The organism is Siminovitchia thermophila (assembly GCF_016909185.1).
Classification (GTDB): Bacteria; Bacillota; Bacilli; order Bacillales; family Bacillaceae_C; genus Siminovitchia; species Siminovitchia thermophila.
This window is the reverse complement of record NZ_JAFBFH010000018.1, coordinates 1-57,671: the sequence shown is the minus strand read 5'-3', so window position 1 is coordinate 57,671 and position 57,671 is coordinate 1. Positions and strand designations below refer to the sequence as shown.

The window sequence follows — 57,671 nt, the reverse complement described above, 5'->3', positions numbered from 1 at the left end:
TTTCCATTTCCCTAAAGCCTCCAAAAGAACATCATTTTCCTTTGCCTGTCTCACTCCAAACCGGAGCCAGCGGCCGTCAAGACCAGGATAATTCATCGTGTGTCTCGGCACAATTCCTTTTGCAAGTAAAAAGGTCAAAAGCGGGAGTTGGTCAGCAAGCAACGGGTCTTTCAACAAATAAAAATTCACTTGGCTGGCGGACAAGATGTAACCCATTGACCGCAAAGCTTCATGAATACGAAGCCGTTCCTTTGCGACCCACCGGCGCGTTTTCCGAGCATATCCTTCTTCTTGCAAGCAACACTCACCGGCCAATAATGCGAGCGAATTGACCGCCCAATATGGCTGAAAACTCCTTAGTCTTGCCACTACTTCTGGGGAAGCCAGCAAAAACCCAAGTCTTAGACCCGCGATAGCATACATTTTTGTTAACGAACGGACAACAATGAGTCGGGAATATTCCTTTACACAAAATGCGAGCGTACGCCTTTCCTCAAGAAAATCTTCAAATGCTTCATCCACAATGAAAAAGCAGTCATGCTCTTGACAAGCCGCCAATATTTCCAACAAAACAGATTGTGGATAAGCCGTCCCCGTCGGATTATTCGGATGACATAAAAACAACGCATCGGCCTCTTTGATTTGTTCCAGTAAAAGATCAGTATCTTGCGTCCAGCCACTTTCTTCACTCAGTTGAAAAAAAGAAACGATGCAGCCATTCGCCCGGCATATTTTTTCATATTCCGTAAACGTTGGCTGAACGATGATAATCTTTTGTTTCGCCAACAGTTGCCCCAATAATGTGAAAAGCTCCGCTCCGCCGTTCCCCAAAAGAACCGCGTCATTCGACAGCCGCTCCTTTGCGGCAATCAATTCAACAAGCCTTTCACCTTTCGGATCAGGATAATCGACGATATGATCCAGCCAGCTCCCCCAATGTTCCTTTATGGCAGGGGGTGGTCCAAATGGATTGAGATTCACACTAAAATCAAGCACATGCCCGGGTTTTAATACATCCAGTGATTCGTATAGATACTTTGGATTAGATCCATGTAAAGGCCAGTTCACATGCGACTCCCCCTATCATCATCAGCAGCAGGAACACCAGGGAAGTCCTTTTCATGATCGTAACCGTCTGCATAATATGGTCGATGTTCAAGTTTTCCAGACCCTCCCCCATTTCCATCCGGTATGATTTTTTTCCCTGATACACATTCACTCCGCCCAAGCGAATACCGAGCAGAGCAGCGACAGTCGCTTCTCCCCAGCCACTGTTTGGACTCGGGTGTTTTTTGGCATCCCGGAGTAATACGGACCATGCGTGGCGATACGTTGTTTTTACCGGCTTCATGACACACATCATCATGATAGCCGTAAGCCTCGCCGGAATCCAATTGAACAGATCGTCCAATTTGGCGGAAGCCCAACCATATTCCCGATAACGCTCGTTTTGATAGCCGACCATGGAATCACATGTATTGACCGCCCGATAAACGAGGGCAAGCGGCGCTCCCCCGATAAGCCCCCAAAAAAGCGGCGCCGTAATTCCATCACTCGTATTTTCAGCAACCGTCTCGACCGTCCCCCTGACGATTTCTGCCTCCGGAAGCCCCAGTGTATCGCGGCCTACAATATAAGACAGTTTTTTCCTGGCTTCCGGGAGGTCTCCGTCCCGTAAAGGCTCGTATACTTCACGAGCGGCTTCACCCAAGCTTTTTTGAGCAATCGTTGTTGATATGATGACTGCTTCAACGAGGATTCCCGCAACAGGATGGATGTGATAACAAAGCGAGACAAGAAAAAATCCCGTAATATAGACCATGCCGATAACAGCCAAGACCATGGCTGTTCCTTTTAACTTCCGATGCGATCCCCGATTCCAGCGGCGGTCTAAGAAAGAAATCATTTTCCCTATCCATTTAACAGGATGAGGCCAATCGGGCGGGTCCCCAATGGCCAAATCAAGCAAAAACGCGAAGGCAAGGGCTGTTACATGGGCGTTCAACGAAGGCCGTTCCTTTGTAAATGATTATGCAACGCTTCTTTTGTACATAGAAAGACACCTTTGCCGACCAGCCGGCCAAGTAGCGTGATCGAACCGCCAAAAGGAAGAAACGGCCCTTCCTGCGTTGCCGCAATTAATATACTATCTGTCGATGTTCCAGTCGCAAGGGTGCCTGTCGAAGAATCGACGACTTGACATTCATGCAGCGCTTTTACCTTTGCTTCGGTTGCCGTCATAATGCTTTGTATAAAAGCTTCCTCCGTTAACTTACCGTTTACGAATACCCATGTGTTAATGGTTCCGGGGGACACGAGAACCCGGTGTCTTTCACCCAATGATGCATCGACGGCATTCCCGGCACCCGCGGTCACGACAACAAGCACAGACAAACCAGCTTCTTCAAACACCTGGTGGGAAACATCGTGCAGATTCACCGCCGTCATCATCCCGACTGTTTCATTCGGGTCATATCCATGATCTTTTAAATAAAGGATCATCTCTTCCTTAAAGTTGTCGCATTGATAGTTTTTGTCCACATGCCGGTTGACAAAAGAGCGGTGCCAGCCCACGCCTGATCCGGTAACACCCGATGACATCGTCCGCAGCGGGACCGGTGATTCAAATGTAATGGTCTCATTCGATACTTTCAGCATGCTTTCTTTCAGCAATAATGGATTCTGCCCACTTGGCCATTGATGCGGAACGAGCATCATTTGTGGTTTCGGCACTTTTGGGTGCGGATATTTTTCAATGTCCGCTTTATAAATACACTGAATTCTTTCTTCTTTTAACACCTCAGCAGGCGCATCGCATATTTGCTTTTTTCCTTCATGCAAAAGCAGCAAGCGGTCACAGTACAGACCAGCCAAGTTCAAATCGTGAAACACGGAAACGACTGTGAGATTCTCTTCTTTTGTCCACTTTTTCAATAGATCGAGCAGTTCTTTTTGGTAGGCCAAATCCAAGTGATTCGTCGGCTCATCTAAAAGAAGAATTTTCGGCTTTTGTGCCAACGCCTGTGCCAAAAAGACGCGCTGTCTTTCCCCGCCCGAGAGCTCTTCCAACGGACTTTCGGCATATTGGAGAATGCCTGTCTGCTCCATCACTTCGTGAATGATCTTTTCATCTGCCTCATCAAAAGAATGAAACAAGCTTTTTTGATGGGCATACCTCCCTAAAGAAACGGTTTCTTTCACTGTGTAATTAAAAGCCAAAGATGACATTTGCGGGAGGACAGCCGTTAACCGGGCAAATTCTTTCGAGGAAAAAGATGAGATGGGACGGCCGGCCAGCCTCATTTCACCCGACTGAAGCGGCATCGTGTTGCTCATCATCTTTAAAAGCGTTGTTTTTCCGCTCCCGTTTGGACCGATGATGCCGAAAAACTCCCCTTTTTGTACTTGAAAAGATATATCTTGAACGACAGGCTTACGCCAATAGCCACCCGAAGCTTGAATAACTTCAATCATGGGAATCTCTTCTTTCATGCTTAATATGGTAATGAATCGTGCCTCGTAAGGATGTTTCCTTCTAAAAAATGGCGTTCGGCGAGAATCCCCGCCCTATCCGCCAATTATTGAAATGCATCGGGATACACTGCTTTTGCCAGTTCTTCAACCCCTTCCGCCAGACGGGGACCGGGACGATTGATGAGATCGGAGTGCACATCAAAAACCTGTTTTTCCTTAATGGCCGTAATATCAGTCCAGCCTTCACGCTTTAACACTTGTTCCACCGGATTATCCACATAGTTGCTATATGTAGTAATGATGACATCCGGATTCATCTTGATAACAGCTTCATCATTTACCTTCTGCCAGCCGTCAATTTCTTTAGAGGCGTTTTCTGCATGAATAATCGTGAGGAGTGTATCCATAAACGTATTGTTACCTGCTGTATAGATTTCCGGTTCGGGAGATATTTCCATAAAAACCTTTTTCTTGTCTTCTTCTTTTATCCCCTTAACCTTAGCTTCAACATCGGCGATTTTTTTCCGCATATCCTCTATGACCTTTTCCGCTTCATCCACTGTATTTGTCGCTTTTCCGATTAACTCAATCGACTTATACACATCATCCAAACTTTCCGAGCTGTTGACAACAAGCACCGGAATGTCTGCCGCTTTTAATTGCTCTACAGCTTTTTGATCATTGGAAGGGTCAACCAGCACAAGCTGGGGGTCCAAGGAGAGGATTTTTTCTATGTTCAACTCAAGGCCGCCGATTTTTTCCTTCTGGGCCGCTTCTTCTGGATAATTGTCATGGTCGGATACGCCGACAATTTTATCACCCAATCCAAGGGCAAACGCAATTTCAGTGTTGCTTGGGAGGGCGGATACAATTCTTTCGGGTTCCTTTTCAATCGTTATCTCTTCCCCGTTACCGTCCGTTAATGTGACTGGAAAAGCCGCCTGTTCCGATTGTTTCGTTTGTTGTTCGGATGGTTGATCTGTTTTTCCACTTTTTTCAGCAGCCTGATTACAACCGGTCAACAGGCTGAACAGCATGAAAATGGATAGTAATAAAATGTGGAATTTTTTCAATGTTTCTCCCCCTGTAAATTGATTTTTTTCTCAATAAAAAAACATCTCTTCGCAAGAGATGTGTGCAGTTTGGAACAGCCATCCAATATTAGATGGCGATTCCACCAGTACACCTCCCTATCCTCGTAGGTTCATGGCGTGAAGAATCAGGCAGGTCTCCTGGCTTATGGTCATCGTGATCGCTGTTCCTTCCCATGCAATGAAACACAGTGGATACTCAGCTCACTCCCATTCACAGTGGCGGGACCGCGTTGGATTTTCACCAACTTCCCTATTAAGTCTTTTCATAAGACACCCCATTCTTTCCATATGAAATTGTCAACTTGACTTTAGTATACATGATCGTCTCTTATTGTACAGTTGGATTTTTCAATGAAAGATGGCTCAAATCCCCTTCCGAGAGAATTTCAATTTGGCTGCCGGCTCTTTTTAAAGCCGTTACACTCGTTCCTTCGATATAAGGAGTTTTCCAAAGCTGGTCCATGTCAAGCTGGCGGAAAATAAGCTGCACCATTTTCACGACAACACCATGGGTAATGATACAAACATGGCCAGATTCATAGGTGGATAGCAATTCCTTGACTAACGCCTCGACTCTATCTTTTACTTCGTAAAAGTTTTCCCCAGACGTATGAACATATTTACTTGGCTGATGCCAGTAATGATGATATTGCTCAGGGTAAAGCTCCTTAATTTCTTCCATTGTCTTTCCTTCCAGATCTCCAAGATCCATCTCTATCAGTCGCCCATCAACGGTATAAGAAGAAAAGCTTTCTCCATGAATCAACTCCAGCGTCCTCACGGCACGCTTGCTCGGACTCGTGTAAACCGCTTGCCAATCTATCTCTTTGAACTTTTCTCCAAGCAGTCGCGCATCTTCCACTCCTTTTTCAGTTAAACCGGAATCCCTCCGGCCTTGAACTTTTCCCGCAACATTCCATTCTGTCTGCGCATGTCTTATAAAATATAAATACAGCATAAGTACCCTCTTTCTATACGGTGATTCGTTTTCATTTTTCGTATCATACTGAAATGTAATGATAGTTATAGCGCCTTAACAAACAACACTCTATCTTGTTCAATACCATCATAATCGCTATGTATATCAATGCCATCCACCTGTTTATCTCCTTTTTCAATGACAAAACCCATTTTCGTATGGTAAGCGATAGAGCTTTGATTCACTGGAGATGTGACACAGCGAACTGTTTTAACCCCTTTTTTCTTTACATGCTCAAAGAAGGTTTGATAGAGTTTGCACCCGATACCGTGTTGGCGGTAATGTGGATGTATGCCAACAAAATGGATATAGGCCTCTTTCTTGCGGGATTGCGATAAAAATCCAATCAGAAACCCGATTATTTCCCCCTTTTCTTCAATGATATAACTAGTGTCTTGAAAATGATCAAAGAATAGTTTGGGCAGCATATCCGTCATCGTACGACCATTCCACCACTCATTTAACACTGAAATAATGATCTTATAATCTGAAGATTTCACGTTTCTTATATTCATTATCCAGCTCCTCTTTTTCAGGTATAAAAACAGCCCTATCCAAAGGGACAAAGCTTCACAACTTTTTGAAACAGACAATTTTATTGTAAATGACTCCTAAATACCCATCATACTTTTAAAGCGGCATTTCGAGTAGTCTCTTTTTAAGAATAGCCCACTCCTTGCAAAAAGAAAATATCCAGTAGCAAAAAAAGAAGCCGGCCCTACCTATGAATCACGACCCGCGTCCCAATCGGAATTCGGCGGGCAAGATCCAGCACATCACGATTATGCATTCTAATACAGCCATGTGAAACGTTTTTGCCAATGGAAGAAGGGTTATTTGTTCCATGAATTCCATAGTGGGGCTTTGATAACCCGATCCACATAACACCAAACGGGCCTCCGGGATTCCGCTGTTTGTTGATGACCGCAAAGTTTCCGTATGGTGTTGGCGTTAACATTTTTCCGACAGCAATCGGGTACGTCTTTATCAACTTGTTTCCGTCAAAAAGCTTGAGCTGGTGTTTCGTCGTTGAAACATCAATCCATTTCGCCACGATAAAACCCTCCAACATCTTTTTGGAATATCGTATGTAGAACATCAATAAAAAGCCCCTTCACGAGAGCTTTCTTTCTCTCAATCCCCCACCGCAGCTCTACCAGGACGCGGATGGATTTCCGGAAAATAGGCGAGCGGTTCGTCTTCGATATCGCCGTTCCCGAGTTAGCGGGATCAGCTCCCGCGCCGCCAGCTTTGCCGATCATCATTTGTCTGGCAAGCGGCCCGGGCCCGGTTCATCTAAAGGAAACACCCTTTGACTTACGCGCTAACGGCCGACGGAGGACTTAGCCACAGCTTGATTATTGAACAGAATAACCTCTGATACGCCTTTTAACATGTTCCGGCCAAAATGACCGATAAAGCACTTGCCAACCCCACCATGGATCTAAGTAGATCCTTAAGCAGGCATATTTTCGGAAGTGGAATCGTAAATCGCTTTTTAGAAAAAAACTCCCCTTAAGGAAAACAGATTTTTATTTTTTAATCTGTCTACCTTTAGGGGAGCATATCAGGAAGTTCTGCGTGGGTTTTTAGTAGAGAACGATTAATAATATAATACATTCACCTTATTGCATTTGCTGCATGTTTCATAATATGCATCGCCAATAAAATGGTGGTCGCAGGCTTGTTGAATTTCATTTATCCGTACTTGCAATACCTCTATTTTCCTTTCCAACTGCTTCATTTCCTCTATTATCTTTTGTACATTCATACGGAAAACCTCCAGAGAAAATTATTGGTATATACTGCTTCCGGCTCTTTGAAATTCAGCCGCTTTTTCCTGCATTCCTTTTTCAAACGCTTCCTGCGTGTTTAAGTTGTTTTTTTCCGCATATTTACGAATGTCATGAGAAATTCTCATACTGCAAAATTTGGGTCCGCACATGGAGCAGAAATGCGCTGTTTTGGCCGCATCAGCCGGAAGTGTTTCGTCATGATATTCCATTGCCCTTTCCGGATCCAATGATAAATTGAATTGGTCTTCCCAGCGAAATTCGAATCGGGCTTTGGAAAGTGCGTCATCTCTCAACTGCGCACCCGGATGGCCTTTCGCCAAATCTGCCGCATGTGCGGCGATTTTATAAGTGATGACCCCTTCCCGAACATCATCTTTATTCGGAAGTCCCAAATGTTCTTTTGGTGTGACATAGCAAAGCATGGAGGTGCCATACCAGCCAATCATTGCAGCGCCAATAGCAGAGGTAATGTGATCATACCCAGGAGCAATATCGGTTGTCAGTGGTCCCAGCGTGTAAAAGGGAGCTTCTTGGCAGGCTTCCATTTGCCTGTCCATATTTTCCTTAATAAGATGCATCGGCACATGCCCCGGCCCTTCCACCATCACTTGGACATCATGCTTCCAGGCGATTTTCGTCAGTTCACCAAGCGTCTCCAACTCCGCAAACTGCGCTTGATCATTTGCATCCGCAATCGACCCCGGACGCAAGCCATCCCCTAACGAAAAGGCGATATCATAAGTCTTCATGATGTCACATATTTCTTCAAAATGAGTATAAAGAAAATTTTCTTTATGGTGATACAGACACCATTGAGCCATAATAGACCCGCCCCGGGAGACGATTCCTGTAACACGATTGGCTGTCAAAGGAACATATCGCAACAGAACGCCGGCATGAATGGTAAAATAATCGACCCCCTGCTCCGCCTGCTCCAGCAAAGTATCGCGATATACTTCCCATGTAAGATCCTCCGCAACTCCATTTACCTTTTCCAACGCCTGGTAAATGGGAACCGTCCCAATCGGAACCGGAGAGTTTCTAATAATCCATTCACGGGTTGTATGGATATTTTTCCCTGTTGATAGATCCATGATTGTATCAGCGCCCCAACGTGTTGCCCAAGTCATCTTCTCGACTTCTTCCTCGATGGAGGACGTTACCGCGGAATTCCCAATATTCGCATTGATTTTGACATGAAAATTTCTCCCAATAATCATAGGCTCAGCCTCTGGGTGATTAATGTTTGCAGGAATGATCGCTCTGCCGCTTGCCACTTCATCCCGGACAAATTCTGGTTTCATATTCTCACGAATTGCAATAAATTCCATTTCAGGTGTAACAATCCCTTTTTTGGCGTAATGGAGTTGGGTAACGTTTGTGCCTTTTTTGGCGCGGAGTGGTTTACGCTTTAACCCGGGAAAAATATGACGATCGGCACGCGGATCATGATTGGATTTAAAGCCATTGTCTTCCGGTTTCATTTCCCGGCCTTCATATTCTTCTACATCTCCACGTTCTTGAATCCACTTGCTTCTAAGCGGAGGCAATCCTTTGGCAATGTCTACGGTAACATCAGGATCCGTATATGGACCGCTTGTATCATATACTCGAACGGGAGAATTCGCTTCCACTTTGACCTCCGTCTTCGTCTCACTCAACATAATTTCCCGCATGGGAACCCTGATATCGGGCCTTGACCCCTCTACATACACTTTTTTGCTTCCAGGAAATTGAAACATGACTGCACCATTTTTTTCATTTGTGAATGACATGGACATAAAAAAATCTCTCCTCTACAAAATAATTGAAAGGACGAGATCTGAATACACAGCTTAGCGGCAGATACATCAAAAAGCCGGGTCCACAAAAAAAGACTGGACCCGGCTTGAATATACTGTATCCCAAAACTACCGACTAACTTCCCTACGCTGGCATTAACCAGATCAGGTCCAAAGGGTTAAGAAACTTCATCGTGTTTCTCCTCTCAGCCCAACTCATTGGGCACCCCCAGTTATTGCTATTAGGTTTACTTAATATTATACAAATTTAGAATAAAAAAACAAGAGCTATGACAAAAATGAACCTTTTGTCAGGATGAGCACTATCTCCCTTCAGGTTGATATGTAAAATAGAGATCCCAATAAGATTTTCCACTCAATAAAAGCCTTCAAGGAAAAAATGCTGGAGTTCGGATGATAGTTAGGAACAAGAAGTTTGTGGGGCATAAAGAAAAGCCGTTCTCGATTGCCTAAAACTGCCTGTCTAAAAAACAAGCACTTATCCGACATCTTCTATTATCCTATTGATTTTCGCCAAAAGCTCCATTATCATTAACCTAACAATTGTTAGGTGGTGTAGAATTTTTTGACAAAAGACAAGATTTTGCAAGCTGCCATTCGAGAATATTCCAAATTCAATTACCACGGTGCCACGATGCGGAATATTGCCAAAGAAGTCGGCATAAAACCAGCATCGATTTATTTTTTTTACAAAAATAAAGAAACGCTGTTTTTGGCGGCTTTTCAAAAGCTATTAAAAGATCATTTCATAGAAATGCGGTCAATTCTTCAAAAAGTGCATGATCGGCCGATTTTTGACATTTTTGAAGCGCTTATCAAAGGTGCGGTCGCCTATCACCAAGAAAATAACGAGGAAACGAATGCCTACATTTCTCTTGTCACCGCACCGCCCCCGGAAATCCATGAGTATCTTCAGGAGCATATTCAACAGTTTGACGACTGGTTGATTAACTCTTTATTGACACTGATTAAACGGGACATCCCGTCTATAACTGAATATCAGGCAACAAGGCTCATCAAACAATTTGTCGTAATCATGGATGGGGTTTTTTGGGAAATAAATCTGTACGATCCAAAACAACTGCAGCATCAAATAGAAGAAGCCCTTTACATCATGAGAGTTTTGCTGGGAGGATATGAAAAATGAAAAATGATTACGCCAGAGAAGCCGTTCCGATGAGCGAGAGGAAAGCGTGGTTCTCCATCAGCCTCGTTTGGGTCGCGGTCGGCATCGACTTATCTGCGATGCTGTTCGGGGCGGAGCTCGGAAAAGGCATGGCCTTTCAAGACGCTTTGTGGGCCGTCTTGATCGGTTCTGCCATTTTAGGCATCTTAGCCGCTTTTTGCGCCTACGTCGGAGCGGTAACCGGATTATCCACATCAATGATTTCCAGATTTACATTCGGCATTTCGGGAGCAAAGCTTGTGTCCTTATTTATGGCGATTTCCTTACTGGGCTGGTTCGGTGTCCAAGCCGGATTCTTTGCTGAAAATGCGTATGCCGCCATTGAAGGTGCGCTCGGATTAAAAGCTCCTGTCCCGTTGTTGGCCGCAATCGGCGGAATATTAATGATGACAACCGCTGTAATCGGCTATAAAGCGATTGAAAAATTAAGCTCTTGGTCCGTTCCACTGCTGCTCATCCTCGTCTTGGCGGCAGTGGGGCTGGCCATCCGGCAATTTGGCGCGAGCGAACTGAACGCCCCTGTAGAAAACACATTTACGTTCGGGATGGCGATTTCGCTCGTCATCAGTATTTTTGTTGTCGGTGCAACGATTTCACCGGACATTTCAAGATGGGCTCGAACGAAAAAAGATGCCGTCCTGGCATCCTTTTTCGGATTTTTCTTCGGAAACAGTTTTATGATTATTATCGCAATGATTTTGTCTCGCATTATGGATGAAAGCAGCTTAACAACGATAATGATTACAGTCGGCCTTGGTATTCCGGGCATTTTAGTGCTGATTCTTGCCCAATGGACAACGAATACGAGCAACGCCTATTCATCTGGATTGAGCCTTTCGGTTATTTTTACCAAAACGAGCAAAGTGACACTCACCCTGATCGCCGGAATTGTCGGCACACTACTTGCCGTCCTTGGTATTTATGATCACTTTATCGACTTTTTAACGATTATGACGATGTTTATCACCCCCATCGGCGGTGTTTATACAGCATCTTATTATATCGGGGGCATGCGGTTGTTCCGGGAAGAAAACGATAAACGCTTTAAGCTGTTGCCGCTTTTGGCCTGGGCGCTCGGAACTTTGATCAGCTGGCTGACAATGGAAGGCCCGATTGGATTGGCGCTGTTTACTTTAACAACCATTCCTTCTTTGGACAGCTTTTTGACCGCATTTATCTTCCAGTTGATTTTCATTCTGATTTTTTATAAAAAGGAGCGTTTTTAAATGAAATGGTTAACGGAAGAAGATATTGAATGTATTGCCGTCGGCGCAACCGTGCTCGGAACAGGCGGCGGCGGGGACCCCTATATCGGAAAAATGATGGCTTTATCCGCCATACAACAATACGGTCCCGTTGAAGTGATCACTGTTGATGAACTGAAGGATGATCAATGGATACTGCCGGCTTCCGGAATGGGCTCGCCAAGCGTTCTTGTCGAAAAAATTCCTTCCTTCGAGCAACTGGCCGCTCCATTAAAAGCTTTTGAAAAAGCAAGCGGCAAAAAGACCGACGTCGTCATGCCGATTGAAATAGGCGGCGTCAATTCCCTCATCCCTGTGGCGGTGGCCGCCATGAACAATATTCCCATCCTGGATGGAGATGCGATGGGCCGCGCTTTTCCCGAAGCGCAAATGGTGACATTCCATTTAGACGGTCTCAAACCTGAACTCGTCACATTGGGGGATGAACAAGGAAACGTTGTGACGATCGAACCGGCCGACGGCTATTGGAGTGAAAAAATCTCCCGTAACGTCACCATCTCCATGGGCGGCTCTTCGATTGTCTGCGACTATGGAATAACCGGAAAACAAGCGAAAGAAAGCGTCATTCCGGGAACTTTAACGCTTGCCAAAAATGTAGGTGGCCTTTTACGGGGAAAAAGAGAGTCGGCTGAGCATCCCATCTCACAAATCACCCGGCTTTTGAATGGCCACATTCTGTTTAAAGGAAAAGCCGCCCTCATTAAAAGAAAGATTGAAGGCGGATTTACAAGAGGCGAAGCCCATTTTGAAGGGCTCGACAACTTTCAAGACAAGTCCGCGACCTTATTTTTCCAAAACGAGCATCTGCTGGCAGAGATGAACGGCAAGCCGGTTGCCATGACGCCGGACTTGATCGCCGTCCTTGATGAAGAAACCGGAATGCCTATCACGACAGAGGGGCTCAAATACGGCGCGCGCGTTGTCATCACCGCCTTCCCCGCGCATGAAAAGTGGCGGACTGACATGGGAATTGAAACGGCTGGACCAAGATATTTCAAATATCCATATGACTATATTCCGCTCGAAACATTAGTAAAGGAGCGATTGGACAAATGATCAGATTGGGAATTGATGTCGGAGGAACGAACACGGACGGCGTCCTGTTGGATAATGACAATCAAGTGCTTGGAAGCACAAAATCCCCTACAACAAAAGATGTATTTACGGGAATCCAAAAAACGATCAAAAAGCTGTTGGCAGAAACGAACGTGAATGTAAAAAAAATACAAATCGCCACGCTTGGAACGACCCATTGCACAAACGCGATTGTGGAACGAAAATCACTGAACAAAGTCGGCATTGTCCGTCTTTGTTTGCCAAGCGGGACAACCGTCCCGCCCCTGTTGGATTGGCCCCAAGATTTAGTGGAAAAAGTACAGGCGGAAACCGTCTTGATCCATGGCGGATATGAATATAACGGCTCCCCTATCTCAAACCTGGATGAGGAAGAACTAAAAGTCGCCGCGGACCGCTTCCGGGGCAAAGTCGACTCGATCGCGATTTCCGGCGTCTTCTCTCCTGTCTTAAGTGATCAAGAAAAAGAGGCCGCGGCATTTTTTGAAAAAGAACTGCCCGGAATCCCCATTTCGTTATCAAGCGAAATTGGCTCGATCGGATTAATTGAACGCGAAAATGCGACCGTTTTAAACGCCGCTTTGATGACCGTCATCAGCCGCGTGTCCACTGATTTCGAACGTGCTTTAAAAGACGAAGGAATTGATGCCCATATTTATCTGGGACAAAATGATGGCACATTGATGACAAACAGCTACGCGCAAAAATATCCAATCTACACGATCGCTTGCGGCCCGACCAACTCCATCCGCGGAGCGGCCCATTTATCAAAAGAGGATGATGCAATCGTAGTAGATATCGGCGGTACGACGACAGATATCGGAGTGCTCGCAAACAGCTTTCCCCGCCAAACTTCACTAGCGGTAGAAGTGGGCGGAGTCCGGACTAATTATCGCATGCCAGACATATACTCTATCGGCTTTGGCGGCGGTACACGGGTGTATTTGAAGGAAGGCTCGTGGAAAATCGGACCGGAAAGCGTTGGATATCAATTGCCAGAAAAAGCAATCGTCTTCGGCGGTGATGAACTAACAGCAACAGATGTGGCGATTGGCACCGGCCAAATGGAAATCGAAGGAACAAACCCATCAAAAGTTGATGATGTTCCCTGCGAATTGATTTATAAAGACTTCGTTCGCATGGTCGAAGATGCCATCGACCGGATGAAAACGAGCGCAGAAGACCTCCCGGTCGTTTTGGTAGGCGGCGGAGCAGCACTTATGCCTAAAACACTCAAAGGAGCAAGCCGTGTCATCCGCCCGGCCCACGCCAGTGTCGCTAACGCCATCGGCGCTGCCCTCGGCGATATTAGCGGAACCGTAGAAAGAATATACTCCCTCGAAAATCAAGACTATAAAACGGTCATTGAAGAAGCAAGGAAGGAAGCCATCCAGGAAGCCATTCAAGCCGGGGCTGATCCCGCCAAGGTGGACATCATCCAACTCGAAGATTTCCCGCTCGCCTACCTCCCAGGCAACGCCATTATGGTCAGAGTGAAAGCCGCGGGTCCCTTAAAGATTACATTGTGAATATGAACAACGCCGGTCCGTGAGTGGGCCGGCGTTTTTTGGTTGGAATTAGGGTGTGCTTAACGAAAGTGATGGAGATGCACAATATTTGTTCCCCATACTTTAGTATGATCGTGTTCACCGTCTAGTGTTCAGTCTGGATTCACTGAAGACAAGCTTTCCCCTACTCCATAGCTTGTAATATAATGTTTCTTCATATTTCTATAGCAGCCGCTTCTACTGCATGATCACTCCATTTACAATGAAACAATGATAGAAATAACGAGCACCCCCTTGACATAACAGGTATTAATACCATATTATAAGTTGTAATATATAGATGATGAACAATCTAGATAAAAAAGTAGTGTAGTTGATATAAACGGAGTCAATAGCTAATGACGCAGAAAGCTTGTGCCATGCAAAAAGTAGTATAAGCGGTCAGAAGAAGGCTCCTTCCATATACTTTTTAAAATAACAAATGAACTGTCTGAATAGTTCGCGAAAGGAACGAACTATATTGAAGATTACATCCATTCACCTCTACGCCATTCATTTACCGCTTGATCAACCATTTACTGTCAGTTACAATACTTATCATGAAATGCCTTCCATCATCATTAAGATTGAAACCGACCAAGGAATTTCGGGTTTTGGTGAAGCGGTTCCAGATGAATTCGTAACAGGTGAAACGTTTGAAAGTACATACCAACTGTTAAAGCAGACCCTTGCCCCGATCGTAATGGGACAAAATCCCGCGGCATTTGAAAAAATACACGACATTATGAATCACTCTGTCTATGGAATGCCCGCGGCAAAAGCAGCCATAGATATTGCTTGTTTTGATGCTACAGGTAAGAAACTGGGACAACCTGTCTATCAGCTCATCGGAGGCCGCTTTCATGATCAGTTCCCGATTACCCATGTACTCAGTATCGCCGAATCGGAACAAATGGCTGAAGAAGCCTTATCCATGATAAAGGAAGGGTACAACTCCTTTAAAATGAAAGTGGGTACGGAAGTAGATAAAGATGTTGAACGAATCAAAGCGGTCCGGAACAGGGTCGGCCCAAAAGTTGCCATCCGCGTTGATGTGAATCAAGGTTGGAAAAACAGTGCAACAGCATTGACCGCTATACGCCATTTAAAAGATTTGAATATCGACTGGATCGAACAACCTGTCATTGCAGATGATATTGACAGTATGGTGGAAATCAAAGCCAAAACGGATATTCCTCTGATGATTGACGAAGGGCTAAAAGGTTCCAAGGAAATGCGTGAAATTATACAAAAGCGCGCAGCAGACAAAGTGAATATTAAATTAATGAAATGCGGGGGTATCCTTCCGGCTATTAAACTAGCCCACCAAGCAGAAATGGCTGGCATCGAATGCCAGGTAGGCTCGATGGTCGAATCTTCCGTTGGATCAGCCGCGGGGTTCCATGTAGCCTTTTCACAAAAAATCATTACGAGTGTGGAACTGACCGGCCCGCTAAAATTTTCCCAAGATGTCGGAAACCTCAAATATGATGTTCCGTTTATCCGCTTACCAGAACAGCCCGGCTTAGGTGTTGATATAGACGAACAAACACTGCAAAGAGTAACAAAGTTTCAAGATGTGATTACATAATAAAAGGAGCGAGTACATGGTGGCTTATTTTTATAAAGGGGTAATGGCTACAAATAATAAGCAATATAAAGTCCGTCACCTGACTATGGACGATATAGAGCATATATTGCAACTTCAAGAATTGGTTGTGCAAACACTTGACAACCAGGATATATTGCAGCCGCTTTCTTATGATGAATATCAGTACATTATGGATGGCAAGGGGATGATCATTGGTGCTTTCGCCGACGACAGGCTGATTGCTTTCCGCGCCCTTTTGATTCCTCCAAGCGATGACTCAGAACATTTGGGGCTTGATGTCGGATTGAAAGAAGAAGAATTGCCAACTGTTATTTATCAAGAAATATCCAACGTTCACCCTGACTATCGCGGCAACCGCTTGCAGCAAAAACTGGCCCAGCTGATCATGAATGAACTGTCGGCTCTTGATCACTCATTTAAATACGTCTGCTGTACGGTCATGCCCTCAAACATTCCCAGCTTGAAAGACAAACTAGCCCAGGGCATGGTGATTGCTGCCTTAAAAGAAAAATATCAAGGACGGCTACGCTATGTACTTGTAAAAAAATTACATGAAAACGCCTGCGAAAATTGGACTGACACTAAGGCTCTTTCAATAAATAAGATCAAAGAACAACAAACATTACTGAAGGAGGGCTGGCTCGGATTTACATTACAAAAGGACGAGGATCATTATAAAGTTGTGTACGGCAAAATATAAAGTAAATTAGTTATGGGATATTACCTTTAATATGGGTTCCATGCACTTCCACAAATTGAATCAAGAAAATCTTTCGATGACCTTTTAATTGAAGAGAATCTGAAAAAGACATCGATCACCTAAAGTACAAACAAACCTTTCGCTCGTTCCTAAAAGCTGTAAAACGAGGCCGTCCAAAAAGTAACATCGCAGCTTGAAAACTAAAAAAACAAAACCCAAGTTTCCGTAAAATCAACATTCTTGGGTTTTATATTTTAGTGCATTTGCTCTAAATTGGACTTTTTAGACAGCCCCAACCTTCTCCTTTAAAATTGCTTTTAAGGCAATATAAAAAATGGCATGAAGCTGCTCTTCCCTGTAGCAAAATGATCGTTTTTTGACCCAACGATATATCGGCCTCATCAGCTCTTACCTTACAGGCTGAAAAAAATATCCGGTGGAAAATGCCCCTTCCACCGGATTCATGTTTAATGCCTATGAAACAAGTAACTGAACGATCATTAGCGACTCAGAATTTTTCCCGGCAACTGACCAGTGTGTTTCCCACCTCGAATCACGATCTCTCCATTAACCAAAACATGGTCTATACCCTTAGAATATCGATGGGGATCATCAAATGTTGATACATCAATAATCTCATCCTCGGCAAAAATGGTGATATCCGCGTAGTATCCCTCTTGGATGATTCCTCTTTTATTCATTTTCATTTTCGTCGCGGGCAAAAAGGTTATTCTTTTAATGGCTTCCTCTAAACTGATAATCTTCTTTTCACGAACATACCTTCCCAGTATGCGGGGAAATGTACCATAATACCGCGGGTGAACAGCTCCTCTTCCTAATATTCCATATGGTGCCACCGCCCTGCCATCACTGGAAAGCATGGCTCTTGGATGTTTCATAAAATCTCTTATGTCATCTTTACTCATTGCAAAATAAATTGATTTAATCCCGCCTTGCTCCTCGATCAAAAGGCGAATGACTGCTTCATAAGGAGATACTTCCATGTCACTCGCTATTTCATTAATATTTTTACCCTCGTACTTTCTATTTTTTTCCGTCTTTAGCAAAGCGACTTTTACATGCTCCCAACTATTTCCTGCCATTGGATTGTCCCATTCAGCATGTTCTCTTTTCATATCTTCGATCACTTTTTCCCGGATCGCTTGATCCCTCAGAAGTTGTGCCATATGTATAGCGCCCTTTTCCTTGGCCCATGGTGGAATGACATCCATTAATCCACTGCCATAAGCGGAATAAGGATAAAGGTCGAAATCGACATTGACACCAGCGGCGCGAGCTTCATCTATCATTGCAAGCGCTTCTTGCGCCCTTCCCCAATCAGGCCGATGGGCAAGTTTCAGGTGAGTTATTAATAAAGAAACTCCCGTCTTCCTTGCTATTTCTATGGATTCTGCAATGCTCTTAAAAACATCTCTCCCTTCATTTCTCATGTGTGTCGTATAAATACCATCATATGCGGCGATCAAACTGCAAAGCTCTAACAATTCTTTTTCACTCGTATAAAATCCGGGCTCATACTGTAAGCCCGATGACATTCCGAATAAACCTTGTTCAAGTTCATATTTTAATAAATCCAACATCTGTTTCATTTGACTTGGCGCTGGGGGATGTTTATCAAACCCCATTACACCAACTTTAATGGTCCCATGTCCTACAAGAGGAGCTATATTAAAAGGAATTCCATTCGCGCCAATCTTTTGGTTTATAAACTCATGTTGGCTAGGCCAATTCCATTCCTGCCTGGCTTTTTCGTCAAGTATCGCCGTATTGGATAAGTAACTCAGCAAATTGTCGCGGTTTTTTTCTAACACTGGAGCCGCACTAAAGCCGCAATGCCCTTGCACCTCTGTTGTTACTCCCTGTCTTATCTTGCTCTCGCCTTTATTATTTTCAGGCAATGTCCATTCCGAATTGCCATGTATATCAATAAAGCCCGGAGCTACGATGCGACCCGAAGCATTGATTGTGATTCCGGCTTTTTGAGTTATATTAAAGCCAAGTTCAACGATTTTGTCCTGAACGATTCCAATATCGGCTTTATATCTCTTTTTACCGGTTCCATCAATTATCTCCCCATTTTTGATCAATACATCCAGCATAACGGCCTCCCGTTAAGAGTGATTTAGTCTTTTAACCGTGGATCTAAAGCATCCCTCAAAGCATCTCCAAATAAATTAAAGCCCAGTACTAATATCGCAAGAATAAAACCAGGAAAGAATATAATCCAAGGTGCTTCTAAAATGTAAGACCTTCCTCCGCTAATGATAGCTCCCCAGCTCGGGGTGGGTGGTTGGGCTCCAAGCCCCAGAAAGCTTAAGGAAGCCTCAGCAATAATGGCGATAGGGAACTCCATCGTCGTTAAAACAATAATAGGTGCCAGCGCATTAGGTAACATATGTTTAAAAATAATCCTTGCATGACCCATTCCCAATACTCTTGTCGCTTCAATAAACTCTTGCTCCCGTAAAGACAGAAACTCGCCTCTAATCAAGCGTGTATATTTCGACCAGCTCACCAAAGCCATCGCAATGATCAAGTTTGTCAAGCTGGGCCCTAATGCCGCGATAATGGCAATTGCCAACAGTGTTACAGGAAAAGACCAAGCAATATCTGTCATGCCCATAATGATGGAATCAATGCGGCCCCCAAAATAACCTGAGACCGCTCCGAGGATCACCCCGATCAAAAGCGAAATGGCGATGACACCAAAGCCTACGACTAAGGAAATTCTTGTTCCATAGATAACTCTGCTAAAAATATCCCTACCCAAATCATCCGTCCCAAAAAGATGTTGAGCGCTGGGTGATTGTAACATATTAGGCAAATCTATATAATCGTAAGGGTAAGGAGCAATGACAGGTGCAAATATGGCCGTAATGACCACAATGAATATAACGGCTGACCCAAATATAGCCGATTTATTTGAAAATAGTCTTTTCACAAACTCTATATTATTATTCGTTTCGAAATGAGTTTCGACGTGCGCAATCTTACTGTCGTCTTGAAAAACATAGTTCTCTTTCATCTATCTCCCACCCCCCATTAATATTTTATTCTCGGATCAAAAACAGCATATAAAATGTCGGTTATGAGATTTCCGATCAACACTAAAGCGGCCAAAATAAGCATCGAGCCTTGCACGATTGGATAATCTCTGGAAAATATTGCGTCAACCATTAACTTTCCGATGCCCGGGATGCTGAATACTGTTTCAATGATGACAGAGCCTCCAAAAATTAAACCAAGTCTCATTCCGAACAAAGTGATAATCGGGATGATCGCATTTTTTAATGCATGCTTAAAGATGACGCTTTTCTCTTCCAATCCCTTTGCCCTTGCCGTTCTGATATAATCCTGCCTAATCACCTCTAACATGCTGGATCTCACCATTCTCGCGGTGATTGCAGCATCTGTTAATCCGACAGTAAGTACTGGAAGCACAAGATGCTTGTATGTTCCATAACCGGATAGAGGAAACCAGCCAAGTTTATAAGCAAAAAAGTATAGAAGCAATAAGCCAAACAGAAAAGTCGGTAATGATAAGCCAATTAATGCACCGGTCATGGATGCATAATCTGCCAGTGTATTCCTCTTAATGGCCGCAACGACGCCGATAGGAATGGAGACAACAAAGGAAAAGATCAAGGCATAGATTCCGATCTCAAAGGTTACTAAGAGCCGTTCGCCAATAATGTCCGCAACCGGCCTATTTTGGAGAATTGAAACTCCTAAGTCACCTTTAAATAGATGACCAATAAAAGTAAAGTATTGAACATGAAGGGGCTGATCTAACCCCAAGTCTTTCTTAATGTTTTCATGCACCTCTGCTGGCGCATTCGGTCCAGCAATTAAATCGACAGGGTCGCCGGGTGATAAATGCAATATCATAAAAACGATAATCGTTAAACCAAATAAGGCGGGTATCATTAAAAAAGTTTTTCTGACGATGTAATTAACCATTGTTTCACCTCAACTGATAAGAGAGATGACCGAATACAAATTAATACAAATTCATTCGGCCATATCCATATTGTCGCTCTACTCCATATAGACGCCATCGTTATAGTCGGGGGCTATAGGATCAAACTTGAAGTTCTGTACTTCTTTTCTGACAGCTATGCTATTACTTGGAATGTAAATCGGAACCCAAACGGCTTGTTCGATTAAATATTTTTGTACTTCGTGATAGCCTTTCACTCTTTCTTCCCATGTCGGTACTTGTTCAGCAGCCTGTATCAGATCATCCGTTTTCTGATCCTGCCATCTGGAATGATTGGGAAAAGGGAATTGTTTTGATGATAAAAACCAATCTAGTATATCGGCATTTTGCCAACCATACATTCTTAGAAAGAGTTCCTGCTTCCCTTCCTTTAACATATCTGTGTAGCTTGAACTTTCGTACAATTGAATGTCTGTTTTAATTCCGACTTCCAATAGCTGAGCCTGCAGAACCTCGGCAAGCCTTCCGTAATTGCTGGCATTTTCAGCAGCGAGATTTAATGTTAAACCATCCCCATAGCCAGCTTCTTTCAGTAACTGCTTTGCTTTTTCGACATTATATTCGTACCCATCTTTTTCACTGCCTTCGTAATATTCTTCTTTTAAGATGGGAGGTAAATAACCGTGAGCTACCTCGGCATGTCCTCTAAAAACATGATCAATAATTTCTTTTTTATTAATAGCATGATTTAAAGCGCGACGTACTTTTACATCATTAAATGGCTCTTTATCTGTTGGAAAGGCAAGATATCCAAGCCTTGGGGCTCCACCGGTAAATATCTCGATATCGGCGTTTTTTTCGATACTTCCCATCATCGTTGGTGTTAAGTCCCGCACAATATGAACATTACCTGCTTCAAGCTCCATCATCCGGAGATTCTCTTCCGGGATCATTTTCATAACAATTTCACCTATCAATGGTTTGCCGTTATTCTCCATCCATTCTGGACCCCACTCATAATCGGGGTTTTTTTCCAGAACAATTTTATCGCCTTTGATCCATTCTTTTAATTTATACGGACCCGTTCCAATCGCATATTTACTGCCATACTCATCGCCGCATTTTTCGTAGGCGTCCTTACTGATAATTCCGGCTGCTGTACTGGAAAGTCTAAACAACAGATTAGGATAAGGCTTATCTAGTAAAATCGACAAAGTATGGTCGTCTTCGACCACAATTTCCTTTATGGGTTCGAATTCACTTTGAGCAGGGGATGCCGTTTCAGGATCTTTTATCGTATCAATGGTCCATTTAACATCATGTGCGGTAAGTTTGCTTCCATCATGGAAGGTAACGTTCTTTTTCAAATAAAATGTCCACTTTAAACCATCTTCTGACGTTTCCCATTTTTCGGCTAATCCAGGATGAAAATTAAAATCATTATCTCTACTAACCAATTTGTCAAATATATAAGTTAAGGCATTATGATAATCACTTGTTTTTATATGATTCAATGTTTCGGCATCCCGATCATAAGCGATTACTAATGCTTTCTTTTCGTCTTTACTTTTGGTATCTTTGTTTGCCTTACTTGAGCACCCCGATATGAATACAATGAGAACAGCAACCAGCAATGGATACATCCATTTATTCATTTTTAGTACCTCCCACCTTATATTTTTAATAATATTAAAAAGATTCAGTCTAAATTGAAGTGACAAGCTACAAAGTGATGGTCATCAACCTTTCTTGTTAGAGGTTCCTCTTGTGCGCATTTTTCAGTAGCGAATTTACAGCGTGTATGGAACCTGCACCCCGAAGGTGGATACAAAGGGCTTGGAATTTCTCCTTCTATTACCGATAAGTCTTGCATTAATTCTGGATCTGGCAGTAGTACCGCAGATAGAAGAGCTCTTGTATAAGGATGGCGAGGATTTTCAAACAACTCATTACTTTCGGCCATTTCTACGATTTTTCCTAAATACATGACAGCGATTTTATCGCTAAAATGATTCACGACACTTAAGTCATGCCCGATAAACAAATACGTCAGATTTAGCTCTTCTTGAAGCCGCTCCAGCAAATTAATAATTTGAGATTGGACGGAGACATCCAATGCAGATACAGACTCATCACAAACGATAAATTTTGGATTAACGGCGAGGGCCCTTGCTATGACAATTCTTTGACGTTGTCCACCACTAAACTCGTGAGGGTATCTCGACAAATGATGTTTATTTAGGCCTACCATCTCCATTAATTCTTCTACCCTTGCTTTCCTTCTTTCTTTATTTCCCATTTTATGGACGATCAAGACTTCTTCAAGAGCATCTCCTATCTTCAGCCTGGGGTTTAGAGATGCATAGGGATCTTGAAAAATGAGTTGCATATCTTTTCGTACTGTTTTTAAGCCGTTTTTTTTCATCGTTAATAATTGCTTACCTTCAAACAATACCTCCCCTTTACTTTCTTTTAATAACCCCAAAATGGCTCGTCCTGTAGTAGATTTGCCACATCCACTTTCACCGACTAACCCCAATGTTTCACCATACTTTATATCAAAACTAATCCCATCAACCGCTTTCAAATAATTCCCTTGCTTGGGTAGTAATCCTTTGCCTATCCGAAAATGAACTTTTAAATCTTTTACTTCCAACATGTTAGAATTCACACCGTACCACCTGCTCTCATATTTGCCAACACCTTACCAAGCTGCCATTTTTCTCAATTAACGGGGGTTCTTCCAATCTGCATTGCTCTGTTACTAACTCACATCTCGATTGAAACCTGCATCCTTTCTTTATTTGTCCCGGAGCAGGGACAGAACCTTTAATTGAAAACAACTTTTTTTGAGGTTCGGCGATTTTGGGGATAGACTTTAACAATCCAATTGTGTAAGGATGCTTCGGATCCTTAAATATGGTTTTCGCATCCGAACATTCCACAATCCTGCCGCAATACATAACGATGACTTTATCTGCTGTGGCGGCAACCACGCCCATGTTATGCGTAATAAACAGAACAGCAGTCTCGGTTTGTGATTTTAGATCATTCATAAGCTTTAAAATTTGGGCTTGTGTTGTTACATCTAAAGCGGTTGTAGGCTCGTCGGCTACTAACAACTCCGGCTTGCACACAAGCGCCATCGCAATCACAACTCGCTGTCTCATCCCTCCACTAAGTTGATGAGGATACTGTTGCAGCCTTTGTGCTGGAGAGGGTATATTGACCTTTTTCAACATTTCCAGCGCTTTTTCCATGGCCTCTTTTTTCGTCACATTTTGATGCATCATAATCGTTTCCATTAACTGATTCCCGATGGTAAACACGGGGTTCAATGTAGTCATCGGTTCCTGAAAAACCATGGAAACCCTGTTCCCGCGAACAGCCCGCATATCTTTATCGGAGAGCTTCAAGAGATCCTTGCCCTTAAAGACGATTTCCCCGCCTGTAATTTTCCCGGCATGCTCTGGAATCAATCTCATGATGGATAAAGCTGTTACACTTTTACCTGATCCTGACTCTCCCACCACACATACGGTTTGCCCCTTTGAAATGCTGAAGCTTACATTATCTACTGCTGGTAGAAGTTCTTTTTTTCGATAAAAAGAAGTCGTTAAATTTGTTATTTCCAAAATTGGTTCTTCCATTTTTATCCCTACTTAACTCTCAGAAATTTTGATGTTATTTTTGCTAGTCTATCGTCGTTCAACAAACCAAAATAACAAAAATATCAAATAATTTACTTGTGAATCGACTGTTTCTTCATTGCCTCGTTTTTAGCTTCATCTATAAAGCGTTGAAATAAACTGATCGAATTGTTATCGCGGCTTATTAATTGTTCCGGATGGAACTGTACACCGACAAAAAATGTCTTGTCATGAGCTTCCACTGCTTCAATGATGTCATCAGTCTGATTAGTTGCCGAAACATTCAATGATGCAGGAAGTTTTTTTGCCGCTTGGGTATGGTAGCTATTTACTTTCCATTCCTTATTTTCAGTAATCTCATCCAATAAGGTATTCGGCATTATTTCGACGATGTCCCAGTCACTTATACCGTCTTTGCCTGAATGGTTTTTGATTGGTTGGTTTGTAATTTCGCCGCCGAGAACTTCCACAATCATTTGATGGCCCCGGCAAATCCCCATTACTGGCAGGTCCTTTAGCCAAGCTTCCTTTATGAGTGCAGATTCAAATTCATACCGATGTCTCTGTTGCTCAATCAAATAGGGCACGTATTCATCAGTAGGGTTGATGCCAATGTCGCCGCCGCCTGACAACAAAAGACCGTCTAATTGATTCACTATTTGATTGATGACACCCTCTTCTTCATGAACACTCTGAGGAGGCAAAATAAAAGGAATGCCCCCCAATTGGCAAATCGCATGGATGTATGAACGTCCTATGTAATAAAAATCAGGTATAAAATCTTGCTCATGCTTCTTCTTTGGCCATGTTTCATTACTCCAGGCCGCGCTTACTCCAATAACTGGTCTCATCTTAATTCTCCTTTACTTTTGGAATGGAATGTATAAGTAACCCCTTACATTACATCCCAAGCTATTTTCGATCATACATTTGGCTTTTCTTACATTAGATTTCGGAGCATGTTTGATAAAATAGTCAAAATATATAAATTTATTACTAAAACCATCTATTAGAAGAAGAGAGAATAAAAGTTGTTATATCCCGTAATAACAAAAATGCACTTAATAACATGTGGTTATTACCTCTATTAAACCATATTCTATTTATTGGAGTCAATTATTTTTTCGAAACGATCTCCAAGATCACTAAAACGACGCAACCCATAAACTAATATCGTAAATATGAATGGGTTGAAGTCGTATGTGATCCTCCAACCCAACCTAGCCCTATTTTTAACGCTTTAACACTTTTCCAGGCAAGCTCCCAGTATGCTTCCCATTTTCCACTACGACTTCCCCGTTTACGATCACGTAATCTATCCCCTGCGGGTATTGATGTGAGTCTTCAAATGTGGCAGTATCTATAATCGTATCTTTATTAAAAATACATATATCGGCATAATATCCTTCTTTTAATTGTCCCCGTTTTTGTATTTGCATTTTTTGTGCCGGAAGAGACGTGCATTTCCTTATGGCCTCTTCTAAACTCAGGATTTGTTTTTCTCGAACATAATGACCCAGAATTTTGGGATAAGTCCCATAATACCGCGGGTGTACCGCCCCTCTTCCTAGTTCCCCATACGGAGCAACAGCTCTGCCGTCACTCGATAGCATTGCCCTTTCATGTTGCATGAAAGCTTCTACATCCGCCTCACTCATGGCAAAGTATATGGCCTTTATTCCGCCCTCTTCCTCTATCAATAAGTTAACAATGGCTTCATATGGCGTGACTCCCATGTCTTCCGCAACTTGAGCGAGATTCCGGCCTTCATACTTTTGATTCTTTTCTGATTTTAAGAGCGCGATCCTCATATCTTTCCAACTACTTCCAATGAGCGGATTATCCCAATCACTATGTTCTGATTTCATGTCTTGTACGACTCGATTCCGAAAATCAGCATCTTTGAGCTGCTGAGCCATCTTGACAGCACCCTGTTCCTTCGCCCATGGAGGAATTAAATCAATTAATCCACTTCCAAAAGCAGCATAAGGATATATGTCAAAATCCACGAGAACTCCTGAATTCCTCGCTTCATCAATTATTTGCAAGGCTTCCTTCGACTTTCCCCAATTAGGCCGATATGCCGCTTTCAAGTGAGTAATCAGCAACGAAACCTGCGATTGTCTTGCAACTGAAATAGATTCAGAGATACTTTCTAAAACATCTCTTCCTTCATTTCTCATGTGGGTGGAGTATACACCGTCAAACTCACTTACTACTTTACAAAGCTCAATGAGTTCAGCTTTACTTGTATACAGCCCCGGGGCATACTCCAGCCCTGAAGATAATCCAAAGATACCGCTTTCTAATTCCTGTCTTAAAAGCCGAAGCATTTCATCCAGCTCTTCCCTTGTAGGCTCTCGTTTTTCAAAGCCCATTACCGACACTTTTAAAGTGCCATGCCCCACCAAAGGCGCAATATTAAACGGAATTCCCTGCTTTTCTATGGCACACTTCATAAAATCCGCTTGACTTTCCCAATTCCAGTTTTCCTTCGTCTTTTCATCCAACAAAACTGTATTCGACAAATAACTCATCAGATCATTTTTACGTGCAGCAATGACAGGTCCGGCAGAAAAACCACAATTTCCCTGTACTTCCGTTGTGACTCCTTGCCTGATTTTACTTTCTCCCTTGTTATTAATAAACAATGTCCAATCTGAATTTCCGTGGATGTCAATAAAACCGGGAGAAATAATATGTCCCCGCGCATCAATCGTTTCTTTTGCATCAGCTTGTAAATCCAAAGCTATTTGAACAATCTTATTATCTTTTATTCCTAAATCGGATACATAGCCTTTTGTCCCAGTACCGTCAATAATGATCCCATTTCTAATCACTAAATCAAACAATCTTGTGACCTCCTCTTTACATCCTATTTGGGTAGTCATTTTGTTACTCTTTAAATCCAACGCGAGAAAAATTTAATACCACTATTCAACCACATTATAACAAGTAGGTCAACAACAACTTTTTTGATGTATAAATATATCGTTAAAATAAAGAATTCCCATCTAATTCACCTGTTATTTATAGCAATAAAACGTGAATTCACCGTATTATTTACATAAATTAATTAAAATTTGACAAATAAAAGACAAATGCTTATGCTGTATTCCAGAGGTTATAACAAGTTGAGCTAAAAGGAGGAATTGCATTGAAAAAAGAATTAAGAATTGTCAGCCCAAATGGGCATCTTGGGTTTGCCCCCACCAAAAAAGAAAGTTTTGAGCTGGCGGTGGAAACTTGCCCCGACTATTATTGCGCAGATTCCGGAAGTGACGATATCGGTGCATCCGCATTAGGAGCGGACAAATCGGTAAGTATGTATAAATGGCAGAAACATGACCTCGAATTAATGTTGTTGGCCGCTAGGAAACAGGGGGTTCCCATGATCATTGGTTCCGCTGGCGATACTGGGGCCAACAGCCGGGTGGATATGTATGTGCAAATCATTAAAGATTTGGCAAAAGAGCATCATTTGCCGCCCTTTAAGATCGGCTATTTTTATTCCGAAGTTGAAAAGCCTTACTTATACAATAAGCTTGGTAGTGAAGTGACAATTGAAGGGTTGGATGGGCGGCCTCACTTAACGGAAAAAGATATTGATCAAACAGACAGAATTGTAGCAGTAGCCGGCATTCACCCGTTCATTAAGGCATTAGATATGGGAGCGGATGTGGTGATTGGCGGACGTTCAAGCGATGTCGCTGTATTTGCGGCACCGGCCATTCGCGAAGGCTTTCCGGAATCACACGCTTATTACTTGGGTAAAGTGTTGGAGTGCGCGTCTTTTTGCGCCGAACCATATGGAGCAAAAGAAAGTGTCATAGGGACAATCACGCATGATGACGTGAAAGTAACAGCCATGCACCCCGATCAAAGATGTACGATTGCTTCTGTCGCCGGCCATGCAATGTATGAACGCTCCAATCCGTATTTTGAATATTTTGCCGGCGGCATGTTAGACATGACCAATTGCCAATATGAACAGTTTGACGAAAAGACTTGCCGGATTACCGGTTCAAAATACATACCGATTGAAGGTGACATCAAAGTAAAGTTGGAAGGAAGCGGCCTTGTGGGAGAAAAATTTATCGGTATTGCCGGAGTCCGCGATCCTTATACAATCAAAAATATCAATCAAGTCATTGAGTTTGCCCATGAACAAACAGCCAAAGAGTTTGCCGGTATTCCTTACCACTTGAATTTCCGGATTTTTGGAAAAAATGGGGTAATGGGTGATCTGGAACCTGTTAAAGAAATAAAATCACATGAGCTAGGTATTGTTGTGGAAGGAGTCACTGATTCAAAAGTTGTTGCTGAAGAGCTTACATTATTTGCAACGCGGCAAATATTTTATGCAAAACTGCCTGAAGTGAAAGGGACGGCGGGAACAGCGGCCTATTTAATAGACGATGTCCTTTATGCGGGAAGAACATATGAATGGACGATGAATCATACAGTTCCTGTTGCGGATCCACTGGAACTTTTTAAGGTTGAAATCGAAGAAGTAAACGCAAGTATAAACGTATAGGAGTGATTAGCGTGAAAACAAAGCCATTGCAGGAGTTGGCCAAAACAATACGGTCTAAAAACGCGGGAACCGATAAAATTACATTTGATATTATTTTTGATGATCCCGCTCTATACAAACAAGTATGTAACAGCAATGTCATTACGAAAAAAAATATCGCGGAATTATACGCGATCCCGGAACATATCATTACTGACTTCGTCCAATACGATCCGGCCAATGCCATTAAATTTACCATTTTAAGAAAACAACCGAGCGGCAGCCCTGGTGATGGAGACATTTTTGGTTCTCAACAATATCCGCCACTGCTTGATTTACAAATACCTGTAGAACAATAAATTGAAGATAGCCCGGGTTCATCAAAGTACAGCAAGAGCCTTTGAATGTCTTGCTGTACTTATTTTCATTTGATACATCACCACTTTCGGGTGATAAAAAATCTATATTTATCGCCTCTATAATATGATTCTTTATACTCCAAAGGTAGTGTGTCTTGAAATACAATTGAAGTGATCCGTAAAAGAGGAAACCCCGTCTCAACATGTAAAATGTCAGATACATGTTCATTAGCCGCCACCGATTCAAATGTTTGTTCTACATGCGTGGGGGCAAGTTCTACATTTTCATAAAGATCCAAAGTAGAAAAAGGGATATTTTTTTCAATGGCCAAGTCTGCGGACTCCTTGATTTTCATGCCAATATTGTACTCAAAGTAGCTGTTATAAAAAACAATGGGACTGTCATCACCCAACCCGACCAATTGCAGGTTTAACACTTTATCCATTACGTCTATGTGCAATAATCGGGATAGCTGGAAGTCACTCGAAATGACCTTTGAGTCATGATATTGAGTAGAAGCTAAAAGTCCTTGCTTTTCTAATGTGGATTTAAAGTTATTGATAGTGGTCAACTCTTGTTGAATTTTTGGTTTGGCCACAAACGTCCCAACACCATGAAGACGTTGAACCAACCCCTCTTTTTCCGCAAGCGAAATCGCTTGTCTAACGGTTATTCGACTGACATTAAATTGCTGGCAAAGTTCCCTTTCAGAGGGAATTTGATCATTATACCGCAACTTGCCATTCTTTATATCATCTTCAATAATACTTTTTAACTGTTCGTAAAGAGGTATTGGATCGTTCCGGTTTAACATAACCTCTGCTCCCATCTTTTATATTATTTACAATACCTATTATAACCAGATCCTTTTTAAAAAACACTTCAAAAGATTTATCATCAATGATCTTCAATGATTCCATGTAACTTCCATATTCACTTTATAGAAAATATAAGTTGTGAAATAGCCGCCCGCTGCTTCTGAAATGCAGGATACATTCTGAAAGAAGTTGTATTAACAAAATCCGCCTTGGCTGTCGCGGATTTTCTCCACTCCGGTCCTCCTATTTCCCAGCTCCCGTGCGTAAAGCTCATCCAACGATTAGCGGTCTTTCCCGCCACCGGAAATACTTCCGCAGATGCGTTCCTTCCAGGCTTTTCTATGAAAACATGTCCAAGGTCATTTCCTGGAAAAAGCAAATTCTTCCTTGAAATATAGAGTCAAAATCCCCCTGATTTTACACTAGTGCGTCCCCCATAAAAGACGCTGGAAATAAAGCAAGATTAAATCATATCCAGGGCTTTCAAGTTCACCAATTGCTCACGGAATATCCTTGTGTATGCCATCCCAATTTAACAGAAACCACACAAGTTTTGCCTACAATGGGGGCAAATACATCAGAGGAGGGAACAGGCATGAACTTTCCTGTTGTGGAATTTCCCTGGCTGGGCAACGGTACAGTCATAGCCATTATTGCCATTGTTCACGTCATCGTCAGCCACGGAGTGGCCATTGGCATTACGACGCTGATGGTTTCCATGGAGCATCGTGCCATCCACACAAACAATGAACAATTGGAATCAGTCGCAAGAAAATGCAGTAAATGGGTTTTAATTTTCACCACTACAGTGGGCGCTATGACGGGAGTTGGAATTTGGTTTTCAACAACCGTTATTCAACCGGATTCAATCGGCTCATTGTTGCGCATCTTTTTCTGGGCATGGTTTGTGGAATGGATCGTTTTTGTCACCGAAGTTGTCCTTTTAATTATCTACTACTTCACATGGGATAAGTGGAAAGGCGCCAAAAAAGTCATTCATAACCGAATTGGAATTGCGCTCGCCATTTTTTCTTGGATTACGGCCGCTATCATTACAGGTATTTTATCCGCCAAACTCACACCCGGCCGCTGGACGGAAACATTGTCTTTCTGGAATGCGTTCTTTAATCCAACGTATATGCCGTCGCTCGCATTTCGGACATTTATCGCTATTATTCTCGGTGTCGCTTTGCTGTCATTTCCTATTAAAATATTTATTAAAAATAAAGAATTGCAACAAGAGATTTTCCGCGTTTTTTCCTTTTGGACCGCGATTTCATTGCCAGGCTTATTAATTACCGGCATATGGTATTTGCAAAGCATTCCGCAAGAAGCATACGACATGATCGTTTGGTCAACTGGTATGACTAAAAATACATTTACCATTATGAATGTCCTTGGGCTTGCCGCTTTTGTCATCTTTGCCTTCTGGATGGTGTTAAGACCGAAAAAACTGCCACTCCTATTATCACTGGCGATTTTTGGAACATCCATGGCCTTCATAGCAGAGTTTGAAGCGGTCCGTGAATCTGTACGAAAGCCATTTATCATTTACAACTATATGTATGCCAACGGCGTTCTCGCAAAAAATGAAGATTTGTACCGTGAAGAAGGCTATTTAAAGCACTCTACTTTTTCACCCGTCAAAGAGGTCACTTCAGACAATCGCGCACAAGCGGGGATGGAACTGTATAAAGGACAGTGTATGGCATGTCATACAGTGGACGGCTGGAGAGAAAAACGCGCTTTTTCCAATAGGCTGAATGGTTGGGATGAGGAAAGCATCGCTTCCTACATTGAAACCCTCCATGAGACAAGGCCGTTTATGCCGCCATTTGTCGGTACAGAGGAAGAAAAAAAAGCCCTTGCCCATTATTTGTCTAAAGTGACTAAAAAAGAGCCGGTGACGGCCGTTTCGGAGGGAAAATGACATGCTGAACCTGTTTTCCATCATACCCAAAGATATCGAGCTGGCGATTCCGGGAAACATTGGATTCTTTGAATTTTTAATCGTGCTAAGCTTCTTGCTGCATATATTATTTGTCAATATTACAGTCGGCTCTTCCGCACTTGCCGTATTTCAAGAAATAAAAGGAATTAAGAAAAAAGACAAGCTGTTTGATGATGCGGCTTTTCAACTGGCAAATCATACATCTGTTTTAAAAAGTATTGCTGTCGTATTGGGTGTAGCACCGCTTCTTCTCATAAGCGTCATCTATACACAATATTTCTACGCCTCAACGATTTTAATCGGAAAAGCGTGGCTCTCGCTAATCATCATTTTAATTGCCGCCTTCTTGATCCTTTATGCATACAAATTTTTGTGGGATCGTATGGCCACTGGTTTCAAAAAAGCGTTTCATATTGTCTTAGGTGCCAGCGGCAGTCTATTACTGCTTTTCGTTCCACTGATTTTCATCGTAAATGTCGTTTCCATGCTTTATCCGGAAATGTGGGAAGGGTCCAAAGGATTCTTTCACGGCCTGTTCTATTACCCGCAAATATGGCAAAGATATTTCCATTTTATTTTGGCCAGCTTTGGTGTGACAGGCATTTATCTATACTTTTGGAACGGCCGATTACAGAAAAAGTTGAACATGAAAGCAATGGATCAGACAGAAAGGCTACAGACGGGAAAGCTATACAAGCACGGGAAAAAACTGGGCTTGCAAGTGGCCATTTGGGCAACGCTGCTGCAATTGGTGTTTGGCACAATCCTTCTCCTGAGCTTTGAGCGTTCTATCATGCTGCTTTATATGGGAGACGATATGTTACTCACAACTCTATTGGTTTCATCCATTTTCCTGACGCTCGCCATGGCCTTTTTCTTATACAAGTTGCAAAAACACGATGTCAAACGCTATTTTGTGCTTGCACTATCGTCCTTCCTGCTTGTGCTCAGCATCATGGGTTGGATGCGCCATGAATTAAGAGAATCGTATTTGAAACCTTATATTGAAGAAAATCCGCGGACAGTACATCAAGCAGACCGTCCGTAACGGATTGCCGACATCATCAATGCAGGGTGGGGAAAAATATGTTATTTCTCCCCCTGTTCACAAAGATGAAGGCCGATTGTTTCCGTGAATCCCATAGTTCTCGGATTGTTTCATTTCAATCCGGGCGGAAGAGAATAACAATAGACCTGACGACATCCGTTAAAAATAAAATGGATAAAAGGCCGATGACCGTAAGGGTATCAGCTAAAGAACCCTCAAACAGAAAAGCCCCAAGAAAAACGAGAACGAGCCCAATATAAGCCCCCGGATCAGAAAACCTCTCAAAAAAAATATCTTCGTCAATCTGGATTTTTTCCTGCAAGTCCCTATCACTTTTTATCAATTCGTCTATGGTTACATCAAACAGCTCACTAATCCGAATCAGATTTTCAATATCGGGATACCCTTTATGATTTTCCCATTTATATACAGCCTGTCGAGACACATTCAATTCCTGAGCCAATTTTTCCTGGGACATGCCGAAGTCTTCTCGTAACTTCTTGAGTTTATCACCAAATTCCAAAAAATCACCTCCATAACATAAGCCTACACAAGTCAGAGGATAAATTGAATAAACGAAACGTTGCAAATGTCAACCAGCAGTTTACATACTGTCTCCTTATGGTAAAAACTCTTGCCCTCTGCTCATTATGAATGGAAAAAACCCTGGAAATAATCCAGGGATATGCAACCATTCATCAATCGCCAAGTATTCTATTGATAGCAATTTTCGGACGAAGTGCCCATACCGATAGCGGCTCATCCAACAAACATGCGTTATTTGCGCTTGTCCCCATCACCCCAAAAATTCGGTGGGGCGACAATGCCGAAACAACTCCAGCATTAAATCTTGGTCATCGTATTGGGAAGCTTCAAAGCGGCTCATGAGCCGCCCATTGTTCATGACGAAGATGATATCAGCGGTTTCGACGGCAACATCCAGCTGATGAGTGGAAAATAAAACGGAAGTTCCTGATTTTTTCACCTTTGAAATAATCTGGACGAACGTGGACATCCAACGGGGATCAAGTCCGTTTGTCGGCTCGTCAAACAACAACAAAGAAGGTTTGCCCATGATGGCTTGGGCGAGAAGAAGACGTTGTTTCATACCTTTTGACAAATTTCCGATCCGATTTTTTCGTTCGTCGATTAATCCGACCGTTTCCAGAGCGCTAGTTACATGGTCCTCGTTGAGGCGGCGGAGTTTGGCATGATATAACAGCCATTCATTGACTGTTGCCACAGCTTGAAAATGATAGTCATCAGGCATGTAACCAAGCGAAGCGGCGTAAGCATAACGGTGTTGGCGATGTTTGAGTCCATTTACCTCGATATGGCCGTCCGTCGGAGGTAAAATGCCGGCTATCATTTTAATCAGCGTGCTTTTTCCCGCACCGTTTCCTCCACATAAGGCGATTGCCTCCCCTTTTTTAATGGAAAAGGAAAGAGGTTTGACCACTTCCGTTTGTTTGTAGCGTTTAACGACGTTGGTGACATTGACGACGATGTCAGAGCCCATGTTTTCGCTTCCTTTCGGTCTTCATGATGGCAACGGTTAAATGGAAAGAGACAAAGATCAGGACATACAGGGCAAGCAAGACATGACCCATCCGGCTGTTGAGCGCGGTCATTAATTCATAGTACGGTTGGCCAAAAATGGCTCCCCCGCCCAGCCAGTTCGTAAACAAAATGCGCAACACTTCTGCGGGATTCAGCAGTGTAAACAATTGTAGTGCCGCCGAAACAACACCAAACGGCAAAAACCCAAGGACACCAATCAGCAAAGAGGGCCAAACCATGATCAATACAAACCAGACCGCAACAGCGGCCATCAGGGATTGCCAACGTGTAGCGGAAAAAGCGCCGATGGCGAAACCGAGTGCCAGAAAAACAGCGGCAAGCAAAACAGTAAATAGATACAGCAAAAGAAATTCGCGCAGCGACATCGCCACTCCCGCAAACAGCCCTATCATGTTGGCAAGTCCAAAGCTAAACGTAATGATGATCCACTGAGCCGCATATTGTCCGGCAAATTTCCCCACAATATAGGATGCTGTCGTTAAGGGGTACGCCATTACCAATTCAAAGCGCTTATCCTCTTTTTCTTGCGTTAAGGACAAAGCTCCCAAAAACAACGTCATTAAAGGCAGCAAATACAGAACAATGTTCATCATGGTTGCCGAAAGCTGTGTATAGCCCGCCATCCCATCAACTTGATGAAGTATGAGAAAGATCATTACACACGTAAAAGTAAATAAGAATAAAAAGGTATAAAAGGAACGCTGCTTTAATGCAGTACGCCATTCATGCGCGAAAACGGTCAACATATCCATCCTTTATTCTCCTTCAACATCAACACCCTGTTTTTTACAACAACAGCAACCTCCCTGCACATTCGGCAGCGAAGGTTGCCCCAATAAGGTTTATTCGTGCTGTTCCCCGTCATCTTGGCCATGAACCTCGTGTTCATGATCATCACCCTGCTCTTTTTCATCGCCGCCTTGATCATGACTGCCCCCGTTTCCATGATCTTGGTGGCCGTGATCCATCATTTCCTTATTTCGCTTCCAAGAATGACTTTTTAAATCTTCTGCCGTAAGCAATTGGCCTTTTCCTTCTTTTTCAATGAGCGCTTCCGCGTCTGCTTTGTCCTTAAATGAGTACATGCCATACGCCATCGGTGTTTTGAAAGATGCGTCATATACATATGTCGCATCATCATATGAGATCCACTCTTTCGTGTCAAAATCACGGACAAACACGGCTTCGGTTTCTTTATCATCATTCTCCAACAGCCAGTCTTTCACCATACAGCCAATATCGTCAAACATTAACGTTTCCCCATCTTTCAGGGCAATTTGTGTCGCAAACTGATCATCGGCGACATTCATATGGCAGATGTCACACTTATCAACTCCTTCATCGACTTCTTTTGGCTCCACCGCTGCTTCTTTTTTTCCACATGCGGCCGCCACAATAGAGATGGACAGCAATAAAATAAATAAATACATCCGTTTTTGTTTCATTGTCATTTCCTCCCAACTATAAAAAAGGTCATACTCGCGCACAAAAAGATCAGGCTCATCCATATTCTCCCGCTATAACGCGTTTCAGACGACTTTGTTTGCGCCATCACCGGTTTGGCCCGGGGCGCTTCATCAAAAACCAGCTGTTCCGGATCACCCTTGAACACTTGTTTTAACAATGTGATTCCCGGGGCATGGAACAACAACTGATAAGCAGGGTTTTTTTTCACAATCGTTAAAAAATAGGGATCGAGCGGATGGCTTAGCTCACTGCTTCCGTCCCCGTTTACATCTAGTACGGCGGCATCGTCCCAATAATTGTTGCGGACATCATTCGAAAAGATACCAAATGCCTGGCCGGGAACAATGTTGGCGATAAAGTCATTTCCGGTTAATGTATTTTGAATGGCTTCTTTTACCTGCAAGCCAATAAAGTTCATCGCGATCTCATTCGATATGAACCGGTTCTGCTCACTGCTTTCCAAGTAAACTCCCACACGATTATGGTTTAAGCGGTTAGAGTCAAAGACCGAATCAAACACATTAAATACAAGCAACCCCTGGGCATGGACATGCCTATCATTATATGACGCATCGTTTCCCTTCACTTCAACACGCTCCGACTCCATGATCATCAATCCGGTTATATTATGACGGGCATTGTTTTGCAAAACTCGTGTTCCTTCGGTAAACATCAGGTGGATACCATAACGGGAATATGTAATCGTATTTTGCTGAATGACATTATAATGGCTGTGGTCGACATAAATGCCGTCTTGGACATTTTGAATAGTAGATGCCGTAATGGTGTTTCGATGAGCTTGATAAAGATCAATCCCATTAAAAGCGTGTAACTCGCCTTCCGCTTCCGGTTGCCCAGTCACTTGGATGTTTTCCAACACATTATCCGCGGCCTGGAAAAGTTGGATGCCAATAGAATTTGTTTCCACTTTCATATCGCGTAATTGGTGCTTCATCCCGGTCATTTTAACCGCAGTTTCCGCCTCTGCAGACAGGCTTTTCACATGGATATTTTCTAATTGAACCCCTTGTCCTTCTATCGTGATGGCTGGCTGTTTGCCCGATGCCTGAATGATGGCCGGTTCAGTCGCTTTGATCGTCAATGGCTTCGAAATGATGACTGGACCCTCATAGATACAACCATCCAATGAAATGGTGCCATATGGCGGAGACTCGTCAATCTGTTGTTGTAAAGAGGTCGAGGCATATCCGGAATGAACCGGCAATAGAAACAACCAAGCAAAACACGCCAAGATGAAAATCCGCATGAACCACTCCTTCCTTTCCAAACAGCCCTAGACAGTTTTGATGTCGTGGTTTATGAAGTACACTGTATCGCTAACATATGTTGCCAATGTGATAAACAAATGACAAAATAGCAACAAAGACATGAAAGAGCGGCTTATGCTACTGTTCGTATACTCCGGAGACTTTTAAGCTTTTGGATTAAAAAATAGCATCGACTTGTTTGTCATACGTATTGTTAAACGATCATCATGAAGGTGAAATTCATTTCTCACTAACACGCAGTTTTGATTTCGGCCGCTATCCCACTTTTTCACGAAAAGCGCTTAAAGAAATGAACTGAAAGCTAAAAAGACAACAATATGAATAAAGATAATAGGAAGGTGATATTCGAAATGGAGGATAATTGGTTTCTAGTAAGCCTATTGTATAAATCAGTGAAGTCAGGTGAACAAAATGTGCCTCCTGAACTAGAAAAGGCTTGGACATAAGTTTGAAGAAATATATGAAGAAAGACATTATTTAATTAGAGCAAAAGATCGAGATCATGCCGAATGGAGTGGTCAGCAACTCGGAAGCCAACATGAACATTCCTATAAAAACATTTATGGTGAACAAGTTTTATGGAAATATGAGAGGTTATTAGAATGCTATGAGGTTGATGAAAAATTGGGAGATGGAGCAGAAATATACTCTCGTTACATTGTCAGCCCCAAGGGTACTACTCCTAATGAAATAGTCGAGAAATATTCCAGAGGAGTGAATAAGGTAATCATTCAAACCGCTGAATACAACGAAAAGATGGTGTGAAAGGAACTCGTATCACCTTCTCCAAACAGGATAGCTCATTGGCTGAAGCAAACAGATTTAGATAGGGCAAGGTACATTCTGGATTGAATCAAGAGTTGACTCTAGATTATGCGGCAAGCCAACTCCATTTTATTGTACATCACTAGCCGAGCTTCTTGATGTGGATGTCAAGTTCATAAAAACAAGCGAACGGCAACAAAGATTACTCTTTTTCGTAACGCTCCAGATAAAACGCCAGCGCCTGATTCAACCATTCCTCTTCTTCTTCTGAAAATGGCGTAATTGCCCATTTTTCCAATTCATCGTTCGGCATCTTTTCCATGGGTGGCAAACGCTTGAACGTCTCTTCCCCTATATATTCGAGAACCGATTCTACATACTCCTTGAGGAATTGCTGAACTTGCGCATCTTCTATCGGCCGGCCGTAAAGTTCCTTCACACCTTTACAAAATTCGATATACGCCTGATCAAGCGCAAGTTTCTCTTGCTTTGTTTTACTGAAAACCGAATCAAGGGCGTCTTTGGGAATAGATTTTTCTGCCCATTGCCGTTGTTCTTTCTCTGTTTGGAAGGCCCGAATCAAGCTCATCAACACCGCGCCATCCACCTCTTCCTGTTGTTCCAACAATTTCATTGTCCGATCAATCGTTGTTAACGTCGTTTCTATTCGTTCTTTTTCCGCTTTTAAGCTCTCTTTTTGTAACTGAAGCGTTTCTTTAAGCCCCAGATCAAATGATTTCTCCGTAAGCAACTTCTTGATTTCTTCCAATCGATAGCCGAGAGATTGAAACGTCACAATTTTTTGGAGCTCGCTTGCATCTTTATGACTGTACAGTCGATGACCTGAACTTTTATCTTTCCTGGGAGTCAACAAATTCATCTCATCATAATAATGGAGCGTCCGAACTGGAATACCCGTTTTTTCCGAAAACTCCCCGATACGATAAAACTTTTCCCGACTCATAAACGATCTCTCCTTTCCTTTTTTGGCATCTCATTCATTCACCATTATAAAACCTACGGTTACTGTAGGTTCAAGGGATAAATACCATAAAGAGAAGAAGAGTTGTACGTTGGTTCACTCTTTTTTTGTATGGCTCAGCTTTTATATTCCATTGAAAATAAAAACCCTTTGTTTTTCCGCTGAGTCGTACATTTTCTTATTACCAAAGATTTATTCAATCACCATGTACGATCATTTTCAGGTTAAAATAAGGCCATCTTTTATTCGAAAAGCTGCAAATAGAATCGTTAACCGACAAAACTTCTGCATTCTCAAAAAGTCAAAAATGGTAGTAATATGTATAGCCAGTTTTAGAAAAAAAGAGTCTGCTAAATCTCAAAAAGCAGACTCTTTGGAATTTGAACATACTGGCCTAGGTGGTTATTTTTATTTTTCTATATGTCTTTTATTTATTGTTAATATCGTCGTTTCTTCCCATTCTTTCCGTTGACAAAATACAGTTTAGTGAAATAACCGTAATATGCTTGCTATTTCCTCAGGACGATGGAGTTTACATATTCAAGACTTTATTTGTGAAGCACTATATAACTTGGCAAAATGCTTAAAGTGTAATTTTTTTGACTCAGCTGCGTGCTTTCAATTGCGGTTACTCGAATATAATACTGACCTGAAATTAGATTTTCATACGTTACGTAACCTGAGGAATCCATAGGGACTTTCCTTAATTGGTTGTTGACCAGTCGATATAGCTCAACTTTATAACCTGCCTGTTGAGATATAGAATCTAATGTCAGTTGGATCCCTACATAACTCTTAGATTCGGGAACCGTAAAAGAAAACCAGTCATTATCCACTAAAGAATCCATGGACCGCATATTAATTTTGGTTGGTCCTTGGGGGATGGAAGGTATCGAGAACTTCAAAGCAGTTCTTACGTTTTCATCTGGCTCATAAATGTCCGAATTTTTATTGATACCTACATGCAACGTAAATGGTTGGTCGGTACTCGAACCTTTTTCAGAAACGACAAAAGCGGCATACTTTTTCTTCTCTGATGTGTTATAGTCACCTACGTTTTCAGGCGCTGTCCCTTCCGTGCCGTTTAGATAGGTACGATTTTGCGATACGTCCACCAATGTCATAGATAAATTATCAGGGTTTACTTCATAAAGGTATAAATCATAGTCTAACTCGTTTGAATTTGGTGAATCCAACTGTACATTCAAGACATGGCCTGGTTCAACAGTAATAGGATATAGATATTTATATTGTCCTTCTTCTGTCAAATAGTCAGTGAAGTTTAAGTACAATCCATTTTGATTCGCAGCGTCAGGCTCTGTTAATTGAAGTTGCTCCGCTCCCTCAATGCTGTTCGATTGCTCCATTTGAAAAGAACGATCTAAATCAGTTAAATCACGTGGTTGAGGAACAGAGAAAGATTCAATATAATTTTCAGACATTTCCCCATCTTTTTTTACTTGAGCGTAGGCTGATGAAGTATTCGCTAAAAACAAAAATAAACTGCAGACAATGAGCAAATAAAATAGTTTATTAAATCTGATTTTTGAAGTCAATTGTAATTCCTCCTCATTTTTTATAATAACCATGCAACACTAAACAACATTTTCCTCCTTTCTCCATTTGTAAAAACTTTTAAAATAAACTAATTTTAAAAGTATAAATCTATTATAAACTAAATTCCAAATAAAATTAATAACTTTTAATAATTTGTATTTTATTTATTTATAGAAAGTGGTATAAAAAGAGAATGCCCCCTACCATTTCTAGTATATAAAAAGCGCTAAAAAACCTCGGCCATAATGGAATAGACTGCATTATAGCAAGGACTTGTATTGATCGTGTCCAGATGGAAATGGAGTTGGTTTTTGTCTATTAGACTGATCAAAAAAACCGGAGAGATGACTTTTGAAATATACAGACAAACTAATAATCGCATTGAATATTTCGGTTTTATATTAGTTTTAGGGATTTAACATTTATCAAATTAGTGAATTTCAACATTGTTTTCTAAGTCTAAAATACAAATATTACATATATTCTGAATAATATAGACAGATCCTGCCTCCGGGATTAGCTTGCGCCGAAGGTCCCGCAGAAGCGAAGCGGCGAGGAAAAAGCAGACTAGTGGAAACCGTCCGCCTGTAGAAATGCAAGTATGAAATCTGTAACATTGGCATGTTCGCTTTTTTAGGCATTACACAGAATGATGAAATAGGTTCAAATGTTAATGAACACTGCACTTTAGTTCATTGTAAACTTTTACAAGATAAAAGAAGTCAATAAGCGCAAGAAATGAATTTGAAATTTGCTTTCTATTAGGTAAGCAGTGGATTTTTCGCCGCCTGATCATCTGAGCAGCAGCTTTTTCAAGTCATTCCTCTTAAAAGAAGACGGGGATTTGTACTCTATCACTCAGTGGTATATCATGGAAAGTGTTCTCCATTACGCTCTGTAGATGCTATACGGAGATTAAGCAAGGAGGAAAATGGTCGTATGAACCTTGATGCTTTTAGGTATTTTTTGGAAGTAGCCAAACAGAAAAACTTCAGCAATGCGGCACAAAAGCTATATATTTCCCAACCTGCTTTGAGCCAGCAAATCGTGTCGCTTGAAAAGCAACTTGGTATAAAACTGCTGCGCAGAACAACGAGAAAGGTTACCTTGACGGAAGAAGGAGAATATTTATACAAAAAGCTTGCATCTTCTTTTGAAATGATCGAATCAACCATTCAATATATCAAAGAAAATAAAATCGTACCAAAAGCAAAAATGAATATTGCGACTGTCCCGACGGCTGCGAGCCTGTATATTCCCAATCTGTTTAAAAAGATGATTCTCGAATTCCCCGAAGTGGAATTTTATTTGCATGAAACGACCTCGTCCCAAGCGATTGAATTGGTCAGAAATGACAAATACCATCTCGCTCTTATTCGTACCCCCATCCAAAAAAACGAGATGTTGAAAGAGGGGATGAAGATGGTGGAGTTCAGCAGACAGCCCCTTCAACTTGTCGTGTCGGTGGAGCATCCGCTTGCCTCCAAACAATCAATTCATTTGGAAGAGGTAAGAGACGAAAATTTCATTCATTATGATAAAGAACAGGCCTCTTCTCTCCATTATCTTGTGGAAAGAGCCTGTACAATGGCCGACTTTACACCAAAAAGAATTTGTACGGTATCCGAGCTATTTACCGCCATCAACTTGGTGTCTAATAATGTTGGTGTAGCTTTCATTCCAAAAGAGATGGTCGATATTTTACAAACGGGAAAAATCCGGGCTCTGCCGATCAGCGATATGGAGTTATCAAGCTCCATTTCGGCCATATGGAAAGATGATGACTATTTGCCGTTACTCACCAGCCGTATCTTGGACATTCTGCAAAGTGATTTTACCATCTGATATTTTAGCTCTGCAAATGTACATACTGGCAGAATAATTCAGTTTATGTGGCAAGCCGCTTAAACAATGACATGTAGGCGCGCAGATATAGTCAATACAGTTCAGTTCAGCTCAGATTCAGTCAGCCCTCGCGATGATGCAAAGGGCGATTTTTCAACCCATTTCCCCTTGAGGCGGGCACGATCATTATGCCTTGATGACCTTTTATCTGTTTGGGCGGGGAACCACCTTTCCTTTGCAAAAATAGGAATTTGACGAACAACTTCATGCCAATAGAGCCCAATGTTAAAAAGGGAAAAATGCCATTCCAAATCAAAAAAGCCGTTACTTCCCGAGATTTATTTCCAGGAAAGTAACGGCTTATTTAAAAATAAACAATCTTCGAGCTTACCAATCTATCCAACTTTCAATTACTGTTTCCGGGACTTTCTTCTCCCCAAATAGACAAATCCACCACCGACGGCGATCAATCCAATGCCAATGACAATCAAGTTCCCGATGGATGTAGCCGTATTAGGAAGCTTGTCCCCATCTTTTCCTTCGTTACTCGATCCTGTTGAATCTTCTGTTTGACTCTTTTTGTCTGCATCAGAAGAACCATCATTGTTACCATTCTCATTTCCGTCATTTCCTTTTGGTTGATTGCTGCCGTCATTGTCGTCTGGCTTTTGTCCATTACCTCCATCACCATCGTTATGATCTCCAGGTTTATCACCTTTTCCATCTCCAGGATCTTTCCCGTCTCCCGGACCTTCTCCATCTCCCGGATCTTCTCCATCTCCCGGATCTTCTCCGTCTCCCGGATCTTCTCCGTCTCCTGGACCTTCTCCATCTCCCGGATCTTCTCCAGGGGTTGTTGGGTCTTTAGGATCGGTCGGGTCTGTCGGTTTTTCAGCTTCTGGATGATAAATGGTTTCATGCTCAATTTTTTTACCATCAGCAGTTAATGTTACAACAAAAGGAGCGTCTGGCGATAACGCCTCTTTTGTCGTAAATGTTAGGTTGTAGTTGCCTTTATCATCGGCAGTAAACTCATCGATATACATTAACGTGTTTGAAGATTGTTCTTTTCCTTCAAAAACGGATAATGTCATCGTTTTATTTGCACTACTGGCATCTTGTCCGGTTATTGTAAATGTCCCGTCGTTATTGTGAATCGTTTCTGCCTTTAAGGTTAAAGGAGTGATGAAACTAAAGAGAACCATAACGACAAAGACATAGATCGTTTTCTTCATCGGAACCTCCATCTATTCATACTTGGCGAATCTAGTATTTTAATACAGGTAATTGTCGGTTTTCATCCCAGTGCCACACATGTTGGAAATCCCACTCCAACGTTTCCTCATAAATCGTTTTACTCGCAAGTCCTTCTCTATCAATGCTTTGACCTTTTTCATTTGTTGGAGACTCAGTTGTAACAGCTTCTTGATCAACAGTCATATCCGCTACGGCGAAATTGTTCGTTAACGTCGCTGTATGTCCTTTAAAAACTCTTCCAACGATTCGATTCGCGTGCGAGCCTGCCGTAACAGAAGGGTTTAAGGCAATGGCGCTTTTTACAACTGTTCCATTATAGCCATATCCTGTAATACCGCCGGCATTGCTTTTCTTTGCTGTAACAGAGCCTGCTGCATATACCTTTTCTGTTACACTTCCGGCATTCGTAATGCCGGCAACTCCGCCTGCTTGACTGACATTCGCGGTTACATCAGCATGCGAGTAACTGTTTTTGATCACACCATTGGAATATCCTGCTATCCCTCCAACCGTGTTATCACCAGTGATGGAACCAGTTGAAAAGACATTTTCAACTATTCCATTGTTTAAGTTGACGACCATTCCGGCTTGAGCCGCACCTTTTTCTCCAACAATTTTCGCCTCTATCATTCCAATATTTTTAATCGTTCCACCATTCAGTTGAAATAAACCGCCGACATTGGAATGGAAATGACGGATCGTTTTATTGTTTCCGTTCAACTCACCCATAAAAGGTTTTTCCACTGTAAACGATTGACCTGTAAAATCAAGATCATTATTTACGATATATTTCTCATTTGGAAACTGATTCAGTACTTGGAAATCAGCCGCGGTCTTGATCATATAGTATCCATCTTCATTCTGTTCCAGTGAAGGCCGTTGCGGATGACTATTTGGATCAATATACTCTTTATTGGCAACCAATAATGGGCGTTTCGCAACATCATCCCAAGTCCAAGTTCCATTAAAATCCCAGCCAAGCCCGTTTTCATACAATTGTTGACTCGCTAATTGTTCTATGCTTTTTCCGAGACCTTTTTCATTATTCGCCGCTTCATTTGTAACGCCCTCTTTGCTAACGGTCATATGATGATTTGCCACATTATTGACTAGCGTTGCCGTATGGCCAGCTTTCACTCTGCCGACAATTCTGTTGGCATAAGATATCGTATTGACCATATCGTTTAAAGCAACACTGTTTTGCAGCGTTGTTTCATTATACCCATATCCACTAATTCCGCCTGCATTTGAACTTCCCGCCGATACAGATCCGGCCGCATAACTATTTTCTGTTATACTTTCTGTGTTTGTAATACCGACAAGTCCTCCTGCCTGCTTAGATGTTGCTTTTACATGAGCCGTTGAATAGCTGTTTCTAATTTGACCGTTCGAATAGCCGACTAAGCCGCCGACATTTGAGTTGCCTGTCACTTCACCCGTTGTAAACGAATTTTCGATTACACCATCATTTACATTGATTAATATTCCAATGTTATCACCAGCAGCCTCCACTTTAGCGTCAACAACACCCATGTTTTTAATGGTACCTTTGTTTTGATCCATAAACGCTCCTTGTTTAGATGTATAATGAAGAATTTTCTTCCCATTCCCATCGAATACACCTGTAAAAGCGTTCGAGCTATTTAATGGAGCCGCATTCGCTACATTCGAAAAATCAAGATCTTTGTTGAGCTTATACTGTTCATTTGGAAACTGATTGAGTTCCTGTAAATCTTCAATCGTTCCGATCATGTAGAATCCATTGTCATCTTTTTGAAGCGCTGGTCCCTCAGCTTCCTCTCCCGGCTCTTCCTCGACATCCTCTCCCGGTTGTTCTTCTGTTACTTCGTTGAATGCCAGCGCGGGCCTATTATTTTGTGGATCCCATTTCCATATTGACGCAAAATCCCAACCCAATGCCTGAATATACGTGTCTTTGTTTTCTATTTCTTCTTTCGTTTTACCTAATCCTCGTTCATTGGTTAATGAGTCTGTCGTCACGTACTCATTTTCCATTGATATTCCCTGATATGATAGATTATTTTCCAACACCGCTATATGTCCTTTATAGATTCTCCCGACAATTCGGTTCGCTCGAGAATTGGTAGTAATAGACTTATTTAACGCTGCTGTATTTCTGACAATCGTTCCATTATAGCCATAGCCCGTGATCCCGCCAGCATTACTCGTTCCGGCAGTTATGGCTCCTGTCGCAAACACGTTTTCTGTTAAGCTGCCGCCGTTTGTTATACCTACAATACCACCCGCTTGACTTACTTGGGCGGTTACATCCGCTGTTGAATAGCTATTTCGGATCGTAGCATTCGAATATCCTACGATGCCCCCAACTGTATTTTTTCCGACAACCTTTCCAGTCGTATACGTGTTTTCAACCGTTCCATTGTTCACATTGACTAGAATGCCCGTTTGCGGTGCTCCTTCTTCCCCGATAACATTTGCATTTTCAATTCCGACGTTTGTAATCGTTCCACCATTTAAATGGAATAAAGCGCCCGTTTTCGACTCCATATTTTTGATGATTTTACCGTTCCCGTCAAATGTGCCTAAAAACGGCGAATCTATATTTAAAGTAGTAAACGTATAGCCGGAAAAGTCCAAATCATTTTGTAAAATATAGTCTGCTTTCGGAAAAAGATTGATCATCTGTAAATCTTGTACAGAAGTGATAATATAGGATCCATTTTCATCTTTTTCAAGTGAAGGTTCTTCCGTATTTTCATTTACCTTTTCTTGATTGTTTTTCAGTAATGGACGTTGCGCACCTTCATCCCATATCCAAACGTGGTCAAAGTCCCAGCCTAATCCTTTCTCAAATGTGGCTTGATCGGCCATTTGCTCTCTTGACTTTCCAAGTCCTTTTTCATTATTGGCATCTTCTTTCGTTATGCCTTCTTTGCTCACCATCATGTTATCGTAGGCGTAGTTGTTTTCTAATACGGCTTGTTGATCACTTCTAATCCGGCCCACAATTCGGTTGGCCGCACTCGTCGTAATGACAGAAGTATTGAAAGCAAAGTTATTTTGAATCGTTGTATCATTGTAACCATAACCGCTTATTCCACCTGCATTGGAGCTTCCTACCGTTACAGACCCCGTCGCATAACTATTTTCTGTCAAACTAAAGTAGTTTGTAATACCGACTAATCCGCCTGCTTGCTTCTCTTTTGCTTTTACAGTTGCAGTAGAATAGCTATTTCGAATCGTTCCATTAGAAAATCCTACTAAGCCGCCGACATTCGATTGACCCGTAATTTTTCCAGTCGTATAAGAATTTTCAACCGTTCCATTGTTCACGTCGACTAAAATGCCGATGTCATTGGAATGAATATCAATATTTGCTTTTAGTACAGCAACATTTTTAATCGTGCCGTTATTCACATTAAACAATCCTGCGCCTTGATCGCCACTCGGAGTCGTGATCTTCACATTTGTAATGGAATGCCCATTTCCATCAAATACTCCACTAAATGGGCTATCTCCTGATCCGATTGCTTGTAACGACTGCCCTTCGCCATCAATGTCAGCTGTCATCACATAATGGCGATCAGGGTAGTAGGCCATTTTCTTCATATCTTCTAAACTGTCAATCTTATACGGATTTTCTGCTGTACCCTCACCTTCCATTGCTTCCCTTACTACCATAGAAGGCACAACAGGTCGCTGATTTGAAAAATGATCCCAAACAAACAGCCTGACCGTATTCTGATCGGTAAATTTCATTGGTTCATCAAATCGTATGACTTGTTCCCGGCCTTTTTGTTCTAATTCTACCTCTTTGATTTGGGAATCGAGTAGTTTTTTACCGGATTGGTCATACTTGGCGGCAATCACCGTCACTTTATCTAGTGACCCGGGATGATTTAACAAGCCAACTCCTTTAAACATTCCGTTTTCCACATCAACACTTGATAATTCTATATGATTTTCAGCTTGTTGGATGGTAAATTCGTCAATTGTATCTCCAGCTTGGTTATACGCTTTAACCGTTAGCGATTCGCCGTTTGCTTCCAAAATCATCCCTGTCGGGACATTTTCATCATACACAATATGATCCCAGAAATAGGCTTCATTGTCATAATATTTCGGTCCGGAAGAACCCATCGTAATATGAGTCGTACCTAAATTCATCGCTTCCTGACTATTATCCATTTTGCCATCACGAATCGTGGAGCGTTTATATACATGATCATGCCCGCCAATATACAACTGCACGCCAAGCTGTTGCAATTTCTTCGACATAAGTGCGCGATCGGTACTCATACCAGGATCATCACTATGCGATCCGCCAAAATAAGAAAAGTGACCTGTCACAATTTTCCACTTTTTATCCGTGGAACGCATATCTTCTTCCAACCATTTTAGTTGTTCCTTGTTCAGATCCATGGAATTAATAACGGCAATATGAGCATCTCCATAATCAAAGGAATAATTTGTTTCTGGAAACGTCCCTTTTCCATTTTTGGGAGTATTAAAATAATGCGCAAATGAACTAGCATCGGCATCTTGCATGAATTCATGGTTTCCTGCCATGTTTGCTGATAATAAATCAAAATCTTTATAAACATGGTCAAAAACATCAGACCAAAAATCCGCTCTTCCACCTTTGTCAACAAGATCGCCAACTTGTAACATCAGCTTTCCATCGGGATTTTTGCCACGAATCATTTTCAGCGTGTCGGTAAACAAGGAGAAGCTTTCCGGATTTCTATCTGGCACTTGCAAGTCGCCCATCACATAAATTGTCGTATCATCAGAATCGGGTACCGTTTCAAACGAATTTACCGGCCCCCATGGACCGTTTTTCGACACACCATAACGATACTCATACTTTGTCCCTTTTTTCAGCTTGTCTATATTCGCTTCATGGGACGCTAAAATTCGGTAATTACTATTGTCGATATCTTTTCCATATGCCGATTCAAAATAAGAAACATCAGCTTGAACAACTTTTGCCTTTTTCCAATCTGTTTCAGATGCTTCTTTATATTGAACATAAGATTGTTTCACGACTTTATCTGTCACTAGATTAAGGCCAACAGCATCATCTGTTTCACCTACATGGACAACAGGTGAAAATTCCTGTAAAAGCTTGTCCGCATCTAGTTCTTTATCATCGACTACCATTCGCTCGATCTTTACTCGGGAATTGCCATTTGAATCGGTCGCATAGTAGCGAACAAAGTACTCTCCGTACTCTTTAATCGTAAAACGGTTATCGTTTACTTCAACGAACCCTTTTGAATCGAACACTTCCACTTTCACCGACGGGTTTTCACCACTGTCATCTGTCGCCGCCGCGTTAGGAATGGTTACTGTATCTCCAAGTTTAACAGTGCCGGGAAGCTCTTTCTCTACCGTAATCTCCGGAGCGTAATCCGTTCCTGCTGTTTCTTCCCCAATCCAGATTGGCGCACTGATAATCTCATCTTGATCTTTTTGAAATACCCGTACTAAAAAATATTCTCCATTTTTACTAGAAACCGTTTCATCGACAGTGAATGTATTGCTATTAATATCCGTATACTCTTTTACAATTTCACCATTATTTTTGTAAATCGTTACTTTCTCGATATGATCTTCTTTATCAGGATCCAATAGATCAATATGTATGTCTAATTCTTTTGTATCTTTCGGTAAAATCGATCCCATCATTTTCTTGTTGGCAGAATATTTCAAGTTAAAGTTTTCGTCAAATGAACTGTACGTTCTGCGATTTTTCAAGGCATCGTAAATGCCTTCCCTCGTTAATTCTTCTGTCCACAAACCGGTAAGGCCGGGGTGATGTGCTGCCCAATTGGCTTGATGTTCATCCCCTGAATAAGTTGGCGAAACATGCCAGCCATTATCTAATGCTTGTATATAAGTATTAAAATAACGCGACACTTTATATTCAAATAATGAGATTCGATCATCCACTTCTTTTGTTATATGTTTAAAGCCAAAAAAATCGCCCTTTCTCATGGCATCAGGATGATTAAACTGGGCAATCGCATCCGGATCTTCACTTAATCTGCCATAAAATGTAGGCAAATCATAACGTAAAACGCCCATGCCAAATTGTCCTGTTGCCCCTTTTCCATACGTTCGCGGGAACCATTCCGTATTAAATAAATTAATATGCCCCGCATTATCATACCAAGTCACTTCGATCCCCGGAACAGTGACGAATTGATCGGTATTATAATCATCATGCTGTTTCCGTGTTAGCTTATACTCTTCCGAATAAGAGTCTTGATATCGTTTCAAGTAATCGTTTCCCGAACTGATATCAAACGTAACATCATGCTCTGTCGTACCAAAAAAGTCGTGGTTCGTGTGCTTCTGTACATATTCAAAAGCATCTTTTGGAAATTCTACCCCATCACTAATCGAGGTGTGGGCGTGAATTTCCCCCCGATATAATTTCATCCCTAAATATTCCGCACGACTATTCTCATTTTTGGCTGCATTTGCCTCATTTTGTTGGACGAACATTATCTGGGCAAATAATGAGAGGAGAATAGTGAAAAATACTATTTTATAAGTATTGTGCTTTTTCACCTTGTCATAGGTCATAATAATCTCCCTTCTTTAAATGAATTACAACTTCTTAATTTACCAAAACATGGTTAACTGACCGTAAACGAATTGTATTATTCCTGTAAAAAGGGTGTAACAAACAAGCCGGGATGTGGATGCTTTTATTCGATAGAGCACTTTTGGCTTGTATGGTGCCGCTAAAGCTACTTTTTCCTCTAAGTCCTTTTCAAAAAGCAAGCGCCCTCTGGCAAAGCATGCTAATTTGGGGAAATATGGTAAACATCTCTCTGCATACCCAAACCTTTTGATCTGGCGGGAATACCTATTTGTTTTTCCGATCTATAAGGGAACCTTATAACCATATAAGATATATGTATTTCCGTACCGTTAAAGGCGGTGCTACGATTGGTTAAAAGATATAGAAAGGGTGCATATAAAAGATGAACGTATTAGTATTTGGCTTGGGGCCAATCGGCATAGAAATCCTCCGCAATGCCTATCAACTCAATCCCCATTCGGTTATTGGGGCAGTGGATATAGATCCCAATAAAGTGGGGAAAGATATCGGAGAACTCAGCGGGGAAGCTGACAGCGGAATCAAAGTGGCCGACAATGTTCAAGACGTCGAAAAAAGAAAAGATAGTCAACCGGTGGCTATCCATGCCACAGGTTCCAATTTAAAACTTGTCTGGCCGCAAATCAAAGAGCTTTTGGACAATGGTTATTCCGTTGTCTCTACATGTGAGCAGCTTTCCTACCCTTGGCATGCCTATCCGGAGCTTGCCCAAGAAATCGATGAGTACGCCAAGTCGAAAAACTTGACTGTCATCGGCACCGGCATTAATCCGGGCTTCATTATGGACACAATGGCCGTCTGCTTTTCGACTGTTTTGACGAGTGTGAAAAAAATAACCGTCATCCGGAACGTCGATGTCGCGAAAAGACGCATACCTTTACAAAAAAAGGTCGGCATCGGCATGTCAGAGGAAGAATTCCTCTCTTTGGCCAAACAGGATAAAATCGGTCATGTCGGCTTGGAAGAATCGGTCAGATTGATCGCCTATGCACTGAACTGGAAGCTGACAGACGTGAACAATACGATCGAACCGACCATTGCAAAAGACCAGGTTCATACCCCGCTCACACCATTGAACACGGGAGATGTTAGCGGTCTTCACCAAGTATCGCGCGGCAGAACCGCTGAAGGCTTCGAGATACATCTTGATTTAACAATGTCTGCCGGTATTGAGCAAAAGGACGAAATCATCCTTAAAGGAAATACCACCCAACGGATCGTTGTGCCAGAGGGCATATTCGGCGACACATCCACCGCCGCCATGGCTATCAACACCGCCAAACGGATCGACGCTATTCGGCAACCGGGACTGCTCACCATGGCCGACATCGGTCTGCCAAGATTCACGTACCAGCCGTCATAAAACATGTAAAGCAGAAGGTTCTCATGCAGCCTCATCTTAGTGGCGAGAACCTCCTGCTTTTTGTTTTATCATCTGAGCATCATTTGGAAAAAAATGGACCCAATGCCGCGCTAGAATAAAAACAGCCAATCATTCAACAATAAACACATGGAGGTGGCACAATGAACAGAAGAGACCCGATCAAAAATGAAAAAAGAGTCGTAACAAGCGTCAATCCACAAGGATATTCAGAAGATAAAGCAAATCAGGCGCCCAAAACCAAACTGGAAGAACGCAGCAAAAAAAGCAACACGAAAATGTAACGAAGAAGGTGATTCCCATCGATCACACATTAGGCTATTTGCGTGAAACAATGTCCAACTATGATGACGAAGAGTTCGGACGGCAAATATACAAAAAACTTGTAAGCCAGCATTACAAAAATGAAAAAGAATTCGTCGAAAAGTTGGGAGAAGAAGAGACAGATTATTTAAATTCCGTCCTAAAAGAAGAACTGAAATATGCCAGGCAGGCGCAAGATGAAAAGCGCCTAAAAGAATTAAATGAAGTATATGAAAGATTAACGCCGTAACCGTGAAGGCGGCCAGCAGAAAAAACTTATCATATTAACTGTTAAAAAACTGCGTACAACGTTGCTTTCGATCAGGACTATCGCCATCACATGGTGCTTTATGTAGAAAAGGGGTGCCCAATAAGCCGATTTTTCGGCCTGCGGACACCCCTGTTTCATTTCAACACTTCCGAGTTTGATCGATCATTTCCTGCTTTTGCATGAAGCTTTGTTCATTCAATATGTAAAAACAACTCTTGTATCGTATCATACGACTGTTTGAGCCGTTCCTCATATTGTGGCATATCCCAATTCTCCCAAGAGTACCCCTTCATCTTCAGGAGCCGGCCCTCTTGAACCGCTGGAAATGAATCAATGACATTGCCTCCATTTTCAACATATAATGCCCCCACGTTTATTTCATCCACGAAAGCACTGGCATTCATGCCATCTTTATAAAGATCTCCCACAAACTCTTTCTGACTGGGATCTTTTGCTTGGATCAACAGCCACGGAATTCTCAATTCCAGCATTCCTTCGTCATTCCGATAATAATCCGCCAACGAGTCGTAATCTTTGGATGATGGATTGCCATTGCCTTCCTTCAGCTTTCCGGTTTCATAGGCGCTGAAAGGTAAAACTGTATGTTGTTGGGGCAATGTTAATTCTTTGTTAAGCGCATATTGGATGATGGAAAACTCCCCGCTATTGTTGACCGGTTTTGGACCTGCTTCAATCATGCCCAATTGATGGCCATACTGATAGGTAAAAAGATTATAATAGGCATCCACTTTCATTCTCGATTCTTTTTTCCTCAAGTCGATGATGAAATCAACGCCATTGGAAAAAGAAACGTTATCGATACCCTTGATCAAATCATTCCCTTGATTCGGAGCAACATCAAGCAGAATCACTGGATCACCTTGTTTGGTCAGATCATTATCCAACCGGATATATAAATACCTTTCATCATGATCGACATATAATGCCTTCAGGCCGCTGTATTTTTGATAAAGCGGCTTGGATTTCCATTCTTCTGCCACCCCGTCCACCTGAATGCTGTGGCGGTCAAAGCTTAATAAACCAAATTGCTGTTCATTCGTTTGCGCATTCGACCAATAAGGCCGGCGATTCGGGTTGTCATAGTCCATCGTATTCCAAGTTCGTTTAAACCACTCATCCTGCCACGTGAAAATAAGGCCTCCCAGTAACTTTTCCGCCATGATATCTTCAAACAAACGCCGAAGAATCGCTCCTTGCTCTTTCTCTGACAAATAGCCCTGATTCCAGCCAAATGGGTTAGCATGGGTCAGTCCCCGTGAACTGGGCACGCCAAACTCGGCAACCAAAATGGGCAGCCGGTGTGCATCATGCAGCTCCGATAAATAGGCCGCATAACTGTTTTTTTCACCCCGGTGATCTACGTAAGACAAATAAGATTCATCAAAATTAAAGAAATCAGGATAATAAGGATAAATATGATAAGACGCAAATTGCTGCGTTTTGTTCATTTCTTTTTTTGTATGAATCACATTTGGATTCACACTGACAAGATCTTCATCTTCATTCGGTTCCGCCGGATGCTCTAACAAATCGGTTGTTACCCAGTTCGTAAAGCTCATGGGCCGAATGTAGCGATATTTGTCCACCTCATATTGTGTGATGAAGTCCATTTGTTGCGCCAACCAATGTTCAAACGGCTGTGCATCCTTTGTTTGAAAATAGGTTCCGTCATAATCTCCTATGGAAGCATGAACGTTATTCGTATTTTGCACCATATGCGGATACCATTCGATACCCAGTATCCAGCCAATGACAAACTCGGAAATATCGGCCCGATTGACACCGGAAGCATGGCCGGGCCTTTCTTCGACGATTTTATTGCCATGAATGACATCAACGATCGTTTTCATTTCTTCTTGGAATTCACGCAGATTCTCTGTTTCAAACGCATCCAGTGATTCTTCTAATTTTTCCTCATTGATCCAAACACCGTGGAAAAGGTAGATTTTCTCTCGATGTTTGTCATTATAGCGCTTCAAAGCCCGATAAAATCCCGGAGGGTGGAGCGTGTATACGCGTAATGTATTGGCATTCATTTTCCCAATTTGTTCAAACCACCTATAATACTCCTCCTCTGTTATAGCAGCTTCCCCCGGAAAAGCACCAGGTTTCCCCATCCCCATGTTAACTCCCTTAATGACAAGGGGCTCCCACTTGTTGCCCTTCAGGATTTCAAAAGAATCTTTGTTTACCCGGGCATTGTATGTCAATTTGGCGGATTTTTTTCCCTGAATGACCTCTTCTTTCTCGGCAAACGACTTTAAAATAGACTCCATCATTGGAAAATAAGTAGACCAGTAAAAAGCTTGATCGGAAAACGTTTGTGCCATTTTATAAATTGACTGCAAACCTTTCATTTGGTAAAAGCGGGGAACATCCGCCATATCATTAAAATCTCCGGCAAAATAATAGCTGGAAGATGGGCCGTGTTCCCTAGATAACACCGCAGCAAATTCAGCCGGGATGTCATGCTTTTTCAACAACTTTTCACCTTCATCCGTCAGATTCCAATCATAATTGGCAAGCACTTTGGCGTCACTCTTCGGCTTGACAATATCAAACCAATATTCATAGTCGGGGCTGTCATCCAAATGGAATTGCTTCCTGCCTTCTTTGGTAAAAGAAACACGTATCCCTTTTTCCCGCAAATGTTTGTCCATTTCCAGCACGACAACTTGATTATCCGTGTCATTGACCAAAAGAAAACCCGCGCCGCTGTAATTCCATGCAGTCCCGTATTCTTCCAAAATCCACTGCGGAATTTCCTTGTTTTTTTGCGGATCCAATTCATCAAAATAGCGGCCATTCCAGCCTGACCAATCCAGCCCCAAATAATCGGTAACACTATTTTTTACAGCTTCATGGGTAGGCGACGCAAATGTATTATATTCCGCGATCAGCAAGCTTTTCTCTTTCTTGCTTAGGCGATCCACAATGGCAGCCCATTCTTCCGAATCGAGACCGCCGTATATTTCACCTGAACGGGAGCCTTCCCGTTCTTTTTCAATCCATGGCAAATCTTCATCATATACCCCATATGTATCTGCCAAATAAATGACGCCATATCGGTCATAATTGTCCGGAAGCGCACGTATATCATATGCTTTTTCTTCATTATTTGGCACAAAACCATAGTAATCGCTTGCCGATTGAAATGGTTGATTTTTATGGTCCGTATATTTTAGATGATTTAACAGCCAGGTGATGCCAAGATGTTCACGAAATGTTTCGTTTGGAACTGTTTTATCAATGATCGCTATATGCAGCTTCTTGCCCGGCTCTGCCAACCATAAAAGGATCGGCAATAGTAAACATATGATGATGACGAGCCCCAAGATGTAAAATCGCTTCATTTGGACTTCCCTTCCCCGGATAGACCTACTCGCTCCATATGCCCCCACTCTTTTTTCCCCAGTAAAAAGGTGATAAATCCTTCACATTTATAAAATAAAGTGATAGGTCGATACCAAAACATTTCCGTCAGGGATATGAATAGGAGGCGCATGAGGTCTTTGAACTTTGGATATGTATTCATCGTCCATGCTTCAAGCAAAATCGTTGCCACTGTAAACAATACGCCATATAAGACAAACAGCAAGATCAACAGGATAGCAAACTCGTAATAAATATCGCCTAAGAAAAAAGCAATCACGATATAAAAATAGCCTGCCAACTCAATCAAAGGCCCCAAACATTCGACAAACCAGAAATATGGAAAAGAAACCATGCCGATGGCTCCAAACTTGGGGTTTAAAGTCATTTTTCGATGTTTCCACAGACTTTCAATCAACCCCCTGTACCACCTTTTCCGCTGATTTCTTAAAGACTGGAAATCTTGCGGTGTTTCGGTCCAACAGACCGGATCCGGTACAAATTGAATTCTTTTCTTTACTTTCTCTTCCTTTAGACGCCGATGTAGCTTGACGACTAATTCCATGTCCTCTCCAATCATATCCGTGGAATAACCTCCAACCGCAACGACCCATTTTTTGGAAAATACACTGAAGGCGCCTGAAACGATCAACATTAAATTAAATGTGCTTAAAGCAATCCGGCCCATCAGGAAGGCTCTTACATATTCAACAACCTGCATAACAACAAGGGCATTTTTCGATAAATCCGTTTGGAATATGGCCCCCAATTGAACATCAAGCCCATTGGCAATCCGGATCGTTCCGCCTGCGGCTATAACTTCATCATTGGACTTAATGATGGGATTCATGACACGCAACAGGGCGTTTTCCTCCAAAATCGAATCGGCGTCAATTGTGCAAAAGTAGGGATATCTTGATGCGTTAATCCCTACATTTAAGGCGTCCGCCTTTCCCCCGTTTTCTTTTTCAATCAACCATACATTCGGATGAATGTCCGACTGATAAAAATGTCGAATCGGCTTCGTCGGAATATGGTTCGCTATCGTTCCCTGAACTTCCTTCATTCTAAATTGCTCTATTATTTTTCTCTGTGTATTATCAGTAGAACCATCATTTACGATGATCAGCTCTATTTGCGGATAGCGCAGACTGAGTATGGAATGGATGCTGTCGATAATACCCGCTTCTTCGTTGTACGCAGGAACGATAATGGACACCGGTTTTGAGTAAAACGCATCAATATCATCTTCATCCACTTCATTTTTATCAATTAAGTATTGCTTCCTTAGCTGGATAAATGCCAATATCAGCATACTGCCGTATGTGACAATGACAATCATCATATAAAAGATGATCGTTCCCGAAAAGAACTTCATTAACAATTCCAGTAAACTGCCCATGTATGGCGACAATCCCTTCCAAGGATTAATAAACCTGCTGTTCTCTTTCCAGCATGATAGAGTGAGTGTCCATTTTCAGCGTTTTGGCTGCCTCCTGACGCACCCGCCAAGTCTCGTCCGCCAACAATGTTTCCAAATAAGGAACAGAGTCACGGAGTGGCAAATTCCCAAGTACCTTCGCCGCCATGAGCCGCTCTTCCCATATCTCTGACGAGATAAAGGGTGTATACTTCTCTATTTGGTGAAGCGTGCCGATTTCATGAATCGCTTTTAAAGAGCGGATGCGGATTTCAGCGTCCTCTTCTTTTAGAAGGCTTTCTAAGAAAGGGACAGTGCCAATCTCCCGTTTCATTCCCAAGGTGTTAATGAAAGCGTATTTGCACGTTGAGGATAACTGATGAAAATTCTTGATAAGCTGCTTCAAGACAGAATCATCCGCAGTCTTGAATAGTTTCTTACATTCATATTCCGAAAATAAAGGCGGTTCCTCCAAAAATTTTTTTAAAAACAAATCCGGCTTGAATAGCGAATAGATTTTTAGCAGTTGAAACTGCTCATCTGGAGATAATTTCTTTTTTTCCATGCTGATACAATGATCAATTAAGCTGTCTATATGAAAATCAACGACCCTGTACGATAAAGTCCATATAATTGTGTAAAAAGAATAGGTCACCATCATGACCATGTTACAATGTTTTCGACCAAGAAAAACACATGGAGGACATGATG

Annotated in this window: 46 protein-coding genes and 2 riboswitches (2 of these 48 only partly in view); of the genes, 15 read left to right on the top strand and 31 right to left on the bottom strand. The window is 42.1% G+C overall.

Features of this window, described 5'->3' with window-relative positions:
- Positions 1-7 carry the 5' portion of a bifunctional adenosylcobinamide kinase/adenosylcobinamide-phosphate guanylyltransferase gene (locus JOC94_RS13175; protein WP_077111448.1) on the bottom strand. 545 nt of this gene lie to the left of the window's left edge, so only the first 7 of its 552 coding nucleotides appear in the window; it begins with the start codon at positions 5-7; the stop codon falls past the left edge of the window.
- Positions 1-1,068 carry the 5' portion of a threonine-phosphate decarboxylase CobD gene (cobD, locus tag JOC94_RS13170; protein WP_077111449.1) on the bottom strand. The gene continues 9 nt to the left of window position 1, outside the view, so the window shows 1,068 of its 1,077 coding nt (coding positions 1-1,068); the start codon lies at positions 1,066-1,068; the stop codon falls past the left edge of the window. Before cobD ends, JOC94_RS13175 begins: the two co-directional genes overlap by 16 nt.
- Positions 1,043-2,005, bottom strand: a complete 963-nt coding sequence (cbiB, locus tag JOC94_RS13165; protein ID WP_077111450.1) for an adenosylcobinamide-phosphate synthase CbiB — start codon at positions 2,003-2,005, stop codon at positions 1,043-1,045. The genes cobD and cbiB overlap by 26 nt, the downstream gene beginning before the upstream one ends.
- Complete coding sequence (locus JOC94_RS13160) at positions 2,002-3,474, bottom strand: adenosylcobinamide amidohydrolase (RefSeq protein ID WP_077111451.1); 1,473 nt, start codon at positions 3,472-3,474, stop codon at positions 2,002-2,004. Before JOC94_RS13160 ends, cbiB begins: the two co-directional genes overlap by 4 nt.
- Before the next feature lie 104 nt (positions 3,475-3,578).
- Positions 3,579-4,547 (bottom strand): ABC transporter substrate-binding protein, encoded by a 969-nt coding sequence (locus JOC94_RS13155; RefSeq protein WP_077111452.1) that lies wholly within the window; start codon positions 4,545-4,547, stop codon positions 3,579-3,581.
- 132 nt (positions 4,548-4,679) lie between these two features.
- Positions 4,680-4,861: riboswitch (cobalamin riboswitch) on the bottom strand.
- Between the two features lie 35 nt (positions 4,862-4,896).
- On the bottom strand, positions 4,897-5,526 hold the full coding sequence (locus tag JOC94_RS13150; protein ID WP_077111453.1) for a histidine phosphatase family protein: 630 nt from the start codon (positions 5,524-5,526) through the stop codon (positions 4,897-4,899).
- A 65-nt stretch (positions 5,527-5,591) separates the two neighbouring features.
- Complete coding sequence (locus tag JOC94_RS13145; RefSeq protein WP_077111454.1) at positions 5,592-6,062, bottom strand: GNAT family N-acetyltransferase; 471 nt, start codon at positions 6,060-6,062, stop codon at positions 5,592-5,594.
- Between the two features lie 203 nt (positions 6,063-6,265).
- On the bottom strand, positions 6,266-6,601 hold the full coding sequence (locus JOC94_RS13140) for a L,D-transpeptidase (protein WP_077111455.1): 336 nt from the start codon (positions 6,599-6,601) through the stop codon (positions 6,266-6,268).
- 549 nt (positions 6,602-7,150) lie between these two features.
- Positions 7,151-7,318, bottom strand: a complete 168-nt coding sequence (locus JOC94_RS13135; protein ID WP_077111457.1) for a serine protease — start codon at positions 7,316-7,318, stop codon at positions 7,151-7,153.
- 21 nt (positions 7,319-7,339) lie between these two features.
- Positions 7,340-9,118 (bottom strand): phosphomethylpyrimidine synthase ThiC, encoded by a 1,779-nt coding sequence (thiC, locus tag JOC94_RS13130; protein ID WP_213089058.1) that lies wholly within the window; start codon positions 9,116-9,118, stop codon positions 7,340-7,342.
- Positions 9,119-9,249: 131 nt separating this feature from the next.
- Positions 9,250-9,365, bottom strand: a riboswitch (TPP riboswitch).
- A gap of 345 nt (positions 9,366-9,710) precedes the next feature.
- Here thiC and JOC94_RS13125 point away from each other — a divergent pair.
- From JOC94_RS13125 to JOC94_RS13100, 6 genes are all read left to right on the top strand, one after another.
- Positions 9,711-10,292, top strand: coding sequence for a TetR/AcrR family transcriptional regulator (locus JOC94_RS13125; RefSeq protein ID WP_077111459.1), 582 nt, complete (start codon positions 9,711-9,713; stop codon positions 10,290-10,292).
- Entirely contained in the window at positions 10,289-11,557 is a 1,269-nt protein-coding gene (locus tag JOC94_RS13120; protein WP_077111460.1) for a cytosine permease, read from the top strand. The genes JOC94_RS13125 and JOC94_RS13120 overlap by 4 nt, the downstream gene beginning before the upstream one ends.
- Entirely contained in the window at positions 11,558-12,652 is a 1,095-nt protein-coding gene (locus JOC94_RS13115) for a DUF917 domain-containing protein (RefSeq protein WP_077111461.1), read from the top strand.
- Entirely contained in the window at positions 12,649-14,199 is a 1,551-nt protein-coding gene (locus tag JOC94_RS13110; RefSeq protein ID WP_077111462.1) for a hydantoinase/oxoprolinase N-terminal domain-containing protein, read from the top strand. The genes JOC94_RS13115 and JOC94_RS13110 overlap by 4 nt, the downstream gene beginning before the upstream one ends.
- Before the next feature lie 499 nt (positions 14,200-14,698).
- On the top strand, positions 14,699-15,808 hold the full coding sequence (locus JOC94_RS13105; RefSeq protein WP_077111463.1) for a mandelate racemase/muconate lactonizing enzyme family protein: 1,110 nt from the start codon (positions 14,699-14,701) through the stop codon (positions 15,806-15,808).
- Positions 15,809-15,827: 19 nt separating this feature from the next.
- Positions 15,828-16,529, top strand: coding sequence for an N-acetyltransferase (locus JOC94_RS13100; protein ID WP_139345625.1), 702 nt, complete (start codon positions 15,828-15,830; stop codon positions 16,527-16,529).
- Positions 16,530-17,029: 500 nt separating this feature from the next.
- On the opposite strand, the gene JOC94_RS13095 is transcribed toward JOC94_RS13100, so the two are convergent.
- The 8 genes from JOC94_RS13095 to JOC94_RS13060 all read right to left on the bottom strand — a co-directional run bounded on the left by JOC94_RS13095 (position 17,030) and on the right by JOC94_RS13060 (position 26,992).
- Entirely contained in the window at positions 17,030-18,649 is a 1,620-nt protein-coding gene (locus JOC94_RS13095) for an N-acyl-D-amino-acid deacylase family protein (RefSeq protein WP_077111465.1), read from the bottom strand.
- 23 nt (positions 18,650-18,672) lie between these two features.
- On the bottom strand, positions 18,673-19,575 hold the full coding sequence (locus JOC94_RS13090) for an ABC transporter permease (RefSeq protein ID WP_077111466.1): 903 nt from the start codon (positions 19,573-19,575) through the stop codon (positions 18,673-18,675).
- Between the two features lie 17 nt (positions 19,576-19,592).
- Positions 19,593-20,510 carry an ABC transporter permease gene (locus tag JOC94_RS13085; RefSeq protein WP_077111467.1) on the bottom strand — a complete coding sequence of 306 codons (918 nt, stop codon included), beginning with the start codon at positions 20,508-20,510 and terminating at the stop codon, positions 19,593-19,595.
- 78 nt (positions 20,511-20,588) lie between these two features.
- The gene (locus JOC94_RS13080; RefSeq protein WP_077111468.1) at positions 20,589-22,145 is read right to left on the bottom strand and encodes an ABC transporter substrate-binding protein; all 1,557 of its coding nucleotides are present in this window, start codon (positions 22,143-22,145) and stop codon (positions 20,589-20,591) included.
- A 44-nt stretch (positions 22,146-22,189) separates the two neighbouring features.
- Positions 22,190-23,149: an ABC transporter ATP-binding protein gene (locus JOC94_RS13075; RefSeq protein ID WP_077111508.1), complete on the bottom strand. Its 960-nt coding sequence runs from the start codon at positions 23,147-23,149 to the stop codon at positions 22,190-22,192.
- A gap of 28 nt (positions 23,150-23,177) precedes the next feature.
- A complete protein-coding gene (locus JOC94_RS13070; protein WP_077111469.1) occupies positions 23,178-24,140 on the bottom strand; it encodes an ABC transporter ATP-binding protein in 963 nt (320 codons plus the stop codon).
- Between the two features lie 92 nt (positions 24,141-24,232).
- The gene (locus tag JOC94_RS13065; RefSeq protein ID WP_077111470.1) at positions 24,233-24,991 is read right to left on the bottom strand and encodes a gamma-glutamyl-gamma-aminobutyrate hydrolase family protein; all 759 of its coding nucleotides are present in this window, start codon (positions 24,989-24,991) and stop codon (positions 24,233-24,235) included.
- A gap of 381 nt (positions 24,992-25,372) precedes the next feature.
- Positions 25,373-26,992, bottom strand: coding sequence for an N-acyl-D-amino-acid deacylase family protein (locus JOC94_RS13060; RefSeq protein WP_077111471.1), 1,620 nt, complete (start codon positions 26,990-26,992; stop codon positions 25,373-25,375).
- Between the two features lie 305 nt (positions 26,993-27,297).
- Between JOC94_RS13060 and JOC94_RS13055 the strand changes: the two genes are divergently transcribed.
- Together JOC94_RS13055 and JOC94_RS13050 are read left to right on the top strand one after the other, a co-directional pair.
- Complete coding sequence (locus JOC94_RS13055; RefSeq protein WP_077111472.1) at positions 27,298-28,677, top strand: acyclic terpene utilization AtuA family protein; 1,380 nt, start codon at positions 27,298-27,300, stop codon at positions 28,675-28,677.
- A gap of 11 nt (positions 28,678-28,688) precedes the next feature.
- The gene (locus tag JOC94_RS13050; protein WP_077111473.1) at positions 28,689-29,015 is read left to right on the top strand and encodes a DUF4387 domain-containing protein; all 327 of its coding nucleotides are present in this window, start codon (positions 28,689-28,691) and stop codon (positions 29,013-29,015) included.
- A 77-nt stretch (positions 29,016-29,092) separates the two neighbouring features.
- Here JOC94_RS13050 and JOC94_RS13045 read toward each other — a convergent pair whose 3' ends face one another.
- Positions 29,093-29,830 carry a GntR family transcriptional regulator gene (locus JOC94_RS13045; RefSeq protein ID WP_077111474.1) on the bottom strand — a complete coding sequence of 246 codons (738 nt, stop codon included), beginning with the start codon at positions 29,828-29,830 and terminating at the stop codon, positions 29,093-29,095.
- Between the two features lie 599 nt (positions 29,831-30,429).
- Here JOC94_RS13045 and JOC94_RS13040 point away from each other — a divergent pair.
- Together JOC94_RS13040 and JOC94_RS13035 are read left to right on the top strand one after the other, a co-directional pair.
- Entirely contained in the window at positions 30,430-31,764 is a 1,335-nt protein-coding gene (locus JOC94_RS13040; protein WP_077111476.1) for a c-type cytochrome, read from the top strand.
- Position 31,765: 1 nt separating this feature from the next.
- Positions 31,766-32,833 carry a cytochrome c class I gene (locus JOC94_RS13035; RefSeq protein ID WP_139345620.1) on the top strand — a complete coding sequence of 356 codons (1,068 nt, stop codon included), beginning with the start codon at positions 31,766-31,768 and terminating at the stop codon, positions 32,831-32,833.
- 115 nt (positions 32,834-32,948) lie between these two features.
- Here the strand turns inward: JOC94_RS13035 and JOC94_RS13030 are convergent, their stop codons facing one another.
- The 5 genes from JOC94_RS13030 to JOC94_RS13010 all read right to left on the bottom strand — a co-directional run bounded on the left by JOC94_RS13030 (position 32,949) and on the right by JOC94_RS13010 (position 37,148).
- Positions 32,949-33,356, bottom strand: a complete 408-nt coding sequence (locus tag JOC94_RS13030) for a helix-turn-helix domain-containing protein (protein WP_077111477.1) — start codon at positions 33,354-33,356, stop codon at positions 32,949-32,951.
- A gap of 273 nt (positions 33,357-33,629) precedes the next feature.
- Positions 33,630-34,352, bottom strand: a complete 723-nt coding sequence (locus tag JOC94_RS13025; protein ID WP_077111478.1) for an ABC transporter ATP-binding protein — start codon at positions 34,350-34,352, stop codon at positions 33,630-33,632.
- Positions 34,342-35,166, bottom strand: coding sequence for an ABC transporter permease (locus JOC94_RS13020; RefSeq protein WP_083717478.1), 825 nt, complete (start codon positions 35,164-35,166; stop codon positions 34,342-34,344). Before JOC94_RS13020 ends, JOC94_RS13025 begins: the two co-directional genes overlap by 11 nt.
- A 90-nt stretch (positions 35,167-35,256) precedes the next feature.
- On the bottom strand, positions 35,257-35,859 hold the full coding sequence (locus tag JOC94_RS13015) for a nitrous oxide reductase accessory protein NosL (protein WP_171973886.1): 603 nt from the start codon (positions 35,857-35,859) through the stop codon (positions 35,257-35,259).
- Positions 35,860-35,861: 2 nt separating this feature from the next.
- Positions 35,862-37,148: a right-handed parallel beta-helix repeat-containing protein gene (locus JOC94_RS13010; RefSeq protein WP_077111479.1), complete on the bottom strand. Its 1,287-nt coding sequence runs from the start codon at positions 37,146-37,148 to the stop codon at positions 35,862-35,864.
- Between the two features lie 478 nt (positions 37,149-37,626).
- Here JOC94_RS13010 and JOC94_RS23560 point away from each other — a divergent pair, with 478 nt between their 5' ends.
- Entirely contained in the window at positions 37,627-37,935 is a 309-nt protein-coding gene (locus JOC94_RS23560) for a DUF4288 domain-containing protein (protein WP_083717482.1), read from the top strand.
- Positions 37,936-38,137: 202 nt separating this feature from the next.
- Here JOC94_RS23560 and JOC94_RS13000 read toward each other — a convergent pair whose 3' ends face one another.
- The gene (locus tag JOC94_RS13000; RefSeq protein ID WP_077111480.1) at positions 38,138-38,899 is read right to left on the bottom strand and encodes a MerR family transcriptional regulator; all 762 of its coding nucleotides are present in this window, start codon (positions 38,897-38,899) and stop codon (positions 38,138-38,140) included.
- Positions 38,900-39,465: 566 nt separating this feature from the next.
- On the bottom strand, positions 39,466-40,473 hold the full coding sequence (locus JOC94_RS12995) for a hypothetical protein (protein WP_139345621.1): 1,008 nt from the start codon (positions 40,471-40,473) through the stop codon (positions 39,466-39,468).
- A gap of 940 nt (positions 40,474-41,413) precedes the next feature.
- Between JOC94_RS12995 and JOC94_RS12990 the strand changes: the two genes are divergently transcribed.
- Positions 41,414-42,319 (top strand): LysR family transcriptional regulator, encoded by a 906-nt coding sequence (locus JOC94_RS12990; protein ID WP_205179552.1) that lies wholly within the window; start codon positions 41,414-41,416, stop codon positions 42,317-42,319.
- 410 nt (positions 42,320-42,729) lie between these two features.
- Here JOC94_RS12990 and JOC94_RS12985 read toward each other — a convergent pair whose 3' ends face one another.
- Both JOC94_RS12985 and JOC94_RS12980 read right to left on the bottom strand, forming a co-directional pair.
- Positions 42,730-43,554: an LPXTG cell wall anchor domain-containing protein gene (locus JOC94_RS12985; RefSeq protein WP_205179551.1), complete on the bottom strand. Its 825-nt coding sequence runs from the start codon at positions 43,552-43,554 to the stop codon at positions 42,730-42,732.
- 31 nt (positions 43,555-43,585) lie between these two features.
- Positions 43,586-50,152, bottom strand: a complete 6,567-nt coding sequence (locus JOC94_RS12980) for a metallophosphoesterase (protein ID WP_205179544.1) — start codon at positions 50,150-50,152, stop codon at positions 43,586-43,588.
- Positions 50,153-50,556: 404 nt separating this feature from the next.
- On the opposite strand from JOC94_RS12980, the gene JOC94_RS12975 reads away from it, so the two are divergent.
- The 3 genes from JOC94_RS12975 to JOC94_RS12965 all read left to right on the top strand — a co-directional run bounded on the left by JOC94_RS12975 (position 50,557) and on the right by JOC94_RS12965 (position 52,126).
- Positions 50,557-51,555 (top strand): NAD(P)H-dependent amine dehydrogenase family protein, encoded by a 999-nt coding sequence (locus tag JOC94_RS12975; protein ID WP_205179540.1) that lies wholly within the window; start codon positions 50,557-50,559, stop codon positions 51,553-51,555.
- Positions 51,556-51,716: 161 nt separating this feature from the next.
- The gene (gene sspL, locus JOC94_RS12970) at positions 51,717-51,857 is read left to right on the top strand and encodes a small, acid-soluble spore protein L (RefSeq protein ID WP_077111486.1); all 141 of its coding nucleotides are present in this window, start codon (positions 51,717-51,719) and stop codon (positions 51,855-51,857) included.
- 17 nt (positions 51,858-51,874) lie between these two features.
- Positions 51,875-52,126, top strand: coding sequence for a sporulation protein (locus JOC94_RS12965; protein ID WP_077111512.1), 252 nt, complete (start codon positions 51,875-51,877; stop codon positions 52,124-52,126).
- 212 nt (positions 52,127-52,338) lie between these two features.
- Here JOC94_RS12965 and JOC94_RS12960 read toward each other — a convergent pair whose 3' ends face one another.
- From JOC94_RS12960 to JOC94_RS12950, 3 genes are all read right to left on the bottom strand, one after another.
- Positions 52,339-55,521: a hypothetical protein gene (locus tag JOC94_RS12960; protein WP_205179538.1), complete on the bottom strand. Its 3,183-nt coding sequence runs from the start codon at positions 55,519-55,521 to the stop codon at positions 52,339-52,341.
- Positions 55,518-56,942 carry a glycosyltransferase family 2 protein gene (locus JOC94_RS12955; protein ID WP_077111488.1) on the bottom strand — a complete coding sequence of 475 codons (1,425 nt, stop codon included), beginning with the start codon at positions 56,940-56,942 and terminating at the stop codon, positions 55,518-55,520. Before JOC94_RS12955 ends, JOC94_RS12960 begins: the two co-directional genes overlap by 4 nt.
- Positions 56,943-56,967: 25 nt before the next feature.
- Positions 56,968-57,671, bottom strand: a 704-nt coding sequence (locus JOC94_RS12950) for a HEAT repeat domain-containing protein (protein ID WP_205179536.1), incomplete at its 5' end; no start/stop codon positions are given.

What these genes read in the sequence shown, in the direction of transcription:
- JOC94_RS13120 (WP_077111460.1), top strand. Translation starts at nt 10,289, where the DNA reads ATGAAAAATGATTACGCCAGAGAAGCCGTTCCGATGAGCGAGAGGAAA.
- JOC94_RS13075 (WP_077111508.1), bottom strand. Translation starts at nt 23,149, where the DNA reads ATGTTGGAAGTAAAAGATTTAAAAGTTCATTTTCGGATAGGCAAAGGA.
- JOC94_RS13135 (WP_077111457.1), bottom strand. Translation starts at nt 7,318, where the DNA reads ATGAATGTACAAAAGATAATAGAGGAAATGAAGCAGTTGGAAAGGAAA.
- JOC94_RS13115 (WP_077111461.1), top strand. Translation starts at nt 11,558, where the DNA reads ATGAAATGGTTAACGGAAGAAGATATTGAATGTATTGCCGTCGGCGCA.
- JOC94_RS13040 (WP_077111476.1), top strand. Translation starts at nt 30,430, where the DNA reads ATGAACTTTCCTGTTGTGGAATTTCCCTGGCTGGGCAACGGTACAGTC.
- sspL (WP_077111486.1), top strand. Translation starts at nt 51,717, where the DNA reads ATGAACAGAAGAGACCCGATCAAAAATGAAAAAAGAGTCGTAACAAGC.
- JOC94_RS12980 (WP_205179544.1), bottom strand. Translation starts at nt 50,152, where the DNA reads ATGACCTATGACAAGGTGAAAAAGCACAATACTTATAAAATAGTATTT.
- JOC94_RS13085 (WP_077111467.1), bottom strand. Translation starts at nt 20,510, where the DNA reads ATGGTTAATTACATCGTCAGAAAAACTTTTTTAATGATACCCGCCTTA.
- JOC94_RS13045 (WP_077111474.1), bottom strand. Translation starts at nt 29,830, where the DNA reads ATGTTAAACCGGAACGATCCAATACCTCTTTACGAACAGTTAAAAAGT.
- JOC94_RS13065 (WP_077111470.1), bottom strand. Translation starts at nt 24,991, where the DNA reads ATGAGACCAGTTATTGGAGTAAGCGCGGCCTGGAGTAATGAAACATGG.
- JOC94_RS13150 (WP_077111453.1), bottom strand. Translation starts at nt 5,526, where the DNA reads ATGCTGTATTTATATTTTATAAGACATGCGCAGACAGAATGGAATGTT.
- JOC94_RS12960 (WP_205179538.1), bottom strand. Translation starts at nt 55,521, where the DNA reads ATGAAGCGATTTTACATCTTGGGGCTCGTCATCATCATATGTTTACTA.
- JOC94_RS12985 (WP_205179551.1), bottom strand. Translation starts at nt 43,554, where the DNA reads ATGAAGAAAACGATCTATGTCTTTGTCGTTATGGTTCTCTTTAGTTTC.
- JOC94_RS13145 (WP_077111454.1), bottom strand. Translation starts at nt 6,062, where the DNA reads ATGAATATAAGAAACGTGAAATCTTCAGATTATAAGATCATTATTTCA.
- JOC94_RS13035 (WP_139345620.1), top strand. Translation starts at nt 31,766, where the DNA reads ATGCTGAACCTGTTTTCCATCATACCCAAAGATATCGAGCTGGCGATT.
- JOC94_RS13000 (WP_077111480.1), bottom strand. Translation starts at nt 38,899, where the DNA reads ATGAGTCGGGAAAAGTTTTATCGTATCGGGGAGTTTTCGGAAAAAACG.
- JOC94_RS13080 (WP_077111468.1), bottom strand. Translation starts at nt 22,145, where the DNA reads ATGAATAAATGGATGTATCCATTGCTGGTTGCTGTTCTCATTGTATTC.
- JOC94_RS12955 (WP_077111488.1), bottom strand. Translation starts at nt 56,942, where the DNA reads ATGGGCAGTTTACTGGAATTGTTAATGAAGTTCTTTTCGGGAACGATC.
- JOC94_RS13090 (WP_077111466.1), bottom strand. Translation starts at nt 19,575, where the DNA reads ATGAAAGAGAACTATGTTTTTCAAGACGACAGTAAGATTGCGCACGTC.
- JOC94_RS13095 (WP_077111465.1), bottom strand. Translation starts at nt 18,649, where the DNA reads ATGCTGGATGTATTGATCAAAAATGGGGAGATAATTGATGGAACCGGT.
- JOC94_RS13025 (WP_077111478.1), bottom strand. Translation starts at nt 34,352, where the DNA reads ATGGGCTCTGACATCGTCGTCAATGTCACCAACGTCGTTAAACGCTAC.
- JOC94_RS13110 (WP_077111462.1), top strand. Translation starts at nt 12,649, where the DNA reads ATGATCAGATTGGGAATTGATGTCGGAGGAACGAACACGGACGGCGTC.
- JOC94_RS12975 (WP_205179540.1), top strand. Translation starts at nt 50,557, where the DNA reads ATGAACGTATTAGTATTTGGCTTGGGGCCAATCGGCATAGAAATCCTC.
- JOC94_RS13010 (WP_077111479.1), bottom strand. Translation starts at nt 37,148, where the DNA reads ATGCGGATTTTCATCTTGGCGTGTTTTGCTTGGTTGTTTCTATTGCCG.
- thiC (WP_213089058.1), bottom strand. Translation starts at nt 9,118, where the DNA reads ATGTCATTCACAAATGAAAAAAATGGTGCAGTCATGTTTCAATTTCCT.
- JOC94_RS13070 (WP_077111469.1), bottom strand. Translation starts at nt 24,140, where the DNA reads ATGGAAGAACCAATTTTGGAAATAACAAATTTAACGACTTCTTTTTAT.
- JOC94_RS13020 (WP_083717478.1), bottom strand. Translation starts at nt 35,166, where the DNA reads ATGGATATGTTGACCGTTTTCGCGCATGAATGGCGTACTGCATTAAAG.
- JOC94_RS13160 (WP_077111451.1), bottom strand. Translation starts at nt 3,474, where the DNA reads ATGATTGAAGTTATTCAAGCTTCGGGTGGCTATTGGCGTAAGCCTGTC.
- JOC94_RS13015 (WP_171973886.1), bottom strand. Translation starts at nt 35,859, where the DNA reads ATGAAACAAAAACGGATGTATTTATTTATTTTATTGCTGTCCATCTCT.
- JOC94_RS12990 (WP_205179552.1), top strand. Translation starts at nt 41,414, where the DNA reads ATGAACCTTGATGCTTTTAGGTATTTTTTGGAAGTAGCCAAACAGAAA.